Here is a 45,151-nt window from a genome sequence, read left to right on the forward strand (position 1 = left end):
TCTCACTAGGGAGCTGGAGCGGGTGATCGACCTGGGGGTTGACGTGCATGCAGTTCAGGCTGGACACCTGGACCTATCCAACCCTGCTGGCCGTGCCGTTGCGAGGACGATCACCGCATGGGCGCAGTATGAGGGCGAAATCAAGGGGCAGCGGCAGAAGCTCGCAGCTAGACAGAAGGCCGACAGTGGCACCCCGTCATGGCCGATCCGACCATTCGGGTACAACAGCGATGGCACGAAGCGACCCGAGGAAGCCGCAGTGCTGGAGGCCGCGTATCACAGCATCATCGCCGGTGAAACCGTCTCGCAGATTGCCCGGAACTGGGAGCGTGACGGCATCCTCACCACCCGTGGCAACCCGTGGCGCAGGCAGGCAGTCAGTGACATTCTGCGCAGCGTCCGCAACGCTGGCTTGCGAACCTATGGCGGTGAGGTTGTGGGGCGTGGGGCGTGGGAACCTATCGTGCCGGAGGCTACCTATCGGGCGGCTATGCGCGTCCTAAAGGCACCAGGGCGGGGATACGGGGTTGCTGGCACTGGACGGACGGCGGCCCATCTTCTGTCTGGCATCCTCCGGTGTTCGCAGTGCGGGGGTGCTGCCCGGTGTCAGAGCCGAGGTGACTACTCGGTGTATGTCTGCATTGAGGGCAAGTGTGTCACCGCCCAGGAGGAGTACGCCGACGCCAAAGCCCTACGCGAGTTGTTGCGATACATGCCGCTTACCAAGGCCGCATGGGCTGGTCTGAGGATCGAAGGCATGGGGTCAGAGGACGGCGACACTCAAGCCGTGCGGGATGAACTAGAGGACTTGGCACAGCGGGAACTTGACCTTGCCGAGGCCTATGCAGCCGGAGCGGTCACCCTTCAGCAGATGATGACAGCGAACAAAGCCACGGCTCAGAGGCGTGCCGAGCTGGAGGCGTCCATTGCGTCTTCCAACAGCACCCAGTCCTGGGAGCTGGCAAGCCTGTCCGGCGACCCCGAGATTGTGGCCGAGAACTGGCAGTCAAGGACGCTGGCGAAGCGTCGAGCGGTGATCGAGGCGGCATTCTCAAAAGCAACAATGCATCCCCGTCGCCACCTGAGACCACAGCCGCCCGGAGTCCTGACATTTCTACCCCGAGGCTTCTCCTCTGCCGAGGAGGCCGATGCTGCACTTGAATCCGTCTTGGGCCAGACCATCACCACCACCACCGAACAGAAGGAGAACTAGACCATGATCCCCACCGTCACCACAATCCGCACGGCCACGGCCACCGCCCACTTGGAGGGTATGACCGGCACTGGCCTGTTGGTCCTGCCACCTGCCAGCTCTGATGTTGCCGACCCCATGCCGGAATGGGTGTGGCTCCCGGGTGTCGGCCCGGCGTTGACCTCCCTGTCGCTGCACGACGCCGACATGGGCCAGATGATGCGAAGCCTGCCGAAGGGCTGGACTTTTAATGTGGACGATGAAGTCCCGGAGCTGGAGCCGATCAACGGCCTCACTGTCTTCCCACTGGTCGGCCCGGGGGTGGTGGAGCGTCCCACTGTCGAGGAGTTGGCCGAGGCGGACATTGCGTTGCGGGCTGCGGTAGCCCGGGAGGGGGCTTTGGAGCGCAAGCGCAGGTACTATGGGGAGAACCGAGAGAAGGAGCTGGAGCGCAAGCGACGATACTACGAAGAGAACCGAGAGAAGGAGCTGGAGCGCCAGCGACGATACCGCGAAGAGAACCGAGAGGAGCGGCTGGAGTACGCGCGATGGTATCGCGAAGAGAACAGGGAGTATTGTAATTGGTCTTCTTCCAACGCAACAAGGAAGCTTCAAGAGCTATCCCTGAAAACAGCCACCATCTCCGGTCGCTACTCCCAGCCCGAGGACGCCTATATTGTTGCCAAGTATGGTGTCATCTCAACCATCGCCATCGCTGTCAATATGAAGCGGACGTACTTCTCTGTAAGGAGCAGGATTGGATACCTGCGCAAGAAGGGTCTCATTGACTGAGCGCCAAGAGAGGCCCGGCACCGTGGCCCGGTGAACTGGTTCAAGTTGGACCAGTTGCCGAGCTGGTCCATTGTGGACCACCTGCCGAGGTGAGTCAGGATGACTCAGGTGGACCCCGCGATCACCACCGTGCCCCTTGCCGGAGCCGTCGCCTACCTATATGGAGGCACCGGCCAAGGGCTGGTGTTGGTGGACAGTCCAGGCACCTACGCTTCCGCCTTGTTGATGCTGCGCAAGTCGAGGTGGTTCCCCTCTGTTCCGGCTGGCGTCAACGGCGACGTTGCTGGCGAGGATGCCGAGGGTCGGCAGGCTCATTGGGTGTCGAAGTTCGGGGTGATCCCACCCCCTGAGCAGCGTCTGACAGAGGTTCGGGATGCTCTTGCTGATGTGGCAGGTCTGGTCTGGCAGTGCAGCTAGGCCAGAACCTCGCTAGAAATGGCTCCTGACGAAGATTTGCCCGCAATCCCTTACCTGTAAGGAATGTTGTTCTGAGACGGTTTTTCTTTCCTGTAAGGGATTCCGAGCACTAAAACGTTCGCATGGGTAGTTGTCCATCCGAACGGAAAATGCGCTCAGAATCGTTCCTGGAGAACTAGTTGAAAACGGTACTATCTCTGAGGTGGATTAACCCAAGGCCACCCAAGGCCATCGACGCAACCTAGTGTGGACCTGGCTTCCAGCCGGTCTCCTGCACCCAGTCCTGGACAGTCCGAGCTGCCCACCCTGGCCGGTCTCCCACCATGACATCCGGCTCCACTAGGCGGCCCTGCTGGCGCATGCGACGGACGCTCACCGGGTTGATCCCCAACAGCTCTGCCACCTGGGCTTGATCCAGGTACAGCACCGGCCTATGCGGCTTGCTCGCCATCGTGAAACTCCTCTCGCCCGAACATGCCCCAAGGGGCCATCCGGTAACACCGGACAGCCCCCTGGAGCCTATCGCCTGCGGATCAACGGGTGATGGTCTCGATCTGACCCGGACCGTAGACCACCGCAGTCAAGCCGGTTCCCTTGATCGGAACCATGGCGTACTCGCTCCCGGAGTCGATCCCACGGCAACCGAACTTGTGGCCCGTCATGTCATAGTCAGACTCGCAGACCGGCAGTCGCTTGGGGAGCTTCGCCCGGCTGGCCCTGGCCTGGAGCTTGACCACCTTGCCGTCCCGGACGTTCACCAGGACGCGAACCCGCTTGCCTCCCACATTCACAGAGGCATCCGTGACGGCCTTGTGCTGGACCTTGGCCTGGACAGGAGCGGCCTGGGCAACCTGGGCACCGACCCCCGGAACCGGCTCAGTCACCGTCAGACCAACAGCCCCCACAGTGGCCAGCAGTGCAGCGCCGACATAGCGGGCAGCGCGACCGCTTCCACGATGGTGGCTGTCCTCCTGGGGCTCCTCCTTCTGGGACTGCACGAACGCTTCGTAGGCCGCGTCGCGCTTGGCAACAGCCTCCCGCCATTCCATGTAAGCGAAGCTGCCCCGACCCTGAGCGATCCACTCCTGGACCCGCCGGTCTGCTTCCCGCATCCAAGCGGCCCACGCCTCCCAGGAGCCGTGGGCGGCACCCTGGAGCACTGCAGCGTCGGCACCCTCCAGGGTGTTCGCCACGCTCACCAGCAACTCGCCCACGGTGGAGCCGGTAGCCAGGAGGCAGGAGCTTTCGTCGCCAATGAACATCAGCGGGTGAGCTGCCTTGGGGTCGAGTACCTGGCGAATAGAACCAATGATCCGACCGTCGCGGATGACAGCGAGCGGGTAGGCACTGCCCCCCTCCACGGCAGCGACCGACAGACCGTGGGACTCCCCCTGGCTGGGCTCCTCCTGGGTCACGTCCTGGCTGGACTCCTCCTGGCTGGACTCCTCCAGGGTGGGCAGCTCCTCCGCCCCCAGGATGGCGGCGGACTCCGCCTTGGACAGACGCTCAACCTTGACGGAGGCTCCGATGGTGAACTGATCGGACCACGGGTTATCGACCTGGCGAGCGGTGAACTCCACATCGGCACCAGCGGTGATGGGATCGGACATGATGACGAGGTGGCGGTAATCGGTACGGATGACATCGCCAGCGCGGACGGACTGGGCGTTGATCTTGCGGGACATGTTAACTCCTTGGGTTGGTGGATGGGTTACGTCGTGCAACCACTGACACCAGAGTGCAGGGTTACGCCCCGTAGCGCAATCGGGAAACCCATTTCCAGCCCACAAATCAAGATGACCGCCTTTCCAAAACGGCCACTGACCAGGCCAGACAGAACGTTGTGTGAGATTTCCCACAGGACCATTCGGCGGCCATTTCCCGGCCACCCTGGGCCTTATTGGCAGCGACCTGGAGCAGAGCCCAGAGGCAACCTGGAGACGCCGACCTGGACACCCCTGCACTCCTGGGCAACCTGCACCCCAGCCGGACCCGGGCTGGTGTCTACACGGCCCGGGTCGGGCTATGGCCCTGGAGCCTGGGGCCTACCTGGGCCTGGACCTGGCCGACCCTGACCTACCGGATGCCTACCTGGTGCCTGGGCCTAGTGCCTGGGCTGGGGCCTGGCCCTGGCTGGCTTGGCCGACCTGGCTTGGCTTGGCTGACCTGACCTGGCTTGGCCGACCTGGCTTGGGCTGACCTGACCTGGCCTGGCTGACTTGGCTGACCTGGCTGACCTTGCCTCTGCCCCCGCCCTTGCCCTTTGCCTTTAAACGCCGATCCAAACCCCTTCCAGAGCCCGACCTAGCCACTGGTACCCCAGACGCCCCTAAGCCGCTCCAAGCCTCACTCCAGGGGTGCCCAAAAAGAGCTACAGAAGCCACTAGCCGCCCACCACCCACCCGGACGACAGGGCCGCCCCAGACCCACCGGGCACCCGCACCCCCTCTGGGATGGGTGGGGTATGACCCCCGGCGGCGGGGTCGGAGGCCCTTCGGTATTCAGCGCCTCGGATCCTGCCACCCTCCCAGTAGTGATTTAGGAGGCATTCTCCTTGCTAATACCTTGCCAAGCACTGCACTTGGGACCGGCCTAGGGGGTCGCCATCGTGCCGGAGCCGATATCGCGCCGACCGATCAACACGAAGGCTTCCCAGAGGTATCCCGACACGCCGCTTCTACGGTCCAGAATCGCACGAATGGCGTACGTTTCAGAACCTTCCAAGCACCGACCCGGTACCCAGAGACCCCGGGTGGAATTTGCCTCTGGAAACCAGCGTTCTAAGCGCTTGTCTCAGAGCTTTCCACGCACGCGGAAGAAGGAGAAGTCGAAAGGTGAAGCGGAGGCCGATTGACAACCACACTCCCACCGACAAAGGGAACCTGGGCAGCCACCAACAGCAAGGAGGGTGCGCCCCCGGTCACCGGAGCGAGGAGGAGCGAAGCTCCGACGAGCCACAGCAAGTAGTTACTTACTTACTAGTTCCCCCTTCCCCGGCGACCCGACCGGAGGTGCCATTGACCTAAAGGGGGAGTTGAGGAGATCAGAGCTAATCGAAGACTCTCAGGTCACTTAGAAGGCGATTTGAAATTTCTCTAGTTACTTAGGTTCTGGTCTTTGGTGGCTCAGTCGCTGCGCTCCTTCGCTTTTGGGATATGGGTTGGCATGTACTCACCCACAGTTAGTGGTGTAGATATTGAAGGGCATACCCACATATAGCTATACCTAGTGGTTATACAGGTGTGGGGAGAATATTAGCCCCAACCAATACCACAGGAGCTATTCAATGACCAGCATTCAGCCTGCTCACGTCCCGGAAGACGCCGAATTCCTTACGAATTGGCAAGCCGCCTCCTTTCTTGGTGGCCTATCACCCAACACCCTGACCCAGTGGCGGGCCGATGGGAAGGGGCCTCGCTTTGTGAAGCTGGGCTCAAGGGTGGCCTACCGGAAGCAAGACCTAAGGGACTGGGCCGAGTCCCAGGTCATCGAACCCGCCACCGCGAAGTCCTGAGAAGCTGTTCGGACGCCTCCAGAAACCGGACTATGCTTGATGTCATACCCGGGAAGCACCACCCCTGAAAACCGATCCTCCCCGTCGTCTATAAATATAACGACGCGATTTTCACGGGCAGATTAACCACTTCGGGCCATCCGGCCCTCTACCCCTTGGAGACCACCACAATGGAGCTTGTCGGCGCAAACGCTTACAGGACAGCACTTTGGGACGCAATCCGCGATCCTGAGGCCGGTTACTTCCGGCGCGAATTGACCTACGCAACCCGTTTCCTCCTTTTGATCGTCGCTGAAGCCGCCAATTCTGACGGAAACCTCCCACTTACCACATTTGACCTGCTGGCATTGACGGGCATGTCGGACTCAACCCTTGACAGTGCAGTGCAGACGCTGAAGTCGCTGGGCATTGTCTCTACCGAGATCGTCAACGGCGGCCGCTCGATCAAGCTGCACGATCCCGCCGACTGGGCACCGAGTGATAACACCTACCGGGATGAGGTTCTGGGCCGTGTCGCCAAGCGGTTCACGGCCAAGGAGACTTCCTACTCAACTAGTCGCCGTGACGGTGCCGGACCCCAGCAGCGGCCCACCGAGCGAACCGGCGCGGGTGCGATCATTGCTCGTCGCCCACCGCTCACTGTCGCTGAGGTGTTCAATGCGGTTACCGCGATTGACACCAAGCGGGAGCTATTGACGTGGTTCGTCGCCAATGCGGACCGCATCCCCGGCGACGAACCAAATGGCGAAGCGGAGGACATGACCCCCGAGGTTGCCGACGCTATTGCGGAGTTGACCGATGAGGATATGGGTGTGCCTCGTCGCAGCACGAAGCCCCGCACTCCCCAGGAACATGTTTTTGATGTTCGGATGGCCCAGGTGACCGGCCTGGGGCTGCACGATGGCGAACGCGAGGGCCACCCGATCAAGGAGCTGGCCCGAAGCTATGTCTTGAGCGGGTGGCCACAGAATGAGGCATTGCGGAAGCAATTGTCGAGCCTGCAGAACAATCCGGCCTTTCTCGAATGGGTCGATTGGTTCGAATGGGTCTACCAGCCGCAGGCCGTCGCCAAGACCGTGGAGCCTGAGAATTCCATTGTTCACCGCTGGCTTCAGGGCGGGGTGGAAATCACCACCCTTGCCCATGACCGAATGAGTACCACTGAGCTCCTGGAGAATCTGAAGGCTTACGCGCTCGCCACCACGGGTAGCACCGATGAAATTCCACAGACGAGCGCGAAACTGTCTCGGGTGCTCCGTGAGATTGGCGAAGTGAATGGGCGGAAGTTGATTAAGCAGAAGTCCGGTCGCATGCTATGGAACCTCCGTTCGGTTGGCGCGGTTTCCGTTGGGGTGGCCGCATGACCGCCGACCTAGTGATTGCAGAGCCTGTTCTGGAAGGCGAGATTGTTGCCACGCCGCGCGAGCGGATTGAGGAGATCAAGGCACTCCTGATCCAAGCTGGAGACATTGCAGAGGTCATTACCCAGCGGATCGCGGAGGCTCAGAGGGACCGGCTGCACGAAGCCCTTGGTTATGCCTCCTGGGCGGCCCTGGTTGAGTCTGAGCTGAGCGGCGCTGGCAGCCAACTCACCCGTGAGGAGAAGCGGCCTCTTGCGGTCGCAATGGCGTGTAGCGGTGCGTCGGTTCGTGTGATCGCGGAAGTATTGGGGATCTCAAAGTCAACGGTTGCGCGCGATGTGGGCGCAATTGCCCCAATGGAGGGGTCAGGTGTCCCAAATGGGACACCTGAAGCGACAAGCTCAACTGTCCCATTTGGGACAGCTGCCGCAATCCAGCTTGTCGACGGCAAGGACGGCAAGTGCTACCCCCGCCAGTCGAAGCCCAAGCGCCAGCCTGTAGACCGAGGAGTGAAAGCCGGGAAGATGCTGGACAAGATCGAGAAGGCTAGCACCACCATCGCCCAGACCATCGAGGCCATGAAGGCTGACCCTGAGCTAGTGACCTACCTTGGGGAGATTGCAGGGCGCATGGGTGATCTGTCCGTCGCTGGCGAGGCTGCCACCACCCAGGAGCCCGCCGAGGCTCCGGGCTCGATTGCGGACAAGCTGCACGCGGTCACCGAGCACGCCGGGTGGATGGCTGATGACCCGAACCTGCCGTTCGAGCTACAAGAGGACGCATGGCGACGCGAGGCGCTTCTCACCGACCTTGACGACGCCGCCCGCGCCATCAGCAACCTCCGCTTCGCAATCGCCCCAGAGCTGGCGAAACCGGAGCACACCGCCACCAAGCCGGGGCCGATGCGCCGCTCCTGGTGAACCCCTAAGACCGCTACACGCTGAGACCTTGGGCAGGGGTCTCCCCAGCGTGTGGCACCAGGGGTGAGCTGGGCCGGAATGGACTTGGTGGTCTCGCCGGTCCGGCTCCCCCCTCATTAACCAGCACCGCGCCGCTTTCCGCCCTTCCCGGCGTCGCGTGCAGCCGGTGACAGACGGCCAATCAGCCACACCCCGTGCCCCTTGGTGGACGCTCACACGGGGTGGCCGTTCGTCACCGTTCCCGCCACCCCACCGTCGCAAGCTCCCTGGGCTGCCTTCTCCAGCCTGTCAGGTTGAGCGCGACGGTGGGGCGGCTCCCCTTCCACCACACAGACCCCGAGTTCATTTCTCTACATGATCGGAAAAACACGATGAACACATATGACAACGCGAAGACCGTCGCCACCACCGACGAGCGCCACCCTCACAGCTACGCGCTGGTGAACGGTTCCCAGCTCGCCTTGCTACTGGGCAAGGTTGTAATGCCATCGTTCGGATGGGTGGACAGGTTGTTGGGTGCCACTACGGACCCAGCAGAGATGGGCGTCGGTGCCGTGCTGGCCGTGACCGCCTCTGAGAACGACACTGGGCTCACTGCCGAGGCCAGCGCCGACTATCTGCGGAAGCGATGCCGCCGGGTGGGGGTCTCCAGCGCCAGTGTCGTCGTCGCAGTCCAGTCGCTGAAAGCGTCTGGGTGGATCGAGGTCGCCCAGGAGCCCGACGGCACCAACGCTACGGTCTACGCCCTGACGATCCCCGCTGACGCGATTGCCGGGGAGATGGCCGAATGAGCACCAAGGCGGAATGGATGCGCAATGTGCAAATGAATGTGTCCCTGTCGACAGGCCAGAGCGCAGGAGTCACCGCATGGCTTGACGATGCCGTGGGCGATGACTTGCTGGTTGACCCCGATATGACTTCCGCCGAGATAGCCCGCATTCACGGCCTGAGCGCTTCCACCCTTACTACGGCACTGCGCAAGCTTCGTAAGAAGGGACTCATTGTCCACTCAACCGCCGACGGGTGCGAGAAGCTGCGGATTAGGAATCGGTGGTGATCCCTTTGAAGTCAACACCAACAATTGCCCAAGAATGGTTCGCGGAGCTGAAGGGCGAGGGAAAGCCATCCAACCCGACTCGCGAGGCTAGCAATCGGCGCAAGGCATATCGTGACGCAATGGTCGCCTGGTGGCCATCAAATCCGCCTGGCTGGATCACCCTGAGTGCGGAGCGATGAAAAGCGCGAACCGACAGCTTACTGAGATCCAGGCATTGCAGGAATCGCTCAGGAAGGCCCGGCATGACTCTGAGAATTACCGGCGCAAGCTGCAAGCCTTGGATGCCGAGATCGCACCAATGCGAGCCAAGGTAATCGCAGCATCCGCCCGCTTTAGTAGAGCGCAAAAGCGGCTTGAGGAGCGGCTACGGGAACTGCAGGCCCAGGGGATCGAGATTGACCCCGCCGACCTTTTTTGATATTGACCCCACCCTCCGGCCCCGCGCCGAATTGATTCACACGACAAATCACCGAAGCCGAGGCTGCCACCGGCCAGAGCTTCACTGACATTTCCACCACCGAGAAGGATTGTTGACATGACCACAAAGAGCAAGACCGCAAAGACCCCGCTGAATCCCGCATGGAAGACCACCCTCAGCGACGAGCTCATGGCCGAGATCGAGAAGGCCCAGGTCGAGTACGCCTACCAGCAGAGCAAGGCGGATGAATGGCGGGAAGCCCATCATCTCGCCAAGGCTGAGGTTGCTCGGTTGAATGAAGACCTTGAAGCTGGCGATGAAGATGTGACGCTGGAGGATTACGACAGGGCCAAGACTGAGGTTGTCCGCACGGAGCGGCTAGCCATTGGATTCATTGACCGCGCCAAGGTGGCCAAGCGTAATGCCGAGCGGCTGGCCCCGAGCCTGGCTCTGGTGGCTGGCGACGTGCTGGCCCACAACATGAAGCTGCCCGTTGAGTACGTGGCCGACTTCCCCGAGGAGGTGCCCGGCAGCGACACCCAGCCCGTTGTGCTGGTCCGCAACATTGCCCCTGCCGAGGAGGCCACCGGCTCCCACACTGGAGCCTTGCGGGGAAAGGTGATCGCCCGGCTGTTCGGTGCTGAGTTCATGCAGTTCCCCGACGCCGACAAGATCCAAGACTGGTTCATCAACGATGACCGCTGGCACGTGGACGGTCTGCACGAAGTGGCCCTGAGCCCGGATCGGCTGACCTTGACCCTGGGTCCCCGCAACGCCCACCTACGAGCTACCAAGGCCAGCAGTATCGAGAGCATGGCACAGGACGTGGCCGAGCATCTGGCCGTCTGGGGCGTCGGTGCCGTGATCGCCACTCACCGCGACGCAGAGAAGGCTCTGGCCGCCGCCGCCCATCGTCGGGGCGAATGGGACGGTGACCCGATGAAGTCTGGCCCCAGGTACATGTCCCGGACCACCTTCCCGGGTACGAAGACCGCCGAGGTGGTTGGCGTCACCCGGGACGGGAACCTGGCTGCCGTTGACCTCCGGGTTGCTATCCCGGTTAAGACCGCTGGTGGTCAGGACGCTGTTGATCTGCCGAAGCTCGCCAATGAGATGGCACGCAACGGCCAGCGCCGGTATTTGGGGGTGCCCGCTGCGCAGGGCCGCTATGTAGTGAATGGCGTGGTTGAGGATTTGTCCAGCTTCCCGGACTTCTCCGGTGGCGAGGGCCGCATGGTATTCGCGGTCACTGCCTATTGTGAGCTTCCCGAGGTTGGCGCTGATAATGAGTGAACTCGATATCATCACCGCCGACTGGTGGGATCGAAAACTAGCCCAGTTCCTGCACGGCTCTGCTGATGTCACCGTGACGCACACGTTCGGAGTACCGATGGAGCTGGTGCATGAGTACCGGATGCAAAGACTTCTGGCTGATCTGATGGACCTACTGGTCACCGCCCGCGTCGTGGCCTGACCCAACCTCCGGACCGGCCCGCCCGTTGCTCTCGAAGGCTTCGGGTGGGCCGGTTTTTTCCGTTGATCGAAGGCATGATCCGAGGGTGTTGGCGGAAACCTACCGATGCACTGCATGTGCAGCTCCCTTCCAATATCGCTCATTTCCCTTCTCCCAGCATCGAAAATGGCACTTTTCCTTATATACAAGGGATTGCGAAGGGTGTGACCAGCTGAAGATTTACCGGGTAAAACCCCTAGTCAGAAGCCACTTGGATTTTGGCATGAGTAAGTGTCCATCAAAGCCATTTAAAGCTCTCAGATTGGCTCTCACAGAACTAGTACCACTTTCAACTACCTTAGGCATATCCCATGAATCGAGATTTCCCCACAGCACGGCCCCTTGACCTTTCGAGGTTCGCCACTGTTGAGAACAGCGCGAAGAACACCCGCAAACTAGAAGGTAGACTGAAGGCCAGGCAGGAGAACAGCGCCGCGCACAGGGTCGCCAACCTCCTCCGTGCCACGGGCCGCGTTTCCGGAGCCCAAGGCGTCGTGTCGGCAGACAACAGCCTAGAGGCCGCCGATGTCGAGGCCCAGGCTCAGCCCACCGAGCCGGGCCAGCGCGGCACCGCTGACGTTTTCGCTGTCGCAAGCGTGATGCGAGCGCGAGCCCGCAACGCCCAGCCGCCCCAGAACTATTGACCCAGCACCACCAACGGACCCCCGGTCCTGTCCTGACCTCCCACCACGGGAGCGATGGCAGGGCTGGGGGTCTTTTTTTGGGTTCTAGGGGTGTATGTCAGAACCGCCGAACTTGCGCAACACTTTCTTGTCCACAGCCGTCCCATTTCCGGGATCGGTGTGGAGCAAGCTATTCCAGGGCGCCCAGCGAGGTCTGCTGCAGCAGCTTGCGGCGGACCTCAAGCTCCAGCAGCGTGGCGAACATCTGCCTGTGCTCGTTGGGGTGCTCCACCGGGTTGGTGCGTTGCAGCCGGCTCTTCAGGTCCCGGATCTCCCGGTCTGCCTGCAGCAGTTGCAGCCGGGCAGCATAGGCCGTGGCATAGGCCTCGTCCGGGGTGCGCAGCACCGGCTCCACCAGCAGGGCAATCTCCAACTGCTGGGCCACCTCCTCGGTGGTGGCCTCGCGCACCTGGTCAGTCCAGCGCTCCGGACTCCACGGCACCGACTGGATGGCCTCGAAGACCGCCCGGTAGGCCGGGTGGCTGAAGTCCTGGGGCTGCACCTGGTTCCAGGCGGTGTCGAACAGCGTCGGGTACTGCAGCATCAGCTTGAGCGTGCCGCGCTCGACGCCCAGGGTGCGGTCCCGCGGGTCCGGCCAGGGCAGTCCGGGCTGCTGGCCCTCCCGCTGAGCCGGCTGCTCGGTGGGCGGCGGATCCATCACCGGCTCCCGCCGCCGCGGATCGGCCTTCTCGTTGGTCTTGCGGCGCGCCGCCCGATGCACCTCGGCGCGCACCTCGTCCACGTCCATTCCGAGCATCGACGCCAGTTCCCGCAGGTAGCCATTGACCAGCGAGGTGTCGCGGATGGAGCTGACCAGTGGCGCGGCAGCCCGGAGCGCCTGCAGCCTGCCGTCCACCCGGTCCAGGTCATAACCCTTCAGGGTGTTCTCCATCACGAAGCGGTACAGCGGTACTCGTCGGCCCACCAACTCCCGCACCGCCGCCTCGCCCTGCTGCAGCCGCAGATCGCAGGGGTCCAGCCCCGACGGTTCTATCGCCACATAGGTCTGGGCGATGAAGTTCTGGTCGCCATTGAACACCTTGATCGCGGCATTCTGCCCGGCCTGGTCACCGTCGAAGGTGAAGATCACCTCACCGGAGAAGGCGCCCTGGTTACCCATCAGGCGCTGCAACATCCGGGCATGGTCGTCGCCGAAGGCGGTACCGCAGGAGGCGACGGCGGTGTCGACGCCGGACAGGTGCGCCGCCATCACGTCGGTGTAGCCCTCCACCACCACGGCCTGGGACTTCTTGCCGATGTTTCGCCGCGCCAGGTCCAGCCCGTAGAGCACATGCGACTTCTTGTAGACCGGGGTCTCCGGGGTGTTCAGGTACTTGGCGGGCATCCGGTCATCGTCGAACAACCGGCGCGCGCCAAAGCCCAGCACGGCCGAACCCGAATCCCGGATCGGCCACAGCACCCGGCCCTGGAAGAAGTCGTGCCCGTGCTCCCGGATCAACCCGGCCTTGACCAGCTCGGCATCCTTGAAGCCCTGCCGGTTGAGGTGGTTCTTCAGCTCCCGGCCACCGCGCGGGGCATAGCCGACACCGAAGGTCTCGGCCGCGGCCCGGTCAAAGCCGCGCCCGTCCAGCATCTGCCGCGCCGCCAAGGCCCCGGGGGTGAGCAGCTGGGCGGAGTAGAACTCGGCCGCGGCCAGGTTGGCCTCCATGATCCGCACCCGGAGCCCCGGCTCCTGCCGCGGGCCACCGTCGTCGGTGATCCGCAGCTGCACGCCGGTGCGGTCGGCCAGCTGCTGCACCGCCTCGGTGAAGGACAGGTTGCTGATCTTCTGCAGGAAGGTGATGGCGTCGCCGCCCTCCCCGCAGCCGAAGCAGTAGTAGAAACCCCGCGACGGGGTGACCTGGAAGCTGGGGGTCTTCTCGTCGTGGAAGGGACACAGCCCCTTCAGCGACCCGCCACCGGCCGGCTTCAACGTCACATAGGAGGAGACCACGTCGTCAATCCGGGTGCGTTCCCGGACCAGCGCAATGTCCTCGTCGTTGATCCGTCCGGCCATGGGACGGAGTCTAGCGCCGAGAATCCGCCCGGCCGACGGGCATAGAATCCGACGGTGATCGTAACGCTTGGTTGGCAGCTCGGCCTGGCGCTGGTGCTGCTGGTGGCCCTGGGCGTCGCCGCCTCCCGCGCGGGGCGGCTGGGCCATGAGAAGTCCATGCTGGTGTCCTCCGCCCGCGCGGCCCTGCAGCTGGCCGCCGTGTCCTTCATCATCGTGATCTGCCTGCGACACCTGGCCCTGGCCGCGCTGTTCAGCCTGCTGATGTTCGTGGTGGCGGTGCGGACCACGGCCCAGCGCACCGGTGTGGGCTCGGCCTGGCCGTGGACCACCCTGGCCATGGCCTGCGGGGTGCTGCCGGTGCTGGCCGTGGTCTTCGGCACCGGTGTGTCCCCGCTGTCCGGGGCTGCGCTGGTTCCCGTGGCGGGCATCATCATCGGGAACATGATGACGGCGCACACCCTGGTCGGCCGACGCCAGTTCGCGGCCCTGCGGGATGACGTCGGCACCTATGAGGCGGCCCTGTCGCTGGGGATGGACCGGCACCGCTCCATCCGGCTGGTCACCGAGCGCACCGCGGGCGAGGCGTTGGTGCCCAATCTGGACACCACCCGCACCGTCGGCCTGGTCACCCTGCCCGGCGCCTTCGTCGGCGTGCTGCTGGGCGGCGGCTCCGCCCTGCAGGCGGGCGCCGCCCAGGTGCTGGTGCTGATCGGGATCATGGCCGGGCAGGCCATCACCATCGTCGTGGCCAATGAGCTGATCGCCCGGGCCAAGTTGCTGCCCGCGGACCTGCGGGAGGCCCTGCACCCCTGAGCCCGGCCTGCGGGTGCGTCGGCCAGTCAGCGGCCGGTGTGCGGAAGCCGCTGCGGCCGCGGCTGGGTGGCCGACGCGGCCCGGGCATCGCTGGTGCGCACCGTGACCCGGGTGGACTTGGTGTCCCCGGTGGGCTTGCCGTCGCACAGGCAGGTGACGTTGACCTTGTAGCGGCCCGGGGCCAGTCCCTGGCCGACGTCGGCCGTCTGCCGCTCCCGGCCGGCCACCAGCGGCTTGTCGACGGTGGCCACCTGGCTGCCCTGGGCATTGGTCACCTGATAACGCACCTGGTCCAGCGCCGGGGTGTCCTCGCACGCGGAGGTGCTGACCTTGAGGGTGCCGCGGAAGTCGTCGACATTCTCCACCGCAACCACCTTGGCGCGACGAAAGCCGTCACTGGCGCCGTGCACCAGCCCGCGCGCACCCTGGATCATCCCGACGATCACGCAGATGATGAGCACGATGACGATCGTCGGATCGCCACCCTTCTTCCTGGCCTCGGCCATGCTCACCCCCTGGTGGTTGCGAGGTCGCGACGCTGCCGCGACCAGTTCACCCGTTCACACTAGCCAGAATCACATGGGTGCAACACGGGCACCTGAAGTGCGGGTTGAGGGGTCATGCGCCGCGGCCGATCCCCCTGGGCAACCGCTCGCTGCTCCAGCCGAGCAGTTCCTCGGCCTGGTCGAAGGCGAACCGGTCGGTCATCCCGCCCACATAGGTCACGGCGCCGCGCACCACGTCGTCCCAGCGGTAGTCGACGGGCATCAGCTCGGGCCGGGCGACATAGCGCTCCACCAGCCCGTGCAACACCTCCACGACGGCATGCGACTGGGCCACCGAGTCCGGGCGGGTGTAGATCCGCTCATAGTTGAACTTGCGCAGCGCGGCCAGCGCGGAGGCGGTCTGCGGGTCCATCCCCACCTGCCCGGTGGCATTGGTGGTGCGGATCACCGCCCGGATGAAGGTGCCCAGCTGGGCCCGACGGCCGATCCCGGCAATCGCCGCCACCTCCTGGGGCAGGTCCGCCAGCGCGACGATCCCGGCATGGATGGCGTCCTCCAGGTCATGGGCGCAGTAGGCAATCCGGTCACTCCAGCTGACGATCTCCCCCTCCACGGTGCCCGGCGCGGGCCGGCTCCAGGAGTGGTTGCGGATCCCGTCCAGGGTCTCGGCACACAGGTTCAGGCTGGTCAGCACCACATTGGCGCCCCAGGGGCCGTGGTCATAGCCCTCCGGGATGAAGGCGTCGAAGGCATCCTCCGAGGCGTGACCGCCCGGCCCGTGACCGCAGTCATGGCCCAGGGCGATGGCGTCGGCCAGGCTGACATTGGCGCCCACCCCGCGGGCAATCGACGTGGCCACCTGCGCCACCTCCAGCGCGTGGGTCAGCCGGGTGCGCTGGTGGTCGGTCGGGTAGACCACCACCTGGGTCTTGCCGGCCAACCGTCGAAAGGCGGGCGAATGGACAATCCGGTCCCGGTCCCGCTCGAAGCAGGTCCGCTCGGTGTCCGGCTCCTCCTCGACGGCTCGGTTCCCGGCCCCATGGGCCAGGGTGGCACCCGGGCGCAGCGTCGCGGCCTCCCGCTCCTCCCGGGCCTGGCGACCCAGCACCTCGCCGGGCCGGATCCCGGCGTGGGAGTCCCGATGGGCCTGCACCAGCTGGTCGTCGCCGTGGCCGTGCATGGTCTTGGCCCACTCGACGGCGCGGGGCATGAGGTCCTTGGGCGCCAGGTCTGGCGCCTCGGCGGGCTCGGGGGCCGCAGCAGATGTGCACATGGCTCTATCCTCCCGAACCGGCGGCCTCGTCGTCGCTCAATTCGAGCTCGCGACCGTCGGTGTCGTCATACCAGCCGTAGGGCAGGATCACCTTGGCGCGCGGGGTGCCCTGCCGGCCGCGGGGCTTGCCCAGCTCGAGTTCCGGGAAGGGCGCGTCGTGGTCGAGCTGGGCCAGCAGGGCGTCGAAGGTCTCGAAGTCGCTGATCATCGCCAGCTGGTGGCGCAGCTCACCACCCACCGGGAAGCCCTTGAAGTACCAGGCCATGTGCTTGCGCAGGTCGGTCAGGCCGTACTGCTCCCCCATCACCTCGGCCAGCAGCTCGCCGTGTCGCCGCACCATGGCCGCCACCTCACCCAGGGTGGGCTTGTGCTGGGTCTCGCGCCCGGCGAAGGCGTCGGCCAGGTCCCGGAAGAGCCACGGCCGCCCCAGACAGCCGCGGCCAACCTCCACCGCGGCGCAACCGGTCTGCTCCACCATCCGCAGCGCGTCGCTGGCCTCCCAGATGTCGCCATTGCCCAGCACCGGAATGCTGACGTGTTCCACCAACCGCGCGATCGAGTCCCAGTCGGCCTGGCCGGAATAGGCCTCACCGACGGTGCGGGCGTGCAGGCAGATGGCGGCCACTCCCTCCTGCTCGGCGATCCGGCCGGCATCCAGGTAGTAGAGGTGGGCCTCGTCGATTCCCTTGCGGGTCTTCATGGTGACCGGGACGCCGTAGGTGTCAGCGGCCTTGACCACGGCGCGCAGGATGGCGCGGAAACGTTCCTGCTTCCACGGCAGCGCCCCGCCGCCGCCCTTGCGGGTGACCTTGGGCACCGGGCAGCCAAAGTTCAGGTCCACGTGGTTGACGCCGTACTGGTCACACAGCACGTGGGTGGCGCGGGCCACCATCTCCGGGTCCACGCCATAGGTCTGGACGCTGCGGATCTGTTCATTGGGCGCAAAACCCAGCATCTTCTGGGTCTTGCGATCCTGGATCACGATGCCCCGGCTGGTCAGCATCTCGCACACGTACAGCCCGGCGCCCTGCTCGGCGCACAGCTGCCGATAGGCGCGGTTGGTGATTCCGGCCATCGGGGCCAGGATCACGGGCGTGTCGACGACCACCGCGTCGGCCTTGCTGGGCGACGACAGTCGAAGAGGCGGGTAGACGGTCACTGAATCACTTCCGGGCTTGGTGCTGGCCACCGGTGCGATGGCCGGACCAACTGTAGTTGGGCGCTGTGACATTTCCTCATTGCGGCAGCCGCCGGCAATTGTCAGGGTGGGTGCTCGGCCAATGTGCAGGTGACCCAGCGACGACGCCCGAGCCAGCCCAAGGCCACGTCGGCAGGAACCGAGCCACGGTGCTCGAGCCTGTCGAGGGCCCGGTAGAGCTTGAACTGAACCACGGTGCCCATCAGCCCAACTGATCGGATCCGCCGCGCGCGGCCGGTTTTGTCAGAGGTGGGTGCTTGGCTTGTCCGCAGGGACCCAACCCCGAACCCGAGCACTTCGACGGCCCACTCGGCAGGGGACTCAGCCCCGGTGCCCCAGCCTCTCGAGGGCCAGGGATGTGACTTTCTAGACAAACTAAACACTCGCCCAGAAATGTATCTCTGGGTAGAATTAGAATACAGACACGAAGACTTCGGGGGAGGTCACCATGAGCAGCACACCAGCAACCCAGACACCTCCCATGGGCATGCCCGACGACCTCCCGGCCACCACTCTTGCGACGATCGAGGCTCTGCGGGCGGAGCGCCGGGCCCGGCGGGAGTCCGAGGCCCGCGACTTCCGGCTGATCGCCCATCTGGCCGACCTGTACTCCGACGTCGACGAGGTGGATTCGTCCGAGCCGGCGCTGCCCGGCCGGGAACGCCTCGTCGCCCTCGGTGGAGCGGGAACTCCCGGGGTGGCCGAAGGGTGTGCGTTGGAGTTGGCCGCCGACCTGCATGTGCGGGTGGAGGAGGCCACCGCCCTGATCGCCACCGCCCTCGACGTCCGGCACCGGCTCCCCGTCCTGTGGCAGATGGTGCAGGACCTCGACGTCCCAGTGCACCACGCCCAGCACATCGCCTACGCCACCCGCGAGCTCGATGCGGATGCGGCGGGGTTGGTGGACCTCGAACTGTCGCGGATGATCGTGGGCATGTCGTTTCGGCGGGTGAAGAAGACGGTGGCGGGGGTGGTGCTGCGCCACCTCCCACCCGACCAGGCGGAGCAGAAGCGGCAGGCCGCCACCGAGGCGCGGGGAGTATGGATCGCCCAATCCGAGGGCGGGGTCGCCGATGTGGCCGCGGTGGTGGACGCCGCCGACGCCGTCCAACTCGACGCACAGATCGACCGTCTGGTGCAGGTGCTGCGCCGCGCCGGACACGCCGGCACCCCCAACGCGCTACGCGCGAAGGCCCTCGGGCTGATGGCCACCCCCGCCCTGGCCACCCAACTCCTCCAAGCCGATGTCCTGGACCGGCTCCCCACCGGGGAAGACTTCGAGGCTGTGTGCCAGCGGGCGGGTCAGGCCGGGCACGCGTGCGGCCAGATCACCGTCGACCCGGAGAAGCTGCTGCCCACCACCCAGGTGGTGGTGCACCTGACCGACACCACCCTGCAGGCCGGGGACGGCATCGCCCGCGCCGATGAACTCCAACCACTGCTCGCGGGGTGGTTGCGGGACCTGTTCGGGCACCATCGGATCACGGTCCGCCCGGTGATCGACCAGAACCACCAAGCCCCCAGCGATGCGTATGAGTGTCCACCCACCATGCGGGAAGCCGTCACACTGAGGTCCCCGTACGAGGTGTTCCCCTGGTCCACCCGCAAATCCCAGGGCCTCGACCTGGACCACACCATCCCCTGGAGTCCCGAGGCCCCTCGACAAGCTCGGGGACCGGTGGCTGAGTGGGTGAGCAAGGATCTGGCCCCGGTGGCTGAGTCGAGCCCGCCCGTGAACCCGGCCCCGGCGGCCGAGCCTGTCGAGGCCCCTGCTGGCACCGACTCCAGCACGAGGGTCGAGCCCGTCGAGGCCCCTGCCCGCGGCGTCACGCATCCGGACAATCTCGGTCCGTTGTCCCGTCGCGCCCACCGGGCCAAGACCCACTTCGGCTGGCACCTCGTCCAACCTGCCCGGGGTCTTCCTGTGGCAAACCCCCTTGGGCTACCGCTACCTCACCACGGCCAGCCGCACCCTCGACCTCGGCCGACCCGACGTCGCCGCCTCCCGACGCCACCTGGAAACCCAGATCCTGGAAACCAACGCGGCCTGATCGCTGAGCTCAGCTCAGGTCGCGCACCCACGCGGCCTCGGGCGGGATCAACGCCGGATCCAGCGGTACCGGCCGAGGAGCGCCCGGAACGGGAATGTGCACGAGGGCCATCCAGTCATTCGTCGCGTCAATCGGCGCGACGGGGACCTCGGCCATCATCCGATATTCCTCGGTCTCGGTGAGGTGGGCATCCACCAGCAGGACCTCACCGTCCACGCAGGCGTCGATGACAGCAGCCAGACACGCTTCCTTGTCCCGACGGAAATGCGGCCCCTCGTAGGGCCAGGCCAACAGCGTGACCTCCCGGCCCTCCTCCGGGCTGCCGGGCCAGAGCAGACCGGCCGCAGCCACCTCTGCGTCGCGACGGACCAGGACGGAGCGGTCGGGGTGGTAGGCCGACGGACTCCCGGGTCTGTGGTCCTCGACGAAGTAGTCCAGCATCACCTCCCGGGCAGCGGCCGGGGACCACCGGGCGTGCTGGGCCCGGTAGTGGTCGGCCTCCAACTCCCGAATCGCCTCCCGGTCGGCGTCGTGGATGGGTTCGGTGTCTCCCCGGTGCGCGTCGGCCCAGGCGCGCAGCTCGTCGTCCACCACCCGTCGCCACGGCGGGGTGAGCTGAATCGCAACTCCGCCAAACCGCCTCGCCAGGGCCATGTCATCGGTCTGGTTGGCGTGAATCTTCATGGTGAGGGGCACGGCGGACAGCTCGATCTGGGCGCGCAGCAGGGCATCGTCGATGCCCATCCGCCGGACCTCGGGCCCGACCTCCAGCACCAGCACCCGGGAACCGGGGTGGGCCGCATTGTCGATCCCCCGGCAGTGCCCCAGCACCCGACCGGAGGGGTCCACAGCCACCAGGGAACGGCGGTTGCCGCCCCCGCGCCACCGATCCGGCAACAGCTCGCCGAAGTCTCCTGATTCGGCGTCCGCGGAACCGGCCAGTCGCACGGTCAGCCCATCCATGGTCAGCTCCAGTGCTCGGGGTGGGTGAGGCCGATGGGCAGCCGGGTCCCGGCATTGCCCCGGGCCGCGGCCACCTGTTGCTGGGTGAGGAAGATCGCGCCGCCCAGGTCCGCGTCGGACAGGTCGGCGTCACGCAGGTCAGCCCCCAACAGATCCGTCCGGTGACACCGCGCGCCGCGCAGATCCGCGGCGATCAACAGGGCGCTGCGCAGGCCATACCGGCTGAGGTCCTTGCCACGCAGGTGTGCCCCCAGGAGCTGGGCCCGGGGCACGAAGCGCTTGGGCCTGGGCGCCGGAGCGCGATACTGCTCGCTGACCGCCGCCAGCAGCGGCCCGACCCGGCCGCGCAGCGCTGCCATGTCCACCCTGCCCAGCCCTGCGGCATCCAGCCTGGTCAGGGCCTGCACCTCATCGGTCAACTCCCGGACCGGCGGACCCAACTCGTCGCGCGCCAGCTCCCGGGCCTCGGTGAGCAGCCGCAGCATCTCCATCAGGTGCCGCATCACCCCGAAGGCACCGAAGACCGAGGCCGCCGTCTCCGGATCCCGACGCCAGTCGGCATCACCACCGAAGGTGAGCTGGGTCACCTGCTGCCCGGCCCCGAAGCAGTCGAAGACGGTGCAGGCCGGCCAGCCCTCGTCGCGAAGCCGGGAGTGGATCTGGCACAGATTGTCCGGCCGCAGGTGGTGACAGGGCGTCCCCGCCGGGATGTCGGCGCCGAAACCGCCCGCCCTCGAGCGGGAGAGCGCCACACAACACAACCCCACGCAGTTGGCGCAGTCTCCGACGAATTGCATCGATCCTCCCGGGCGCCCACGCTACCGGTCGTCTGCTGCGGACCGTCGTCACCGGGTGAAGGTGAACAGCGTGCGCCCCGGCACCAGCGGCTCGGCAACCACTCCCAGCCTTTTGTAGGAATCCCACCACGAACGGGCCACAGACTCTGCGCAAATCCTTCCCGCATTGGAGCATTCGACGGCAATAGCGTCGTGCTGATCCTGTTTCCCGTCTCGAAGGACCACAGCGCGCATGAGCACCAGCCCCGCGGCCCCCCCGGCCCCCAGCATCACCCGCCTTGCCATCATCAACCGGGGTGAGGCGGCGATGCGCCTGATCCACGCGGTGCGGGAGCTGAACGCGGAGCACCCCGACGGCCAGCAGATCCAGGTGATCGCACTGCACACCAGCGGCGAGGCCAATGCCATGTTCGTCCGGGAGGCCGACACAGCGCATGACCTGGGCCCGGCCGCCGCGCGCCCCTACCTGAACCTGGACCTGCTGGAGCAGGCCCTGAGGGAGACCGGGGCCGATGCCGCCTGGGTGGGTTGGGGCTTCGTCGCCGAGGACCCGGCCTTCGCGGATCTGTGTGACCGGCTGGGAATCACCTTCGTCGGCCCCAGCGCCGACGCGATGCGCCAGCTGGGCGACAAGATCGGCTCCAAGCTCATCGCCGAGGAGGTCGGGGTGCCCGTCGCCCCGTGGAGCCGCGGCGGTCTGGACACCCCGGAGCACGCCCTGCGCACCGCGAACGAGCTGGGCTACCCGCTGATGCTGAAGGCCACCGCCGGCGGTGGTGGCCGCGGCATCCAGAAGGTCAACGACGACGCCCAGCTGACCGACGTCTTCGAGCGCACCCGGGGTGAGGCCGAGCGGGCCTTCGGCTCCGGCGTGGTCTTCCTGGAGAGCCTGGTCACCGGCGCCCGGCACGTCGAGGTGCAGGTGATCAGCGACGGCCAGACCGCCTGGGCCCTGGGCGTGCGGGACTGCTCGGTGCAGCGCCGCAATCAGAAGGTGATCGAGGAGTCCGCCTCTCCCCTGCTCTCCCCGGAGCGCGTCGCCGAGGTCAAGGCCAGCGCCGAACGACTCGCGGTCCGGGTGGGCTACCGCGGCGCCTGCACCGTCGAATTCCTGTACCAGCCCGACGAGGACCTGTTCGCCTTCCTGGAGGTGAACACCCGGCTGCAGGTGGAGCACCCGATCACCGAACTGACCACCCGCACCGACCTGGTCAAGCTGCAGCTGCACGTCGCCACCGGCGGCAAGCTCACGGGTGACAAGCCCGAAGAGATTGGCCACGCCATCGAGGCCCGGCTGAATGCCGAGGACCCGGACCGCGACTTCGCCCCCGCCCCCGGCCACATCCAGCACCTGGTCCTCCCGCAGGGCCCCGGCATCCGGGTGGACACCGGCGTCGAGGCCGGGGACACCATTCCCGCCGACTTCGACTCCATGATCGCCAAGATCATCGCCTACGGCACCACCCGCCAGGAGGCGCTGGGCCGGCTGCGGCGCGCCATGGCCGACACCCAGGTGGTGATCGACGGCGGCACCACCAACAAGTCCTTCATCCTGGAACTGCTCGACGAGCCCGCCGTGATCGACGGCACCGGCCCCGACGGTTGGGCCGACACCGGCTGGATCGACCGGACCCGGGCCGCTGGCGGCCTGCAGCGCAGCACCCACTCCGGCGCCGCCCTGGTGGTGGCCGGGATCGAGGCCTACCTGGCCGCCGAGCAGGTGGAGCGCGCCCGCTTCCTGGACACCGCCCGACGCGGCCGCCCGCTGGCCAACCACGAACTCGGCCGCCCGGCCGAGCTCAAGCTGCGCGGCACCACCCACTCGGTCCGGGTGCTGCGGATGGGCCCGCAGCAGTTCGAAGTGCAGTTGGACGAGCAGACCGCGCCGATCGTCGCCGAGTTCACCCGGCTGGATGACTTCACCGCCCGGCTGGTGATCGGCAACAGCCACCACCGGGTGCTGCTGGGCCAGCCCGGCCCGGTGCAGACCATCGAGATCGACGGCCAGACCCACCGCGTCAGCCGCGACGAGGGCGGCGTGCTGCGCAGTCAGGCACCGGCGCTGGTGGTCGCCACCCCCGTCCAGGAGGGCGACGAGGTGGCCGCCGGCGAGCGGGTGCTGGTGCTGGAGTCCATGAAGATGGAGACCATCATCACCGCGCCCTTCGCCGCCCGGGTCAAGGAGATCGCCGTCCGCGCGGGCACCCAGGTGGAGACCGGCGCCCCGCTGGCCCGGCTGGAGCCCCTCGCCGACGACGCCGCCCCCACAGAGCAAGCCGCCGGCGCGGCGCTGGACCTGCCCGCCGACGCCACCACCGTCGCCGACCAGGAGACCGCCCGGACCGCGCTGCGGCAGGCGGTGCTTGGCTTCGACACCGATCCGGACCAGCCCGACGGCGCCTGGCGACGCTACCTGGCCCTGCGCACCGACTCCCCCGAGACACTCCAGGAGGAAGCCGCGCTGCTGCAGGTCTTCTGCGACGTCGCGGAGCTGCACCGCAACCAGCCCGACCGCACCCACGCCGCCGACCTGGCGGAGCAGGACACCCGGGTGCACACCACCCGGGAGTTCTTCCAGCGCTACCTGCACAGCCTGGACGTGGAGCGCGAGCAGCTGCCCGAAGCCTTCGCCCGGCGGCTGACCACAGTGCTGGCCCACTACGGCGTCGACTCCCTGGACCACAGCGAGGAGCTGGAGCAGGCCGTCTTCCGGCTCTTCCTGCTCCAGCAGCGCTGGACCCCGGCGCTGCAGGTGGTCACCGGCATCCTGCAGCAGTGGGACGAGCACGACCGGCCGCGCGAGGCGGGGCAACAGATCCGCGCCGTGCTGGACCGGTTGGTGCTGGCCACCCAGCGTCGCTTCCCCCGGATCGGTGACCTGGCCCGCGGCCTGCGTTACCGCTGGTTCGACAAGCCCGCGCTGGACGCCCAGCAGGCCACCGCCCTGGCCCAGGTGCCGGAGCTGCTGGGTCATCTGCAGGCCCTGCCCGAGGGCCCGACCCGGCAGGCCGTCGCCGAGGAACTGGTGGCCGCCCCGGACCGGCTGGTCGGTTTCCTGGGCGTCGACCCGGACAGCCGCGCCACCGCCGAGGAGCCGCTGCTGGGCATCCTGGCCCAGCGCCACTACCGCGGCCACCAGTTGGCCAACCTGAAGGTCGCCGAGGTGGCGGGCCGGGGCGTGGTGACCGCCGACTACGTGATCGACGAGCAGCCCACCCGGCTGGTCTCGGCCATCGGCAGCTACGACGAGTTGACCGCCGGCTCCGCGCTGGAGCAGGTCCTGGCGGATCTGGTGGCCCAGCGCGAGCCCGGACAGAACGCCGTCGTGGACCTCTACCTGACCGCCGACCAGGCGCCGTCGGGCGAGGAGCTGGCCGCCGAGGTGCTCCAGCGCGCCAGCCGGCTGGGCTTCATCCCCGAACTGCGTCGCATGGTGGTCAGCGTCCTGCCGCTGCACCAGGGAACGGTGGAGTACTTCACCCTGCGGCGGGGCGCCGACGGCCTGGTCGAGCAGCGGATCCAGCGCGGCCACCACCCGATGGTCGGCCGGCAGCTGAACCTGGGGCGGTTGGAGAACTTCGGTCTGGAGCGGCTGGACGCCCCCGGCACCACCGTGCTGCTCAAGGCCACCGCCAGGAACAATGCCGACGACGTCCGGCTGGTGGCGCTGGGCCAGGTCCGGCGGCTGAGCATCCTGCGCGACGAGCAGGGCAGGGTCACCGGCATGCCCCATCTGGAGCGCGCCCTGATCAATGCCACCGACGCCATCCGTCGCGCCCGGGCCGGGGCCCGCAAGGGTGAGCTGGACCACAACCACGTCTGGATCCACATCTGGGGCGAACACGACGTGGACCTGCGCAACCTCGGCCAGCTGGAGCGCACGCTGGCGCCGCTGACCGCCGACGCCGGTATCACCGAGGTCCGGATCCAGGCCACCGTCACCCGGGCTCCGGGCACGGATCCCGTACCGACGGTGGTCCGGTTCAGCCACCAACCCGGCTTCGGTGTCCGCTTCCAGATCCAGGACCCCACCACCGAGCCGCTGGCCCCGGTCAGCGGCTACGACGAGAAGGTGCTGCGCGCCCGTCGTCGCGGCCTGGTCTACCCCTACGAGTTGTTCGGCCTGGTGGCCAGCTCCCGCGGGAAGGCCGTCGAGCTGGACCTGGATCAGGCCGGCGCGCTGGTGCCGGCCAACCGGGAGCCGGGGCTGAACACCGCCGGCATCATCGTGGCCGACGTGTCCACCCCCACCCCGATCCACCCCGAAGGTGTGCGGCGCATCGTGCTGTTCGGTGACCCGCTGAAGTCGTTGGGTTCCATCGGCCGGGCGGAGGCGGACCGGATCGTCGCCGCGATCGACCTGGCGCAGGAACTGCGGCTGCCGGTGGACTGGTTCACCCTCTCCTCGGGCGCCCGGATCTCGATGGAGTCCGGCACGGAGAACATGGACGCCGTCGCGCACGCCCTACGCCGGATCGTGAACTTCACCCAGGACGGCGGGGAGATCAACGTGATCGTCGCCGGGATCAATGTCGGCGCCCAGCCCTACTGGAATGCCGAGGCCACCATGCTGATGCACACCAAGGGCATCCTGGTGATGACCCCCGACTCGGCGATGGTGCTCACCGGCAAGCAGTCGCTGGACTTCTCCGGCGGCGTCTCCGCCGAGGACAACTTCGGCATCGGCGGCTATGACCGGATCATGGGGCCCAATGGCCAGGCGCAGTACTGGGCCAGCGACCTCGCCGAGGCGCAACAGGTGCTGATGCGGCACTACGAGCACAGCTACATCGCCCCCGGTGAGACCGGCCCGCGGCCCATTCCCACCACCGACGACGACGCCCGCGACGTCGGTCTGAGCGCGCACTCCTGTGAGGGCAGCGAGTTCGCCACCGTCGCGGAGATCTTCAGCGCCGACAAGAATCCGGAGCGCAAGAAGCCCTTCGACATCCGCACGGTGATGCGGGCCGTCGCCGATGCCGACCACGAGCCGCTGGAACGCTGGGCCGGGATGGCCAGTGCCGACACCTCGGTGGTGTACGACACGACGATGGGTGGAATGCCGATCGCCCTGATCGGGATCGAGTCCAAGCCCACCAGCCGGGCCGGCTACCTGCCCGCCGACGGCCCGGACACCTTCACCGCCGGCACCCTGTTCCCACAGTCCTCGCGCAAGACCGCGCGGGCCATCAACGCCGCCTCCGGCAACCGGCCGCTGGTGGTGCTGGCCAACCTGTCCGGCTTCGACGGCTCCCCGGAGTCCATGCGCAGCCTGCAGCTGGAGTACGGCGCCGAGATCGGGCGGGCCATGGTCAACTTCGACGGGCCGATCGTGTTCGTGGTGATCAGCCGCTACCACGGCGGCGCCTTCGTGGTCTTCTCCAAGGCGCTGAACGACGACATGACGGTGCTGGCGCTGGAGGGCTCCTATGCCTCGGTGATCGGCGGCGCCCCGGCCGCGGCGGTGGTCTTTGCCCGCGACGTCGCCAAGCGGGTGGAGGCCGACGCCCGCCTGGTGGACCTGAAGGCCCGGATCCAACAGGCCGACGAGGCCGGCAAGGTGCCGCTGCAGGCCGAGCTGGCCGAACTGCGGGAGACCGTGCGGGCCGAGATGATCTCCACCGTCGCCGGGGAGTTCGACGCCGTGCACAATGTGCACCGAGCGGTGGAGGTGGGTTCCATTGACGAGGTGGTCAGCGTCGCCACCCTGCGTCCCAGGATCATCGAGATCCTGCGCAGCAAGAAGAAGTAGCTGCTACTCCGCGGCCATGTGCGCTCGGATCGCCATGGCCGCGGAGCCCCGGGCCCATTCGGCAAAGTCCAGTGGCTCCACCCGGAGCTGTTCGGGCTCCAGCTGGGTGTAGCGGGAGATCCCGGCGAGAAGCGCCCGGGTCACCGGCGCCCGCTCCGCCCCGGAAAGGAGCTCCAGGCCCTCACCGGAGAGCAGCACCCGTGCCGGCGCGCTGACCAAGCAGAGCTGGCCGATCAGCTCCCCCATCGCGCCGGCGACGTCGGCCAGCACCACAGCCAACGGTTCGTCGGCCAACCGGGCCTGAATGGCCGCGGTCTCCACCACCTGGTGCAGCCGACGGCCGTCGTGCAGCACCAGGCCGCCGATCATCCCCGCCCGGCCGCGGTGGCCGCGCACCAGTTCATCCTCGCAGACCAGGCCGGCCCCCACACCGGCTCCCAGGGTCACCACCAGGAAGTCGCGCACCCCGCGGCCGAAGCCGAACCAGTGCTCGGCCAGTGCCAGTGCGGTGACGTCGTTCTCCACCACACAGGGCAGCCCGGTGCGCCGCCGCACCAGCTCCGCCAGCCGCACGTCCGGCCAGCCCATGAAACCGGCCTCGCACACCAACCCGGCGTCCCGGACGCTGGCGCCCAGGCTGATGCCGATCCCGTCCGGGCGCCGCCTCACCTGGTCCACGACGGTTGCGACGGCTTCGACCGCGTTCGCGGGATCACCGAAGTCGGAATCGGCCACCCGGCTCTCCAGCACCGTCCCCTTGAGGTCGGTGAGCACGACGAACATCCGCCCGGGCACGAACTTCACGCCCAGAAAGTGCCCTCGGGTGGAGTCGACGTCCAGCGGCACCGACGGGCGGCCGGTGGTGACCGGCCCCACCGGTTCGCCCTCCACCAGTAGTCCGCGGGCCACCAGGGGCTTGGCCAGCCGGGTCAGGCTGGGCGCCGACAGCCCCAGCCGGCCGCGGAGTTCCGCCCGGGAGATCGGGCCCTGGCGCAGCACCGCCAGCGCCAGCCGTCGCGAGGTTGCGTCCAGGCCGGAGAAGTCGTCCACGCCCGCTCACCCCACCCGCTCGGCCACCAGGATCCGTGTGCGCTCCGGGTGCACGACGGGTGCCCGCAGCCCCGCGGTGGCCAGCATCCGGCCGGTCATCTCCACCGGCTCGGCATGCATCCCGGGGCCCTCGGTGACCGTCAGGTCCAGGTGCTCCACTCGGTAGGTGGCGTCGGGATCCAGGCCGGGCAGCCTGATGGCCCCCAGGCTCCACGTCGACGTGGTGACCAGCGAGGTCCACGCGAAGATGGCCGCATCCTCACCAACGACGCCGTGCAGGAACACGTCGCCGTCGCCGGACTGCGGTACGTCGACGCGCACCAGCGTGCCGGCATTCAGCAGCCCGCGGTGCTGCTTGTACCAGCCGATCCACTCCCCCAGCTTCGCCAGTTCCTCGTCGGTGGCCTTCGCCAGGTCCCACTCCACACCCAGGTGCCCGAAGACGGCCGTCGCGGCGCGGTAGTTGACGTCGTGATGGCGGGCGGTGGTGTGCGAGGCGCCCGAGGCGATGTGGGATCCCAGCATCTCCGGCGGCAGCAGCTGGGCGGTCCAGCGCATCATCTGCTGCCGGTCGGTCGGGTCGATGTTGTCACTGACCCAGACCCGGTCACAGTGCTGCATCACCTCAAGGTCGATCCGGGCGCCGCCGGAGCTGCAGGACTCGATCTCCAGGCCGGGGTGGGCCGCCTTCAGCTCGTCGACCAGCCGATAGAAGGCCAGGGTCTGCTCGTGGACGCCGGGACGGCCGTCGGGCGAGGTGCCGGCATCCAGCAGGTCCCGGTTGTGGTCCCACTTGATGTAACTGAGGTCGTACTCGTCGAGCAGGGCCATCATCTGGTCTCGGACGTGGGCATAGGCCTCCGGGATGCCCAGGTTGAGCACCCACTGGTGGCGGGCCTCCAGCAGGGTGCGGCCGGGCACCTGCATCACCCAGTCGGGGTGCGCGCGGGCCAGGTCCGAGTCCGGGTTCACCATCTCCGGCTCGAACCACAGGCCGAACTGCATGCCCAGGCCGGTCACCTCGTCCACCAACGGGTGCAGGCCATCGGGCCAGACGTCGGAGCTGACCACCCAGTCACCCAGGCCGGAGTGGTCGTCGCGGCGGGAGCCGAACCAACCGTCGTCCAGCACATAGCGCTCGATCCCGAGCGTGGCGGCGCGGTGCGCGAGGTCCTTGAGCCGGTCGGCGTCGTGGTCGAAGTAGACGGCCTCCCAGACATTCAGGGTCACCGGGCGCTGCGGGTCGACGGGGTGCGCGGCCCGGATGAAGTCGTGGTGGCGATGCGCGATCTGGTCCAGGCCCACGCCGTGGGTGAAGTGGATCCAGGGGCTGGCGTAACCCTCGCCGTTGGCCAGCACCACCTCGCCGGGTAGCAGCAGCTCACCTCCGCCGATCACCTGGTCACCAATCAGGCTCTTCTCCGCGTAGTGCACGTGGTTGCCGCTCCAGCCGGTGTGCACGGCCCAGACATCGCCGTGCTGGAAGCCGAAACCGGGCTCCCCCAGGTGCAGCACGAAGGCGGAGTCGGCGCCGGTGCGGCCATGCCGCCCCTCCCGCCAGTGGGTGCCCACCGGCAGCGACGTCCGCTGCGGCACCCGCTCCTTGCCCCAGCGCCCGGCGAAGTCCAGGATTTCGGTGGCACGCGCCGGCACCGGCATGGCAATCAGCAGCTCGTCCAGCTGGTAGCCATCCTCACCGGTGTTGGTCACCTCGGCCCGCGCCCGAACCAGGCCCGACGGCGTGAGTTCCAGCACCAGATCCAGCGCCAGGCCACCGTCCGGATCGGCGGCATGCCACACGATGGTGCCCGCGCCCGCGCTGATGAAGCCGGCCACCGGGGCACCGTCCAGCTCGATGCCCTCCACCACGAAGCGGGGGGCCCACGCCTTGCCATGGCGGGAGCCGCTGAGACCCGGGTGGCCGTACCAGCCGCGCCACTGCTCGGGCAGCAACGCCAGCGCGAAACCCTGGTCCGGCTGGCCGTTGTGCATGCGCACCGGAGCCTGTGCGGCAACCAGGCTGGTGAACCGCCCCTGGTCCAGTGAGCCGAGGCTGGCCCCCCAGTGCACCACCCGGGGCAGGGCCCCAGCCGGTGAGTCCAGGACGACGGTGGTTCCCGCCGCCTCCAGGATGATCTGGGCCTGTGCGCTCATGGCAATCCTCCAGTGGGGGGCATGACACGGAACATGGTGATGTTCGTGTTGTTTTGAAACTAACTCCATCCTAGGCACTGCGAGGCCAGAACTCCACCCCCACTGACACCAGTCCTTGCCACCATGAGGACATGACCCTTCTTGAGCACGACGTGTTGATCATTGACCAGGTGACCGGCTTCTTCACCAATGACTTCGCGATCCACGACGCCCAGGGCATCCCGGTGGGCATCATCACCACGGGCGGCTCGGCGCTGTCCCGGTCCTTCCTCGGCTCGCGACAGCTCACCGTCGTCGAGTCCGATGGCCGGCCGCTGCTCACGGTGGACGACGTCCCCAACCTCGGCCGGGACACCTTCGCCCTGCTGGGCCCCGACGGCCAGCGCTTCGCCGAGGTGGTCAAGCAGTTCACCCTGTTCTCCAAGCACCTGACCGTGCAACTGGCCGACGAGAAGCTGGAACTGCGCGGCAGCTTCTGGGAACGAGAGTTCACCGTCGCGGGCAGCCAGGGACAGGCGGCCCAGGTCTCCCGCTCCTGGCCCGGGATCGGAGCCGCCCTGCTCGGCCGGGAACGCTATGCCCTGGGCTTCGCCGGGGAACTGCCACACCACCTGCGCGCGGCCACCGTGGGCGCCGTGCTGGCGCTGGATCTGATCCGCGCCAAGGAGAGCTCCGCGGCCTCCGCCGGCTCCAGCAGTTGACGGCCCGACAGGGGAAGCCGGGCGGGCGGCGGCCCACCCGCTTCCTCACCAGATGTTCAGCTGAGCTTGGGCCGCGGCGGGTCCACCGGGCCCATCGTGTGACGCTTCTGCCACTGGGCATTGCGCCGCTCCATCACGCCCTGGGTGACCCGTGAGGGCAACACCCCCAGCAGAGCCAGCCGCATGATCGCCGGGTTCACGGTGTCCCTCAGCACCGGCTTCAGGGCGGCCCGGGAGTCGGCGGGCTTGCCCTCGATCAGCGCCACCCGAGCCAGCGTCGTCGACGTCTGCTCCATCGCCGAGAGCAGTGCCGGGCGGTCGAAGATCGCCGCATCCGGCAGCGCATCCTCCAGCGCCACCAGCCGGCCCTTCAGCTGGCGCGCGTAGTTGGTGGCCGAGTCGGTGGCGGGGTGCACCCGGTAGCGGACCAGCCGCTCCGCGACATGGTAGGCCGCCGCACCGTGACGCGCCGCCTCCAACAGAATGTGCAGGTCAAAGGCGGTTTCGGTGTCCTCCCGCACGGCATTCCAGTCCAGGGCGGAGGTCCGCAGGACGGTGGCATTGAGCGCCACGACGCCGTGCACCAGCAGGCTGTTCAGCGGCCGGTACATCCCCTCCACCAGCTGGCCATAGCCGTGGGACTCGTCCTGCTGCTGCTGCACGCCCTCCAGCGACTCCCCGTCCGGCCCGATCCACCGCATGTCGGTGAACGCAAAGGCCGCCTCGGGATGTTCCCGCAGGGCCTGCACGCAGCGACCCAGGTAGCTGGGCTCGAATTCATCGTCGTCGTCCAGCTTGGTGACGAACTCACTCTCTGCGGCCCGGAATCCCTCCAGCGAATTCCTGACCAGGCCAAGGTTGTGCTCCCGGGGCACGTAGACCAACCGCGGATCATTCAGACTCTCCACGAACTTGCGCGTCGTACCCGAGTTGGCGTTGTCACAGATCAAAGCTGTGAAGTCCTTGAACTCTTGCTGAAGCAGCGACCCGATCGCCTTCGGCAGGTATTCCTGACGAAGATAGGTCGGCATGACGACCGTGACAGCGGCCATAGTTCCCCCTGTATTACCTAGTCAGACCCGTTTTCTTCGCGTCTGGTTCCCCCATTGCCGGCCCATTGCCCGGCACGGCTGACAGTCCATCACATTCCGGGACCAGCCGTCTGTCGGATGACATGCCGCGGGCCTAGTGTTGCTGTCAGCGGGCCACCGGGGGGTGGCCAGTCTTGAGATCGGGGGATCCAGCAAATGAAGGCAGTGCTGTTGGCAGGCGGGTTGGGAACTCGCCTGAGCGAGGAAACTGGCACCAAGCCCAAACCCATGGTGGAGGTCGGCGGACAGCCGATCCTGTTCCACATCATGAACGAATATGCCGCCCACGGGATCGACGAATTCATCGTCTGCGCGGGCTACAAGGGGACCGTCATCAAGGACTGGTTCGCCAACTTCGCGATGCGCTACGCGGACGTCACCTTCGACCTGAGCACCGGTGAGCAGACGGTGCACAAGCGCGCCAACCTGCCGTGGAAGGTCACGGTGGTGGACACCGGCGGTGCGTCGATGACCGGCGGCCGGCTGCGCCGGGTGCGGGACTACATCGGCGACGAGACCTTCTGCTTCACCTATGGCGACGGCGTCAGCGACGTCGACATCACCGCGACGATCGACTTCCACAAGGCCCAGGCCAAGCTGGCCACCATGACCGTGGTGCAGCCGCCCGGCCGCTTCGGTGCCATCACGCTGGGCAAGTGCGAATCCACCATCACCAGCTTCCAGGAGAAGCCGGACGGTGATGGTGCCTGGATCAATGGCGGCTACTTCGTCCTGGAACCGGGCGTGATCGACTACATCACCGACGACTCGACCGTCTGGGAGCAGGAGCCGCTGCGCAACCTGGCCACCGACGGGCAGCTCAACGCGTACAAGCACCAGGGCTTCTGGCAGCCCATGGACACTCTGCAGGACCGCAACAAACTCGAAAAGCTCTGGGCCGACGGCGTCGCGCCCTGGAAGGTGTGGTGAAGAACATGAAGATTCTGGTGACCGGAACCGACGGCTACCTGGGTTGCCTCCTGGCCCCGACCCTGGCGGCCGAGGGCCACGAGGTGGTTGGCCTGGACACGGGCTTCTACAAGTACGGCTGGCTGTACAACGGCGTCGCGATGACCCCGCAGACCCTCAACAAGGACATGCGGGAGCTCACCGTCGCCGACTGCGAGGGCTTCGACGCCGTCGTGGCCATGGCGGAGCTGAGCAATGACCCCACCGGTGACCTGGTGGGCCCCATCACCTACGACATCAACCACAAGGGCTCGGTGCACGTCGCCGAGGTGGCCAAGCAGGCCGGCGTGCCGCGCTTCGTCTACATGTCCTCCTGCTCCGCTTATGGCGTGGCCGAGGGCGTAGCCGACGAGACCAGCCAGGTCAACCCGCAGACCGCCTACGCCAAGTGCAAGGTGCTCACCGAGAACGACCTGTGGACCATGGCCGACGACAACTTCCACCCCACCGCGCTGCGCAACTCCACCGCCTACGGCGCCTCCCCGCGGCAGCGCTTCGACATCGTGCTGAACAACCTGTCCGGCCTGGCCTGGACCACCGGCAAGATCGCGATGACCTCCGACGGCACCCCGTGGCGCCCGATGGTGCACGGCCTGGACATCGCCAAGGCGATCCGCGCCGTCCTGGCCGCCCCGGTGGAGAAGGTGCACTCGGAGATCTTCAACGTCGGCTCCAACAACCAGAACTACACCGTGCGCCAGATCGCCGAGACCGTGGCGCAGGAGTTCACCGGCTGTGAGCTGACCTTCGGTGAGCCCAGCGCGGACAACCGCTCCTACCGGGTGAACTTCGACAAGATCACCGACACCCTGGGCTACTCCACCGACTGGGACCTGGCCGCCGGCGCCAAGCAGCTGCACGAGGTCTTCGAGGCCATCCAGCTCACCCCGGAGATCTTCAACGGCCGCGGTCACACCCGGCTGAAGCAGATCGAGTACCTGCTGGAGACCAAGCAGGTCACCCCGGACCTCTTCTGGACCAAGAAGGAGAACTGATCATGGAGTGGACCCCCACCGAGGTCGACGGCTGCTGGGTCATCGACATCAAGCCGTTCAGCGATGACCGTGGCTTCTTCACCCGCACCTTCGACGCGAAGGAGTTTGCCGAGCACGGGCTGCCCACCGAGGTGGTGCAGGCCAACATGAGCGGCAATCACAAGAAGGGCACGATGCGCGGCATGCACCGCCAGATCGAGCCCGACGCCGAGGGCAAGCTGGTGCGCTGCGTCAAGGGCAGCATCGTCGACTGCTGTCTGGACCTGCGCGAGGACTCCCCCACCTTCGGCAAGAAGGTGATGGTGGAGCTCTCCGAGGACAACCACCGCGCCCTGTGGATCCCGCCCTACTGCGCCCACGGCTACCTCACCCTGACCGACGACACCCTGGTCACCTACCAGGTCTCCGGCTACTACGCCCCGCAGAGCGAACGTGGCCAGCGCTGGAATGACCCCGCCTTCGGCCTGGAGTGGCCGGTTGAGGTGGAGGTCATCAGCGAGAAGGACCAGAACTGGGCCGACTGGGATGGCAAGGAGATTCCCCAGTGATCATCACCGACACGCTGCTGCAGCGCGCCGAGCTGGCGCACCAGCCGATCCGGGTCGGCGTCGTCGGCCCGGGCTTCATGGCCCGCGGCATGATGAACCACATCCACCACACCGTGCCCGGCATGGTGATCACCGCCGTCTACGCGCGCTCGCTGGACAAGGCACATGCCGCGCTGGACTACGCCGGCTACGGCAGTGACCAGGTGGTCGACGCGGACAATGCCGGTGCCGTGTCCGCCGCCGCCCGGCAGGGCAAGGTGGCCGTCACCGACGACCACACCGCCCTGTGCGCCTCCGACGAGGTCGACGTCGTGGTGGATGCCACCGGCAGCGTCTTCTTCGGCGCGGAGCTGGCCCTGTGCGCCATCGAGCACGGCAAGCACCTGGTGCTGATGAATGCCGAGGTGGACGCCACCCTGGGCACCATCCTGTGCAAGAAGGCCGAGGCGGCCGGCGTCGTGTACACCGGCATGGACGGCGACCAGCCCGGCGTGCAGATGAACCTGATCCGCTTTGTGCGCGGCCTGGGGCTCAACCCGCTGGTGGCCGGCAACATCAAGGGGCTGCAGGACGAGTACCGCAACCCCACCACCCAGGAGGGTTTCGCCAAGAAGTGGGGCCAGGACCCGCACATGGTGACCTCCTTCGCCGACGGCACCAAGGTCAGCGTCGAACAGGCGCTGGTGGCCAATGCCGCCGGCTTCTCGGTTCACCAGCGCGGCTGCCTGGGCCGGGACCACGAGGGCCACGTCGACGAGCTGACCGGGATGTATGACCTGGCCGAGCTCAAGGCCCTGGGCGGGGCGGTGGACTACGTCGTCAAGGCCAAGCCGGGCCCCGGCGTCTACGTCCTGGCCGAGCACGACGACCCGAAGCAGCAGCACTACCTCAACCTGTACAAGCTGGGCGAGGGACCGCTGTACTCCTTCTACGCCCCCTACCACCTGTGCCACTTCGAGGTGCCCAACACCATCGCGCGCGCCGCGCTGCTGGGGGACGCCTGCATCAAGCCGCTGCCCGACGGTCCGCGGGTTGAGGTGGTGCCGATGGCCAAGCGGGACCTCAAGGCCGGTCAGGCCCTGGACGCCAAGGGTGGCTATGACTACTACGGCGTGTGTGAGAAGGCGTCGATCCAGCGCGGGGAGAACCTGCTGCCGCTGGGCCTGGCCGAGGGCTGCGTCCTCAAGCGCGACATCGGCAAGGACGAGGTCATCTCCTGTGCCGACGTCGAGGTGCCCGAGGGTCGGCTGGCCGACCAGCTGCGCGCCGAGCAGGACGCCCTGTTCCCGGTGGTCCAGCGGTGAGCGCGCAGGCCGAAACGGGGCACCCGTACGACTACCTGGTGGTGGGGGCCGGCATCGTCGGCCTCGCCACCGCCCTCACCCTGCTGGAGAAGCGACCCGGCTCGTCCTTGCTGGTGGTGGACAAGGAGTCCCAGGTGGCCGCCCACCAGACCGGCCACAACTCCGGCGTGATCCACGCCGGCGTGTACTACGCGCCGGGCTCCAAGAAGGCGTCGTTCTGCAAGCAGGGCGCCCAGTGGACGCGCGACTTCTGCGACGCCAACGGGATTGCCTACCGCAACACCGGCAAGCTGATCGTGGCCACCAATGAGCTGGAGCTGGAGCGGATGCACAAGCTCTTCGAGCGGGCCCAGCAGAACGAGTTGGACGTCGAGCTGATCGACGCCGACGAGTTGCGCCGCCGCGAGCCCAATGTGGTGGGCCTGGGCGCGATCGTGGTCAAGCAGACCGGCATCGTCGACTACCGGCAGGTGTGCGCCACCATGGCCGAGAAGATCGTCACCCTGGGCGGCGAGGTGCGGCTGTCCACCCCGGTGCTGGGGATCCACGAGTCGCTGAGCGAGGTCTCGGTGGACCTGGGGTCGGCCGGGGGCACCGGCACCGATCGGGTCTACGCCAGCCAGTTGGTGGTCTGCGGCGGCATCCAGGCCGACCGGCTGGCCCGCCTGGCCGGGTTGGAGCCGGACTTCCAGATGGTGCCCTTCCGGGGCGAGTACTACCAGCTGGCGCCGCAGCACAATGACATCGTCAACGCGCTGATCTACCCGGTTCCGGACCCCGACCTGCCCTTCCTGGGCGTGCACCTGACGCCGATGATGGACGGTTCGGTCACCGTCGGACCCAATGCGGTGATGGGATTTGCCCGGGAGGGCTACCCCAAGCTGTCCATCAAGCCGGGCGACGTGGTGGACTTCGTGAAGTTCAAGGGCTTCTGGAAGCTGGCCAAGGGCATGCTGCGCACCGGGATCAAGGAGCAGTGGGACTCGCTGTACAAGCCCGCCTACCTCAAGCGGGTGCAGAAGTACTGCCCCACGCTGACCACCGCGGACCTGGGCCCCTACCCGCCCGGCATCCGGGCGCAGGCGGTGCGGGCCGACGGCACCATGGTGGAGGACTTCCACTTCCTGCAGACGGCGCGGATGCTGCACGTGTGCAATGCTCCGTCCCCGGCGGCCACCTCCGCTATGCCGATCGCGAACCACATCACCGAACAGGTTCTCGACGGCCGGTCCTGACCTAGTGTGGTCATGTTCAACCAATTTGCTTGGGGGATTGTGACCATGACCGACCATGACCATCTGGTGACCACCGGTGACAGCACCGAGGGTTTCGACACCCAGCACGGCGCGGGCTGGAAGGAACGGATCTCCGCTCCCCCACGTCGTGGCTGGGTGCGTGCCCTGACCGAGAAGGTGCCCCTGGTCGGACAGCTGCGCGAGGACATGCGCGCCAATGAGGGGCTGCTGCGCCCGGGTTTCCAGGCGCTGGCGGTCAACCGGGTGGGCGCCTGGGCGGCCACCGATCAGGCTCCGAAGCCGCTGCGTGCCCCCGCCCGGGTGATCAGCCGCGCCGGTCAGGTCATCTGCCGCAATGTCTACGGGATCGACCTGCCGGAGACCGTGCAGGTGGGCCGACGGGTGCGGATCGTCGAACAACACGGCATTGTGATCCACCCCTTCAGCGTGATCGGCGACGACTGCATCATCCGGCAGGGAGCCACCTTGGGCGCCATCTCCGGGGATCCGGAACGCTATGCGGGCGAGGCGCCCCGGCTGGGCCGCAATGTCTCCGTCGGGGTGAATGCCTGCGTCCTGGGCGACGTGGAGATCGGCGACGACGTGCAGATCGGCCCCAATGCGACGGTGATGGACAATGTGCCGGCCCGCGCCGTGGTGCTCTCCCCCAAGTCCCGGGTGATGCGCCCCGAATAGTCGGCTGGCCACCCCTCGACAGGCTCGGGGACCGTGGTGGGCTTGAGCGGAGCCCGGTCACGGTGGCCGAGTTGACCCCACCACGGCGGCCAAGCCTGCCGAGGCCTTGACCAACAACACAGCGCCCGGATCCGCTTCCTGGATCCGGGCGCTGTGCCGTGTTTGTGCTGGTCAGCAGCCAATCAGGCGCTGTGCCAGGTAGCCCTCCACCTGGTCGAGCGCCACGCGCTCCTGCTGCATGGTGTCCCGCTCACGGATGGTGACTGCATTGTCCTCGAGGGTGTCGAAGTCGACGGTGATGCAGTACGGGGTGCCGATCTCGTCCTGACGGCGGTAGCGCTTGCCGATCGCCTGGGCGTCGTCGAAGTCCACATTCCAGTTCTTGCGCAGCTGGGCGGCCAGCTCGCGCGCCTTCGGGGACAGGGCCTCGTTGCGGCTCAGCGGCAGCACGGCGGCCTTGACCGGGGCCAGGCGGTGGTCCAGCTTCAGCACGACGCGCTTGTCCACGCCACCCTTGGTGTTGGGGGCCTCGTCCTCGGTGTAGGCCTCCACCATGAAGGCCATCAGGGAACGGGTCAGGCCGGCGGCCGGCTCAATCACGTAGGGCACGTACTTCTCGCCCGCGGCCTGGTCGAAGTAGCTCAGGTCCACGCCCGAGTGCTCCGAGTGGGTGCCCAGGTCGAAGTCCGTGCGGTTGGCGATGCCCTCGAGCTCGCCCCAGTCGCTGCCGGCGAAGCCGAACTTGTACTCGATGTCCACGGTGCGCTTCGAGTAGTGCGACAGCTTCTCCTTCGGGTGCTCGTAGTGGCGCAGGTTGGCCGGGTCGATGCCCAGGTCGGTGTACCACTGCGTGCGGGCGTCGATCCAGTACTGGTGCCATTCCTCGTCCGTGCCGGGCTTGACGAAGAACTCCATCTCCATCTGCTCGAACTCGCGGGTGCGGAAGATGAAGTTGCCGGGGGTGATCTCGTTGCGGAAGCTCTTGCCCGTCTGGCCGATGCCGAAGGGGGGCTTCATGCGGCTGGACTGCACCACATTCTTGAAGTTCACGAAGATGCCCTGCGCGGTCTCGGGGCGCAGGTAATGGAGGCCGGACTCGTCCTCGATGACACCCAGGTGCGTCTTGAGCATCATGTTGAAGTCACGCGGCTCGGTCCACTGGCCCTTGTTGCCACAGTTGGGGCAGTTGAGCTCCTCCTGGCCCGACGGCAGCCGCCCGTGCTTGGCCTCGAAGTCCTCCTCGAGGTGGTCGGCCCGGAAGCGCTTGTGGCAGGACAGGCACTCGGTCAGCGGGTCGGTGAAGACACCGACGTGACCCGACGCGACCCAGACCTGCTTGGGCAGGATGACGGAGCTGTCCAGACCGACGACGTCGTCGCGGCCGGTGACCATGTAGCGCCACCACTGCTTCTTGATGTTCTCCTTGAGCTCCACGCCCAGGGGTCCGTAGTCCCAGGCGGCGCGGGTGCCGCCGTAGATCTCGCCACAGGGGAAGACGAACCCCCGTCGCTTGCACAGGCTGATCACGTTGTCGAGTGTGCTGGGTGCCACTTCAATCTCTCCAAGTCCTCATTGGACCCGACGCCTGGAGGGTGCCGGGTTTTGCGCAGCACCGCACATCGCGGGCGTTCACGCTGCGGCCCACCCTATCGGCTAAATCCCGCGGGGCAGGTTCTGGCCAACCTCGTCGGGCAGGTCGAAGGCGCTGGGCTCGTCGAGGGACAGGCTGAGCAACGGGACAATGGTCATCTTGGACTCGAACCCGCCCAGGGCGCGCCGATACGCCCCGACATGCTCCCAGCGGGTGACCAGGGCCCACAGCTGTGGCTCGTCCAGGTTCTGCACCAGGTCAATCGACTGCAGACCGGGCTTGGTGCCGAACAGTTCCACCGCCGCCTGGGCCTGGGCCCGGAAGGCGGGCTGCTGGGCGGGCGGGACGCGGAAGCGGTTGATCACGATCACGCGAACAGCCTAGTCAGCTTGCCCACCATGGCGGCCCAGCTCGAGGAAGAGCAGGCTGCCCACCGTCATCACGGCCCAGACCACGCTGCCGCTGTGCGGCTGCAGCTCGTCGGCGACGGCCAGGCTGCCGGTCACCAGCACGATCGCTCCCAGCGCCTCGGCCGCCACGAGCAGCCACCCGGAGACCTGGCCGGACTCCCCGTCCAGGAAGCCCTCCCGCGCCGCGAGGGCCGTCACGGTGAGCAGGTAGAGCCAGGTGCACACCTGCAGGAGGGAGGTGCCGGATTCCCCCGTGTCGGCCGCCGCCGGGTCCAGCGAGCCCGTGGCCAGCAGCCCGGCGATCCCGGTGGTTACCGCGAGCGCCATGGAGCGTACGGAGGTTGTCATGGCGACACGCTAGCGGTGCCCATGATCCGTTGCCCCGGCGGGCCGCCCGCAAGCCGGATTTGCGAACCATTCTCAATTGTGTTGACAATGGTTCTCATGAAGACCACCAACCCCTCCACCGGCCCCGGGACCGGCGCGCGCAGGCGGCGCGTCGTCGTCCCCGCCGTCGCCAGCCTGCTGTTGGCCGCCAGCGCATGCGGTGCGCCGCCGCAGGCCGGGGATGACCAGCAGCTGACGGTGGTGACCGCCTTCTACCCGCTGCAGTACGTGGCCGAGAATGTCGCCGGGGACCGCGCGCGGGTCACCACCCTGACCGCCCCGGGGTCCGAACCGCATGACCTGGAGCTCACCATCCGGCAGGTGGCCGCGCTCTCGGGTGCCGACCTGGTGATCTACCAGAAGGGCTTCCAGCCGTCGGTGGACAAGGCCGTCGAGCAGGCCCAGCCCAAGCGGGTGCTGGACGTGAGCAGCGTCGTGCCGGCGGCCGCCAGCACCGACGAGGGTGAGCACACCGGTGAGCACGCCCATGAGCACGATGAGCACGGCGATGAGCACGAGGGCGGGCATGAGGGCGAGACGGCGGCCGAGCACGCGGCCCATGCGGGGCATGACCACGGCACCACCGATCCGCACCTCTGGCTGGACCCGAAGAACATGGCGAGGATCAGCCAGGCCGTCGAGCGCAGCCTGGCGGAGGCGGATCCCGCCGGGGCCGCCGCCTACACCGCCAGTGCCCAGCAGCTCGGCGGCCGGCTCACGGCCCTGGACCGCTCCTTCGCCACCGGATTGAAGAACTGCCGGCGCAAGGAGTTCATCACCTCGCACGCCGCCTTCGGCTACCTGGCCAAGGCCTACGGGCTCCACCAGATCGGCATCTCCGGGCTGGCGGCCGAATCCGATCCGTCGCCCGCCCGGATCGCCGAGGTCCAGCGGCTGGCCCGGGAGCACGGCGTGACCACCATCTTCTACGAGACCCTGGTCTCCCCCTCCCACGCCCAGGCCATCGCCGGCGACCTCAAGCTCCGCACCGACGTGCTGGACCCACTTGAGGGCATCACCGACGAGTCCCGCGGCAGTGACTACATTTCCGTGCAGCAGGCCAACCTGGCCGCGCTCCAGACCGCGAATGGATGCCAGTGACCACCAACCCACCCACCTCCACACCCAGCCCCGATTCCGGTTCCGGTTCCGGTTCCGGCACGGTTCCCCTGGTCCAGGGGAGCCAGCTGGTGGTGAACCTGCAGGGCCACGAGATCCTGCACGGCGTCGATGCCCAGGTGATGCCGGGCGAGACCATCGCCCTGCTGGGCGGCAACGGCTCCGGCAAGACCACCCTGGTCCGCACCCTGCTGGGGCTGGCGCCCGTCTCCTCCGGTGAGCGACACCTGTTCGGCACCCCGCTCGGCTCCTTCCACCAGTGGCGCCGGGTGGGCTATGTGCCGCAGCGCGGCAGCCTGCAACTGGCCAATGCCACCGTCGGGGAGGTGGTGGCCACCGGGCGGCTGGGCCACCGCAAACCCTTCTTCCCGCAGCGGCGGGAAGACCGGGAGGCGATCGACCAGGCAATGGCCCGGGTGAAGCTCACCGAGCTGCGCAAGGCGCCCTTCCTGCCGCTGTCCGGTGGCCAGCAGCAGCGGGCCCTGATTGCCCGGGCGCTGTGCACCCAGCCGGACCTGCTGGTGCTCGACGAGCCACTGGCCGGCCTGGACATGACCACCCAGCGTTCCCTGGCGCGGGTGCTGCGCGAACTCAAGGCCGAGGGGCTGGGCATCCTCGTCGTGCTGCATGACCTGGGCCCGATGGAGGACCTTATTGACCGCTCGATCGTGCTGCAGACCGGCCGGGTGATCCACGACGGGCCGCTGCGCGCCGGGATCGGCACCCCGGACCACCACCACGCCACCGCGCCGATCCCCGAACCGCCCCTGCCCGCCCCCCACCTGCTCGCCGAGCGCCGACCCGTCCGGGAGAACCGATGATCGAGATGCTCTGGCTGCCCCTGATGCAGCGGGCCCTGCTGGCCGCCTTCCTGTCCGGGTTGATGGCACCGGCCATCGGCACCTACATCGTGCAACGTCGCCTCAGCCTGCTGGGCGACGGGCTGGGCCACGTCGCCGTCGCCGGTGTGGGTCTGAGTTTCCTGACCGGCACCGCTCCCCTGCCGCTGGCCATCGCGGTGTGCGTGGCCGGTGCGGTGGCCGTCGAGCTGCTGCGCCAGCAGGGGCGCGCCACCGGCGACGTCGGGCTGGCGGTGCTGTTCTACGGTGGTCTGGCCTCCGGCGTGATGATGGCCGGGCTGGGAGGACAGGGCACCGGGGCGCTGTCCCAGTTCCTGTTCGGCTCCCTGACCACGGTGAGCGCCGGCGACGTCCAGGTGGTGGCCCTGCTGGCAGTGATCGTGTTGCTGGTCTGCGTCGGGCTGTGGCCACGCCTGTTCGCGGTCAGTGCCGACGAGGACTTCTCCCGGGTGCTCGGGCTGCGGGTGCGTTGGCTCAACCTGCTGGTGGTGGTGCTGGCGGCGGTGACGGTCACCATGAGCATGCGCACCGTCGGCCTGCTGCTGGTCAGCGCCATGATGGTGATTCCCGTCGCCACGGCGCAGAACCTGTTCGTCAGTTTCCGGGCCTGCCTGTTCGGCGCCATGGCGCTGGGTGCCGTGGTCGCCTTCGGCGGGACGGTGGGCTCGTACTACTGGAACACCGCGTCGGGCGCCACCATCGTCGTGTGTGCGATTGTGGTCTTCCTGCTCACCTGGCCGGTGACCTCGCTGCGGCACCGACGCCTGGCCGCCCTGGAGCGGCACCAACAGGAGCAGCACGAGGAGGAGGATCACGTCGTGTGCACCGAGCCGCCCCACAGCCACGAGGGTGAGCACCTTGCCATCCAGCACGGCGACCACGTCGACTACCTGCACGACGGACACCGGCACGCACCCCACGGAGACCACTTCGATGAGCACTGAGATGAGCCCTGAGATGAGCCCTGAGATGAGCCCTGAGATGAGCACCGGGCCCAGCAACCCACCCACCGGGCGAGCGCCCCAACGCGTCACCCGGCAGCGCCTTGCCATCCGTGGGTTGCTGGCCGACATCGACGGCTTCCGCAGCGCCCAACAGCTGCACGAGGACCTGCGCTCTGCGGGAGACTCCGTCGGGCTGGCCACGGTCTACCGCACCCTGCAGGCGATGGCCGAGGCCGGCGAGGTGGACGGGATCCGCACCGACGACGGGGAGATGGTCTACCGCAAGTGCTCCGACGGACACCACCACCACCTGGTTTGCCGGGAGTGCGGCCGCACGGTGGAGATCAGCGCAACCGTCGTGGAGCAATGGGCCGCCACCGTCGCCCAGGAGCACGGGTTCCGCGACGCAGGGCACGAGATCGAGTTGTTCGGCCTGTGTTCCGACTGCTGATCGGGCTGGTCTGAGCCCCTTCCCCCCGAGCACCCCGGCCCTCCCTCCGACTGACCACCAGGCCCGCACCCGGGAGCCCCTTCCCCCGAGCACCTGGTCCTCCTTCTGGGCAGACTGACCCCATGGAGCAACTGCAGGGGCCGGAGGCGGCCCGGGCCGCCGAATGGCTGGACCTGGGCCCCGACGAGTGGGCGCGCACCGTGGCCTTCGGCCCCGCCGGATTCCCGGCCTACGCCCGGTTGCGGTTCATCCCCGATCCCCAGCACCCCGGTCAACGGGAGGCCGACGTCACCCTCCCCGATGACCACCCGGATGACCTCCAACAGGTCTCCCGAGCACTGACGCACCTACTGCGGTGGACCAAGACCCCGGACGACCTCCTGGTGGCCTTCTGGGACGGTGCCGCAGAACCCCCGTCCACCGGGAGGCCACTGGGCAGCCCCAGCCTGAACGGCCACGCCCGGAGCTACCACCTGTTCAGCGGGGCCCCAGGGGACTGGCTATTCCGCGGGGCCCCAGGAGACTGGGCGCCGGGCATCCCGGCCTTCGTCTGGCCCGCGGATCGGGCCTGGTGCCTCGCCAACGACGTCGACCCCCACTGGGCAGGAATCGGCGCACGTGCCGGCGCCATCCAGGCACTCCTTCGGGCCCCCGATCTCGACATCGTGCCCGCGACCCGAACGCAGGAACCACCCCACTACTCGTGAATCGTGCCCGTGACCCGAACGCAGGAACCACCCCACTACTCATGAGACAGCGCCCCGTGTGACCCGATCCGGGTGCCCGCCCCGGTTCCGCGGACATCCGCCTCAGAACCAGCAACCAATCCCAGGCCTCCGGCTCAGTGCGTCTGCACTCCGCGCCATCCAAATGCACACCGCGCGCTCCAACACCTCTCAACCCGGTAGCTCACCGGCGCGAAGTGCCACGCCGGACTTTCACCAGGGAAACGGCCTGGTCAGGGAGCAGGGCCGGCACCCCAAGCCGCATGTCTCCTGAGAACGGGCCGGAGGCAGCACCCCCATGCGTCACGTCGCGCCGCCAAAGTGCGACGAGGCACTTCGCGCCGACCGATCGCGCCAGGGGTGGTTCCCCACACACGCGAACTGATACCAGAGGGCGCGAAGTGCACAGGCACTGGAGCATCACCCCACAACCGAACTTCCCCACGCGAGCGAGGGCATTCCACCATCGACGGCCCGGCGATGCTCCGCTACGACCGAACCTCCCACCCGAGCGAGGGCATGCCTCGCCGGGGGGTTCAGACGACGGCCCACTCAGGGGGAATGCCCCCAGTTTGGTTGACAGATTTCTAGGGGCTGGTCAGGCGGCCTGTGCGACCGTCTGATGGACCAGTTCGAACTCTACTGGGGTGAGTTTGCCGAGACGCCGTTGGCGGCGTCGGCGGT

39 protein-coding genes (1 of these 39 only partly in view) are annotated in these 45,151 nt (G+C 67.4%); 26 read left to right on the forward strand and 13 right to left on the reverse strand.

Going from position 1 to position 45,151, the window contains the following annotated elements; all coding sequences use genetic code 11:
* From AAEX60_RS11230 to AAEX60_RS11240, 3 genes are all read left to right on the forward strand, one after another.
* Positions 1-1,213, forward strand: partial view of a recombinase family protein gene (locus AAEX60_RS11230; RefSeq protein WP_342103526.1) — the 3' portion only. The gene continues 251 nt to the left of window position 1, outside the view; the window shows 1,213 of its 1,464 coding nt (coding positions 252-1,464); its start codon lies off the left edge, out of view; it ends in the stop codon at positions 1,211-1,213.
* 3 nt (positions 1,214-1,216) lie between these two features.
* Positions 1,217-1,984 (forward strand): hypothetical protein, encoded by a 768-nt coding sequence (locus AAEX60_RS11235; protein WP_342103528.1) that lies wholly within the window; start codon positions 1,217-1,219, stop codon positions 1,982-1,984.
* A 99-nt stretch (positions 1,985-2,083) separates the two neighbouring features.
* Entirely contained in the window at positions 2,084-2,401 is a 318-nt protein-coding gene (locus tag AAEX60_RS11240; RefSeq protein ID WP_342103530.1) for a hypothetical protein, read from the forward strand.
* Positions 2,402-2,934: 533 nt separating this feature from the next.
* Here AAEX60_RS11240 and AAEX60_RS11245 read toward each other — a convergent pair.
* Positions 2,935-4,086: a hypothetical protein gene (locus tag AAEX60_RS11245; protein ID WP_342103532.1), complete on the reverse strand. Its 1,152-nt coding sequence runs from the start codon at positions 4,084-4,086 to the stop codon at positions 2,935-2,937.
* Positions 4,087-5,687: 1,601 nt separating this feature from the next.
* On the opposite strand from AAEX60_RS11245, the gene AAEX60_RS16405 reads away from it, so the two are divergent.
* The 8 genes from AAEX60_RS16405 to AAEX60_RS11280 all read left to right on the forward strand — a co-directional run bounded on the left by AAEX60_RS16405 (position 5,688) and on the right by AAEX60_RS11280 (position 11,145).
* Positions 5,688-5,915: a helix-turn-helix transcriptional regulator gene (locus AAEX60_RS16405; protein ID WP_446721314.1), complete on the forward strand. Its 228-nt coding sequence runs from the start codon at positions 5,688-5,690 to the stop codon at positions 5,913-5,915.
* A 170-nt stretch (positions 5,916-6,085) separates the two neighbouring features.
* Entirely contained in the window at positions 6,086-7,279 is a 1,194-nt protein-coding gene (locus tag AAEX60_RS11250) for a hypothetical protein (protein WP_342103534.1), read from the forward strand.
* Positions 7,276-8,196 carry a helix-turn-helix domain-containing protein gene (locus AAEX60_RS11255; protein WP_342103536.1) on the forward strand — a complete coding sequence of 307 codons (921 nt, stop codon included), beginning with the start codon at positions 7,276-7,278 and terminating at the stop codon, positions 8,194-8,196. Before AAEX60_RS11250 ends, AAEX60_RS11255 begins: the two co-directional genes overlap by 4 nt.
* 293 nt (positions 8,197-8,489) lie before the next feature.
* On the forward strand, positions 8,490-8,987 hold the full coding sequence (locus AAEX60_RS11260; protein WP_342103538.1) for a hypothetical protein: 498 nt from the start codon (positions 8,490-8,492) through the stop codon (positions 8,985-8,987).
* A complete protein-coding gene (locus tag AAEX60_RS11265) occupies positions 8,984-9,253 on the forward strand; it encodes a helix-turn-helix domain-containing protein (protein WP_342103541.1) in 270 nt (89 codons plus the stop codon). Before AAEX60_RS11260 ends, AAEX60_RS11265 begins: the two co-directional genes overlap by 4 nt.
* 130 nt (positions 9,254-9,383) lie before the next feature.
* Positions 9,384-9,671 (forward strand): hypothetical protein, encoded by a 288-nt coding sequence (locus AAEX60_RS11270; RefSeq protein WP_342103542.1) that lies wholly within the window; start codon positions 9,384-9,386, stop codon positions 9,669-9,671.
* A 117-nt stretch (positions 9,672-9,788) separates the two neighbouring features.
* A complete protein-coding gene (locus AAEX60_RS11275; protein ID WP_342103544.1) occupies positions 9,789-10,964 on the forward strand; it encodes a hypothetical protein in 1,176 nt (391 codons plus the stop codon).
* Positions 10,957-11,145 (forward strand): hypothetical protein, encoded by a 189-nt coding sequence (locus AAEX60_RS11280; RefSeq protein WP_342103545.1) that lies wholly within the window; start codon positions 10,957-10,959, stop codon positions 11,143-11,145. The genes AAEX60_RS11275 and AAEX60_RS11280 overlap by 8 nt, the downstream gene beginning before the upstream one ends.
* Before the next feature lie 852 nt (positions 11,146-11,997).
* Here the strand turns inward: AAEX60_RS11280 and dnaG are convergent.
* Positions 11,998-13,884, reverse strand: a complete 1,887-nt coding sequence (gene dnaG, locus AAEX60_RS11285; RefSeq protein WP_342103546.1) for a DNA primase — start codon at positions 13,882-13,884, stop codon at positions 11,998-12,000.
* Positions 13,885-13,938: 54 nt separating this feature from the next.
* Here dnaG and AAEX60_RS11290 point away from each other — a divergent pair, with 54 nt between their 5' ends.
* Entirely contained in the window at positions 13,939-14,697 is a 759-nt protein-coding gene (locus AAEX60_RS11290; protein WP_342103547.1) for an ABC transporter permease, read from the forward strand.
* A 26-nt stretch (positions 14,698-14,723) separates the two neighbouring features.
* Here the strand turns inward: AAEX60_RS11290 and AAEX60_RS11295 are convergent, their stop codons facing one another.
* From AAEX60_RS11295 to AAEX60_RS11310, 4 genes are all read right to left on the reverse strand, one after another.
* Positions 14,724-15,203 (reverse strand): hypothetical protein, encoded by a 480-nt coding sequence (locus AAEX60_RS11295; protein WP_342103548.1) that lies wholly within the window; start codon positions 15,201-15,203, stop codon positions 14,724-14,726.
* Positions 15,204-15,315: 112 nt separating this feature from the next.
* A complete protein-coding gene (locus AAEX60_RS11300) occupies positions 15,316-16,383 on the reverse strand; it encodes an HD domain-containing protein (protein ID WP_342103590.1) in 1,068 nt (355 codons plus the stop codon).
* Positions 16,384-16,480: 97 nt separating this feature from the next.
* Entirely contained in the window at positions 16,481-17,635 is a 1,155-nt protein-coding gene (gene dusB / locus AAEX60_RS11305; RefSeq protein WP_342103549.1) for a tRNA dihydrouridine synthase DusB, read from the reverse strand.
* A 101-nt stretch (positions 17,636-17,736) separates the two neighbouring features.
* Positions 17,737-17,877: a hypothetical protein gene (locus AAEX60_RS11310; RefSeq protein WP_342103550.1), complete on the reverse strand. Its 141-nt coding sequence runs from the start codon at positions 17,875-17,877 to the stop codon at positions 17,737-17,739.
* Between the two features lie 278 nt (positions 17,878-18,155).
* Here AAEX60_RS11310 and AAEX60_RS11315 point away from each other — a divergent pair, with 278 nt between their 5' ends.
* A complete protein-coding gene (locus AAEX60_RS11315) occupies positions 18,156-19,907 on the forward strand; it encodes a DUF222 domain-containing protein (protein ID WP_342103551.1) in 1,752 nt (583 codons plus the stop codon).
* Between the two features lie 783 nt (positions 19,908-20,690).
* Here AAEX60_RS11315 and AAEX60_RS11320 read toward each other — a convergent pair.
* Positions 20,691-21,485 (reverse strand): pentapeptide repeat-containing protein, encoded by a 795-nt coding sequence (locus tag AAEX60_RS11320; protein WP_342103552.1) that lies wholly within the window; start codon positions 21,483-21,485, stop codon positions 20,691-20,693.
* Between the two features lie 232 nt (positions 21,486-21,717).
* Here AAEX60_RS11320 and AAEX60_RS11325 point away from each other — a divergent pair, with 232 nt between their 5' ends.
* Positions 21,718-27,237, forward strand: coding sequence for an ATP-binding protein (locus AAEX60_RS11325; protein WP_342103553.1), 5,520 nt, complete (start codon positions 21,718-21,720; stop codon positions 27,235-27,237).
* A 3-nt stretch (positions 27,238-27,240) separates the two neighbouring features.
* Here AAEX60_RS11325 and AAEX60_RS11330 read toward each other — a convergent pair whose 3' ends face one another.
* Together AAEX60_RS11330 and AAEX60_RS11335 are read right to left on the reverse strand one after the other, a co-directional pair.
* On the reverse strand, positions 27,241-28,287 hold the full coding sequence (locus AAEX60_RS11330; RefSeq protein WP_342103554.1) for an ROK family transcriptional regulator: 1,047 nt from the start codon (positions 28,285-28,287) through the stop codon (positions 27,241-27,243).
* A 6-nt stretch (positions 28,288-28,293) separates the two neighbouring features.
* Positions 28,294-30,441 carry an alpha-galactosidase gene (locus AAEX60_RS11335; RefSeq protein WP_342103556.1) on the reverse strand — a complete coding sequence of 716 codons (2,148 nt, stop codon included), beginning with the start codon at positions 30,439-30,441 and terminating at the stop codon, positions 28,294-28,296.
* A 77-nt stretch (positions 30,442-30,518) separates the two neighbouring features.
* Between AAEX60_RS11335 and AAEX60_RS11340 the strand changes: the two genes are divergently transcribed.
* Entirely contained in the window at positions 30,519-31,142 is a 624-nt protein-coding gene (locus AAEX60_RS11340) for an LURP-one-related/scramblase family protein (protein WP_342103592.1), read from the forward strand.
* Between the two features lie 56 nt (positions 31,143-31,198).
* Here AAEX60_RS11340 and AAEX60_RS11345 read toward each other — a convergent pair whose 3' ends face one another.
* A complete protein-coding gene (locus tag AAEX60_RS11345; protein WP_342103557.1) occupies positions 31,199-32,173 on the reverse strand; it encodes a glycosyltransferase family 2 protein in 975 nt (324 codons plus the stop codon).
* A gap of 216 nt (positions 32,174-32,389) precedes the next feature.
* On the opposite strand from AAEX60_RS11345, the gene rfbF reads away from it, so the two are divergent.
* From rfbF to AAEX60_RS11375, 6 genes are read left to right on the forward strand one after another with little or no spacing between them, the layout of a single operon-like run.
* The gene (gene rfbF / locus AAEX60_RS11350) at positions 32,390-33,163 is read left to right on the forward strand and encodes a glucose-1-phosphate cytidylyltransferase (protein WP_342103558.1); all 774 of its coding nucleotides are present in this window, start codon (positions 32,390-32,392) and stop codon (positions 33,161-33,163) included.
* 5 nt (positions 33,164-33,168) lie between these two features.
* The gene (locus tag AAEX60_RS11355) at positions 33,169-34,197 is read left to right on the forward strand and encodes an NAD-dependent epimerase/dehydratase family protein (protein WP_342103559.1); all 1,029 of its coding nucleotides are present in this window, start codon (positions 33,169-33,171) and stop codon (positions 34,195-34,197) included.
* A gap of 2 nt (positions 34,198-34,199) precedes the next feature.
* The gene (rfbC, locus tag AAEX60_RS11360) at positions 34,200-34,745 is read left to right on the forward strand and encodes a dTDP-4-dehydrorhamnose 3,5-epimerase (protein ID WP_342103560.1); all 546 of its coding nucleotides are present in this window, start codon (positions 34,200-34,202) and stop codon (positions 34,743-34,745) included.
* Positions 34,742-36,049: an NAD(P)H-dependent oxidoreductase gene (locus AAEX60_RS11365; RefSeq protein ID WP_342103561.1), complete on the forward strand. Its 1,308-nt coding sequence runs from the start codon at positions 34,742-34,744 to the stop codon at positions 36,047-36,049. Before rfbC ends, AAEX60_RS11365 begins: the two co-directional genes overlap by 4 nt.
* Positions 36,046-37,284 carry an L-2-hydroxyglutarate oxidase gene (gene lhgO / locus AAEX60_RS11370; protein WP_342103562.1) on the forward strand — a complete coding sequence of 413 codons (1,239 nt, stop codon included), beginning with the start codon at positions 36,046-36,048 and terminating at the stop codon, positions 37,282-37,284. The genes AAEX60_RS11365 and lhgO overlap by 4 nt, the downstream gene beginning before the upstream one ends.
* Positions 37,285-37,329: 45 nt before the next feature.
* Positions 37,330-37,980, forward strand: coding sequence for a serine O-acetyltransferase (locus tag AAEX60_RS11375; protein ID WP_342103563.1), 651 nt, complete (start codon positions 37,330-37,332; stop codon positions 37,978-37,980).
* A 171-nt stretch (positions 37,981-38,151) separates the two neighbouring features.
* Here the strand turns inward: AAEX60_RS11375 and AAEX60_RS11380 are convergent, their stop codons facing one another.
* From AAEX60_RS11380 to AAEX60_RS11390, 3 genes are all read right to left on the reverse strand, one after another.
* Complete coding sequence (locus tag AAEX60_RS11380) at positions 38,152-39,531, reverse strand: glycine--tRNA ligase (protein WP_342103564.1); 1,380 nt, start codon at positions 39,529-39,531, stop codon at positions 38,152-38,154.
* 102 nt (positions 39,532-39,633) lie between these two features.
* The gene (locus AAEX60_RS11385) at positions 39,634-39,942 is read right to left on the reverse strand and encodes an antibiotic biosynthesis monooxygenase family protein (RefSeq protein WP_342103565.1); all 309 of its coding nucleotides are present in this window, start codon (positions 39,940-39,942) and stop codon (positions 39,634-39,636) included.
* Positions 39,943-39,951: 9 nt separating this feature from the next.
* Positions 39,952-40,329 (reverse strand): hypothetical protein, encoded by a 378-nt coding sequence (locus AAEX60_RS11390; protein WP_342103567.1) that lies wholly within the window; start codon positions 40,327-40,329, stop codon positions 39,952-39,954.
* Positions 40,330-40,425: 96 nt separating this feature from the next.
* Between AAEX60_RS11390 and AAEX60_RS11395 the strand changes: the two genes are divergently transcribed.
* From AAEX60_RS11395 to AAEX60_RS11415, 5 genes are all read left to right on the forward strand, one after another.
* On the forward strand, positions 40,426-41,469 hold the full coding sequence (locus AAEX60_RS11395; protein WP_342103569.1) for a metal ABC transporter substrate-binding protein: 1,044 nt from the start codon (positions 40,426-40,428) through the stop codon (positions 41,467-41,469).
* Positions 41,466-42,308 (forward strand): metal ABC transporter ATP-binding protein, encoded by an 843-nt coding sequence (locus AAEX60_RS11400; protein WP_342103571.1) that lies wholly within the window; start codon positions 41,466-41,468, stop codon positions 42,306-42,308. Before AAEX60_RS11395 ends, AAEX60_RS11400 begins: the two co-directional genes overlap by 4 nt.
* Positions 42,305-43,291 carry a metal ABC transporter permease gene (locus tag AAEX60_RS11405; RefSeq protein WP_342103573.1) on the forward strand — a complete coding sequence of 329 codons (987 nt, stop codon included), beginning with the start codon at positions 42,305-42,307 and terminating at the stop codon, positions 43,289-43,291. Before AAEX60_RS11400 ends, AAEX60_RS11405 begins: the two co-directional genes overlap by 4 nt.
* A gap of 25 nt (positions 43,292-43,316) precedes the next feature.
* Complete coding sequence (locus AAEX60_RS11410; protein ID WP_342103575.1) at positions 43,317-43,742, forward strand: Fur family transcriptional regulator; 426 nt, start codon at positions 43,317-43,319, stop codon at positions 43,740-43,742.
* A 122-nt stretch (positions 43,743-43,864) separates the two neighbouring features.
* A complete protein-coding gene (locus AAEX60_RS11415) occupies positions 43,865-44,449 on the forward strand; it encodes a hypothetical protein (protein ID WP_342103577.1) in 585 nt (194 codons plus the stop codon).
* The last annotated feature ends 702 nt before the right edge of the window (positions 44,450-45,151 follow it).

This window comes from Luteococcus sp. H101 (genome assembly GCF_038433155.1).
Taxonomy (GTDB): Bacteria; Actinomycetota; Actinomycetes; order Propionibacteriales; family Propionibacteriaceae; genus Luteococcus.

Excerpts from the sequence above, each read along its gene's own strand:
- AAEX60_RS11255 (WP_342103536.1), top strand. The coding sequence starts at position 7,276 with ATGACCGCCGACCTAGTGATTGCAGAGCCTGTTCTGGAAGGCGAGATT.
- AAEX60_RS16405 (WP_446721314.1), top strand. The coding sequence starts at position 5,688 with ATGACCAGCATTCAGCCTGCTCACGTCCCGGAAGACGCCGAATTCCTT.
- AAEX60_RS11395 (WP_342103569.1), top strand. The coding sequence starts at position 40,426 with ATGAAGACCACCAACCCCTCCACCGGCCCCGGGACCGGCGCGCGCAGG.
- AAEX60_RS11295 (WP_342103548.1), bottom strand. The coding sequence starts at position 15,203 with ATGGCCGAGGCCAGGAAGAAGGGTGGCGATCCGACGATCGTCATCGTG.
- AAEX60_RS11275 (WP_342103544.1), top strand. The coding sequence starts at position 9,789 with ATGACCACAAAGAGCAAGACCGCAAAGACCCCGCTGAATCCCGCATGG.
- AAEX60_RS11320 (WP_342103552.1), bottom strand. The coding sequence starts at position 21,485 with ATGCAATTCGTCGGAGACTGCGCCAACTGCGTGGGGTTGTGTTGTGTG.
- rfbF (WP_342103558.1), top strand. The coding sequence starts at position 32,390 with ATGAAGGCAGTGCTGTTGGCAGGCGGGTTGGGAACTCGCCTGAGCGAG.
- AAEX60_RS11390 (WP_342103567.1), bottom strand. The coding sequence starts at position 40,329 with ATGACAACCTCCGTACGCTCCATGGCGCTCGCGGTAACCACCGGGATC.
- AAEX60_RS11375 (WP_342103563.1), top strand. The coding sequence starts at position 37,330 with ATGACCGACCATGACCATCTGGTGACCACCGGTGACAGCACCGAGGGT.
- AAEX60_RS11245 (WP_342103532.1), bottom strand. The coding sequence starts at position 4,086 with ATGTCCCGCAAGATCAACGCCCAGTCCGTCCGCGCTGGCGATGTCATC.
- AAEX60_RS11325 (WP_342103553.1), top strand. The coding sequence starts at position 21,718 with ATGAGCACCAGCCCCGCGGCCCCCCCGGCCCCCAGCATCACCCGCCTT.
- AAEX60_RS11315 (WP_342103551.1), top strand. The coding sequence starts at position 18,156 with ATGGGCATGCCCGACGACCTCCCGGCCACCACTCTTGCGACGATCGAG.
- rfbC (WP_342103560.1), top strand. The coding sequence starts at position 34,200 with ATGGAGTGGACCCCCACCGAGGTCGACGGCTGCTGGGTCATCGACATC.
- AAEX60_RS11405 (WP_342103573.1), top strand. The coding sequence starts at position 42,305 with ATGATCGAGATGCTCTGGCTGCCCCTGATGCAGCGGGCCCTGCTGGCC.
- AAEX60_RS11410 (WP_342103575.1), top strand. The coding sequence starts at position 43,317 with ATGAGCCCTGAGATGAGCACCGGGCCCAGCAACCCACCCACCGGGCGA.
- AAEX60_RS11300 (WP_342103590.1), bottom strand. The coding sequence starts at position 16,383 with ATGCACGGCCACGGCGACGACCAGCTGGTGCAGGCCCATCGGGACTCC.
- AAEX60_RS11250 (WP_342103534.1), top strand. The coding sequence starts at position 6,086 with ATGGAGCTTGTCGGCGCAAACGCTTACAGGACAGCACTTTGGGACGCA.
- AAEX60_RS11415 (WP_342103577.1), top strand. The coding sequence starts at position 43,865 with ATGGAGCAACTGCAGGGGCCGGAGGCGGCCCGGGCCGCCGAATGGCTG.
- AAEX60_RS11345 (WP_342103557.1), bottom strand. The coding sequence starts at position 32,173 with ATGCCGACCTATCTTCGTCAGGAATACCTGCCGAAGGCGATCGGGTCG.
- AAEX60_RS11265 (WP_342103541.1), top strand. The coding sequence starts at position 8,984 with ATGAGCACCAAGGCGGAATGGATGCGCAATGTGCAAATGAATGTGTCC.
- AAEX60_RS11240 (WP_342103530.1), top strand. The coding sequence starts at position 2,084 with ATGACTCAGGTGGACCCCGCGATCACCACCGTGCCCCTTGCCGGAGCC.
- AAEX60_RS11235 (WP_342103528.1), top strand. The coding sequence starts at position 1,217 with ATGATCCCCACCGTCACCACAATCCGCACGGCCACGGCCACCGCCCAC.
- AAEX60_RS11280 (WP_342103545.1), top strand. The coding sequence starts at position 10,957 with ATGAGTGAACTCGATATCATCACCGCCGACTGGTGGGATCGAAAACTA.
- AAEX60_RS11335 (WP_342103556.1), bottom strand. The coding sequence starts at position 30,441 with ATGAGCGCACAGGCCCAGATCATCCTGGAGGCGGCGGGAACCACCGTC.
- AAEX60_RS11355 (WP_342103559.1), top strand. The coding sequence starts at position 33,169 with ATGAAGATTCTGGTGACCGGAACCGACGGCTACCTGGGTTGCCTCCTG.
- dnaG (WP_342103546.1), bottom strand. The coding sequence starts at position 13,884 with ATGGCCGGACGGATCAACGACGAGGACATTGCGCTGGTCCGGGAACGC.
- AAEX60_RS11310 (WP_342103550.1), bottom strand. The coding sequence starts at position 17,877 with ATGGGCACCGTGGTTCAGTTCAAGCTCTACCGGGCCCTCGACAGGCTC.